At 39.4% G+C, this 57671-nt stretch carries 46 protein-coding genes (1 of these 46 only partly in view); 26 read left to right on the top strand and 20 right to left on the bottom strand.

The window, feature by feature from the left end:
• The first annotated feature begins 36 nt into the window (after window positions 1-36).
• From FZF08_RS04995 to FZF08_RS04975, 5 genes are all read left to right on the top strand, one after another.
• Window positions 37-1683, top strand: coding sequence for a CTP synthase (locus tag FZF08_RS04995; protein ID WP_159467542.1), 1647 nt, complete (start codon window positions 37-39; stop codon window positions 1681-1683).
• 96 nt (window positions 1684-1779) lie between these two features.
• Complete coding sequence (gene yidC / locus FZF08_RS04990) at window positions 1780-3603, top strand: membrane protein insertase YidC (protein ID WP_159467541.1); 1824 nt, start codon at window positions 1780-1782, stop codon at window positions 3601-3603.
• Between the two features lie 122 nt (window positions 3604-3725).
• Complete coding sequence (locus tag FZF08_RS04985; RefSeq protein WP_159467540.1) at window positions 3726-5432, top strand: ABC transporter substrate-binding protein; 1707 nt, start codon at window positions 3726-3728, stop codon at window positions 5430-5432.
• 6 nt (window positions 5433-5438) lie between these two features.
• Window positions 5439-6731, top strand: a complete 1293-nt coding sequence (hemL, locus tag FZF08_RS04980; RefSeq protein WP_159467539.1) for a glutamate-1-semialdehyde 2,1-aminomutase — start codon at window positions 5439-5441, stop codon at window positions 6729-6731.
• 1 nt (window position 6732) lies between these two features.
• Window positions 6733-7743: a glycosyltransferase family 2 protein gene (locus tag FZF08_RS04975; protein ID WP_159467538.1), complete on the top strand. Its 1011-nt coding sequence runs from the start codon at window positions 6733-6735 to the stop codon at window positions 7741-7743.
• A gap of 42 nt (window positions 7744-7785) precedes the next feature.
• Here the strand turns inward: FZF08_RS04975 and FZF08_RS04970 are convergent, their stop codons facing one another.
• Entirely contained in the window at window positions 7786-8556 is a 771-nt protein-coding gene (locus tag FZF08_RS04970; protein ID WP_159467537.1) for a methyltransferase domain-containing protein, read from the bottom strand.
• Between the two features lie 110 nt (window positions 8557-8666).
• Here FZF08_RS04970 and FZF08_RS04965 point away from each other — a divergent pair, with 110 nt between their 5' ends.
• Window positions 8667-9005 carry a hypothetical protein gene (locus FZF08_RS04965; protein ID WP_229216417.1) on the top strand — a complete coding sequence of 113 codons (339 nt, stop codon included), beginning with the start codon at window positions 8667-8669 and terminating at the stop codon, window positions 9003-9005.
• A 42-nt stretch (window positions 9006-9047) separates the two neighbouring features.
• Here the strand turns inward: FZF08_RS04965 and FZF08_RS31505 are convergent, their stop codons facing one another.
• The gene (locus FZF08_RS31505) at window positions 9048-9272 is read right to left on the bottom strand and encodes a hypothetical protein (protein ID WP_170982949.1); all 225 of its coding nucleotides are present in this window, start codon (window positions 9270-9272) and stop codon (window positions 9048-9050) included.
• 162 nt (window positions 9273-9434) lie between these two features.
• Here FZF08_RS31505 and hisS point away from each other — a divergent pair, with 162 nt between their 5' ends.
• The 14 genes from hisS to FZF08_RS04895 all read left to right on the top strand — a co-directional run bounded on the left by hisS (window position 9435) and on the right by FZF08_RS04895 (window position 27645).
• Window positions 9435-10793, top strand: a complete 1359-nt coding sequence (gene hisS / locus FZF08_RS04960; RefSeq protein WP_159467535.1) for a histidine--tRNA ligase — start codon at window positions 9435-9437, stop codon at window positions 10791-10793.
• A gap of 71 nt (window positions 10794-10864) precedes the next feature.
• Complete coding sequence (gene hisG, locus FZF08_RS04955) at window positions 10865-11725, top strand: ATP phosphoribosyltransferase (RefSeq protein WP_159467534.1); 861 nt, start codon at window positions 10865-10867, stop codon at window positions 11723-11725.
• A 96-nt stretch (window positions 11726-11821) separates the two neighbouring features.
• Window positions 11822-13090 (top strand): histidinol dehydrogenase, encoded by a 1269-nt coding sequence (gene hisD, locus FZF08_RS04950; RefSeq protein ID WP_159467533.1) that lies wholly within the window; start codon window positions 11822-11824, stop codon window positions 13088-13090.
• Between the two features lie 83 nt (window positions 13091-13173).
• Window positions 13174-13602 carry an antitoxin Xre/MbcA/ParS toxin-binding domain-containing protein gene (locus FZF08_RS04945; RefSeq protein ID WP_159467532.1) on the top strand — a complete coding sequence of 143 codons (429 nt, stop codon included), beginning with the start codon at window positions 13174-13176 and terminating at the stop codon, window positions 13600-13602.
• Entirely contained in the window at window positions 13603-14046 is a 444-nt protein-coding gene (locus tag FZF08_RS04940) for an RES family NAD+ phosphorylase (RefSeq protein WP_159467531.1), read from the top strand. It abuts the gene before it with no gap.
• 57 nt (window positions 14047-14103) lie between these two features.
• Window positions 14104-15177 carry a histidinol-phosphate transaminase gene (hisC, locus tag FZF08_RS04935; protein WP_159467530.1) on the top strand — a complete coding sequence of 358 codons (1074 nt, stop codon included), beginning with the start codon at window positions 14104-14106 and terminating at the stop codon, window positions 15175-15177.
• Window positions 15178-15228: 51 nt separating this feature from the next.
• Window positions 15229-15759, top strand: a complete 531-nt coding sequence (locus FZF08_RS04930; RefSeq protein ID WP_159467529.1) for a hypothetical protein — start codon at window positions 15229-15231, stop codon at window positions 15757-15759.
• A gap of 117 nt (window positions 15760-15876) precedes the next feature.
• Window positions 15877-19209 (top strand): exodeoxyribonuclease V subunit beta, encoded by a 3333-nt coding sequence (locus FZF08_RS04925; RefSeq protein WP_159467528.1) that lies wholly within the window; start codon window positions 15877-15879, stop codon window positions 19207-19209.
• Window positions 19210-19225: 16 nt separating this feature from the next.
• Entirely contained in the window at window positions 19226-19711 is a 486-nt protein-coding gene (locus tag FZF08_RS04920; RefSeq protein WP_159467527.1) for a GNAT family N-acetyltransferase, read from the top strand.
• Between the two features lie 257 nt (window positions 19712-19968).
• Window positions 19969-23397, top strand: coding sequence for a response regulator (locus tag FZF08_RS04915; protein ID WP_159467526.1), 3429 nt, complete (start codon window positions 19969-19971; stop codon window positions 23395-23397).
• A gap of 3 nt (window positions 23398-23400) precedes the next feature.
• Entirely contained in the window at window positions 23401-24216 is an 816-nt protein-coding gene (locus tag FZF08_RS04910; RefSeq protein WP_159467525.1) for a protein-glutamate O-methyltransferase CheR, read from the top strand.
• Window positions 24213-24806 carry a chemotaxis protein CheB gene (locus FZF08_RS04905; protein WP_159467524.1) on the top strand — a complete coding sequence of 198 codons (594 nt, stop codon included), beginning with the start codon at window positions 24213-24215 and terminating at the stop codon, window positions 24804-24806. The genes FZF08_RS04910 and FZF08_RS04905 overlap by 4 nt, the downstream gene beginning before the upstream one ends.
• 3 nt (window positions 24807-24809) lie before the next feature.
• Window positions 24810-26732: a response regulator gene (locus FZF08_RS04900; protein ID WP_159467523.1), complete on the top strand. Its 1923-nt coding sequence runs from the start codon at window positions 24810-24812 to the stop codon at window positions 26730-26732.
• A gap of 145 nt (window positions 26733-26877) precedes the next feature.
• Window positions 26878-27645, top strand: coding sequence for a hypothetical protein (locus tag FZF08_RS04895; RefSeq protein ID WP_159467522.1), 768 nt, complete (start codon window positions 26878-26880; stop codon window positions 27643-27645).
• Between the two features lie 60 nt (window positions 27646-27705).
• Here the strand turns inward: FZF08_RS04895 and FZF08_RS04890 are convergent, their stop codons facing one another.
• The 7 genes from FZF08_RS04890 to FZF08_RS04860 form a co-directional block, all read right to left on the bottom strand.
• Window positions 27706-28968 carry a cyclopropane-fatty-acyl-phospholipid synthase family protein gene (locus tag FZF08_RS04890; RefSeq protein ID WP_159467521.1) on the bottom strand — a complete coding sequence of 421 codons (1263 nt, stop codon included), beginning with the start codon at window positions 28966-28968 and terminating at the stop codon, window positions 27706-27708.
• A gap of 19 nt (window positions 28969-28987) precedes the next feature.
• Window positions 28988-29776: a DUF1365 domain-containing protein gene (locus tag FZF08_RS04885; RefSeq protein ID WP_159467520.1), complete on the bottom strand. Its 789-nt coding sequence runs from the start codon at window positions 29774-29776 to the stop codon at window positions 28988-28990.
• A 51-nt stretch (window positions 29777-29827) separates the two neighbouring features.
• Complete coding sequence (locus FZF08_RS04880) at window positions 29828-31102, bottom strand: NAD(P)/FAD-dependent oxidoreductase (protein WP_159467519.1); 1275 nt, start codon at window positions 31100-31102, stop codon at window positions 29828-29830.
• Between the two features lie 2 nt (window positions 31103-31104).
• Window positions 31105-32232: an alpha/beta hydrolase gene (locus tag FZF08_RS04875; RefSeq protein WP_159467518.1), complete on the bottom strand. Its 1128-nt coding sequence runs from the start codon at window positions 32230-32232 to the stop codon at window positions 31105-31107.
• A 2-nt stretch (window positions 32233-32234) separates the two neighbouring features.
• Window positions 32235-33266 carry a cyclopropane-fatty-acyl-phospholipid synthase family protein gene (locus tag FZF08_RS04870; protein ID WP_159467517.1) on the bottom strand — a complete coding sequence of 344 codons (1032 nt, stop codon included), beginning with the start codon at window positions 33264-33266 and terminating at the stop codon, window positions 32235-32237.
• A 97-nt stretch (window positions 33267-33363) separates the two neighbouring features.
• A complete protein-coding gene (locus FZF08_RS04865; RefSeq protein ID WP_159467516.1) occupies window positions 33364-34155 on the bottom strand; it encodes a DUF1295 domain-containing protein in 792 nt (263 codons plus the stop codon).
• Window positions 34148-34483, bottom strand: coding sequence for a DUF1475 family protein (locus FZF08_RS04860; protein WP_159467515.1), 336 nt, complete (start codon window positions 34481-34483; stop codon window positions 34148-34150). The genes FZF08_RS04865 and FZF08_RS04860 overlap by 8 nt, the downstream gene beginning before the upstream one ends.
• A 278-nt stretch (window positions 34484-34761) precedes the next feature.
• On the opposite strand from FZF08_RS04860, the gene FZF08_RS04855 reads away from it, so the two are divergent.
• On the top strand, window positions 34762-36540 hold the full coding sequence (locus tag FZF08_RS04855; RefSeq protein WP_159467514.1) for a chloride channel protein: 1779 nt from the start codon (window positions 34762-34764) through the stop codon (window positions 36538-36540).
• Window positions 36541-36628: 88 nt separating this feature from the next.
• Here the strand turns inward: FZF08_RS04855 and FZF08_RS04850 are convergent, their stop codons facing one another.
• The 5 genes from FZF08_RS04850 to FZF08_RS04830 all read right to left on the bottom strand — a co-directional run bounded on the left by FZF08_RS04850 (window position 36629) and on the right by FZF08_RS04830 (window position 40516).
• Window positions 36629-37468 (bottom strand): DUF4097 family beta strand repeat-containing protein, encoded by an 840-nt coding sequence (locus FZF08_RS04850; RefSeq protein ID WP_159467513.1) that lies wholly within the window; start codon window positions 37466-37468, stop codon window positions 36629-36631.
• A 4-nt stretch (window positions 37469-37472) separates the two neighbouring features.
• Complete coding sequence (locus FZF08_RS04845) at window positions 37473-38339, bottom strand: DUF4097 family beta strand repeat-containing protein (protein WP_159467512.1); 867 nt, start codon at window positions 38337-38339, stop codon at window positions 37473-37475.
• A 24-nt stretch (window positions 38340-38363) separates the two neighbouring features.
• Window positions 38364-39206: a zf-HC2 domain-containing protein gene (locus FZF08_RS04840; RefSeq protein ID WP_229216416.1), complete on the bottom strand. Its 843-nt coding sequence runs from the start codon at window positions 39204-39206 to the stop codon at window positions 38364-38366.
• On the bottom strand, window positions 39175-39717 hold the full coding sequence (locus FZF08_RS04835) for an RNA polymerase sigma factor (protein ID WP_159467871.1): 543 nt from the start codon (window positions 39715-39717) through the stop codon (window positions 39175-39177). Before FZF08_RS04835 ends, FZF08_RS04840 begins: the two co-directional genes overlap by 32 nt.
• A 445-nt stretch (window positions 39718-40162) precedes the next feature.
• The gene (locus tag FZF08_RS04830; RefSeq protein WP_159467511.1) at window positions 40163-40516 is read right to left on the bottom strand and encodes a hypothetical protein; all 354 of its coding nucleotides are present in this window, start codon (window positions 40514-40516) and stop codon (window positions 40163-40165) included.
• A 592-nt stretch (window positions 40517-41108) separates the two neighbouring features.
• On the opposite strand from FZF08_RS04830, the gene FZF08_RS04825 reads away from it, so the two are divergent.
• Genes FZF08_RS04825 through FZF08_RS04810 form a run of 4 tightly spaced genes read left to right on the top strand, consistent with a single transcriptional unit; the run spans window position 41109 to window position 44545 of the window.
• On the top strand, window positions 41109-42479 hold the full coding sequence (locus FZF08_RS04825) for a sensor histidine kinase (RefSeq protein WP_159467510.1): 1371 nt from the start codon (window positions 41109-41111) through the stop codon (window positions 42477-42479).
• Window positions 42480-42512: 33 nt separating this feature from the next.
• Entirely contained in the window at window positions 42513-42893 is a 381-nt protein-coding gene (locus FZF08_RS04820) for a response regulator (RefSeq protein ID WP_159467509.1), read from the top strand.
• Window positions 42883-43929 (top strand): adenylate/guanylate cyclase domain-containing protein, encoded by a 1047-nt coding sequence (locus tag FZF08_RS04815; RefSeq protein ID WP_159467508.1) that lies wholly within the window; start codon window positions 42883-42885, stop codon window positions 43927-43929. The genes FZF08_RS04820 and FZF08_RS04815 overlap by 11 nt, the downstream gene beginning before the upstream one ends.
• A 31-nt stretch (window positions 43930-43960) precedes the next feature.
• Complete coding sequence (locus FZF08_RS04810) at window positions 43961-44545, top strand: HD domain-containing protein (RefSeq protein WP_159467507.1); 585 nt, start codon at window positions 43961-43963, stop codon at window positions 44543-44545.
• A 325-nt stretch (window positions 44546-44870) separates the two neighbouring features.
• On the opposite strand, the gene FZF08_RS04805 is transcribed toward FZF08_RS04810, so the two are convergent.
• Window positions 44871-48104: a cyclic nucleotide-binding domain-containing protein gene (locus FZF08_RS04805; RefSeq protein WP_159467506.1), complete on the bottom strand. Its 3234-nt coding sequence runs from the start codon at window positions 48102-48104 to the stop codon at window positions 44871-44873.
• 179 nt (window positions 48105-48283) lie between these two features.
• Between FZF08_RS04805 and FZF08_RS04800 the strand changes: the two genes are divergently transcribed.
• Window positions 48284-48652 carry a VOC family protein gene (locus FZF08_RS04800; RefSeq protein WP_159467505.1) on the top strand — a complete coding sequence of 123 codons (369 nt, stop codon included), beginning with the start codon at window positions 48284-48286 and terminating at the stop codon, window positions 48650-48652.
• A 209-nt stretch (window positions 48653-48861) separates the two neighbouring features.
• On the opposite strand, the gene FZF08_RS04795 is transcribed toward FZF08_RS04800, so the two are convergent.
• The 5 genes from FZF08_RS04795 to FZF08_RS04775 all read right to left on the bottom strand — a co-directional run.
• Window positions 48862-50346, bottom strand: coding sequence for a mandelate racemase/muconate lactonizing enzyme family protein (locus FZF08_RS04795; protein WP_159467504.1), 1485 nt, complete (start codon window positions 50344-50346; stop codon window positions 48862-48864).
• Between the two features lie 68 nt (window positions 50347-50414).
• Window positions 50415-51347, bottom strand: a complete 933-nt coding sequence (locus FZF08_RS04790; protein ID WP_159467503.1) for an RraA family protein — start codon at window positions 51345-51347, stop codon at window positions 50415-50417.
• Window positions 51348-51427: 80 nt separating this feature from the next.
• Complete coding sequence (locus FZF08_RS04785) at window positions 51428-52972, bottom strand: SusD/RagB family nutrient-binding outer membrane lipoprotein (RefSeq protein WP_159467502.1); 1545 nt, start codon at window positions 52970-52972, stop codon at window positions 51428-51430.
• 18 nt (window positions 52973-52990) lie between these two features.
• Window positions 52991-56407 (bottom strand): SusC/RagA family TonB-linked outer membrane protein, encoded by a 3417-nt coding sequence (locus tag FZF08_RS04780; RefSeq protein WP_159467501.1) that lies wholly within the window; start codon window positions 56405-56407, stop codon window positions 52991-52993.
• Window positions 56408-56672: 265 nt separating this feature from the next.
• Window positions 56673-57671, bottom strand: partial view of a FecR family protein gene (locus tag FZF08_RS04775; protein ID WP_159467500.1) — the 3' portion only. It continues 84 nt past the right edge of the window; 999 of the gene's 1083 nt are visible here — the last part of the coding sequence; the start codon falls outside the window, past its right edge; it ends in the stop codon at window positions 56673-56675.

Here is a 57671-nt window from a genome sequence, read left to right as displayed (position 1 = left end):
TTGTATCCCGTAATCATAGAAAAAAAGCAAAGTCTTATGGCTTCCAAAGCACGAAAGACCGCTAAGTACATTTTCGTTACGGGCGGTGTTACATCTTCATTAGGTAAAGGGATAATAGCATCTTCTCTTGCTAAATTGCTGCAAGCCAGAGGGCTTTCAGTTACAATCCAAAAATTCGATCCATACATAAATATTGATCCGGGTACGATGAATCCTTACGAGCATGGCGAATGCTATGTAACGGATGATGGTGCTGAAACGGATCTTGATTTAGGTCATTACGAACGTTTTTTAAATGTCAGTACTTCTCAGGCAAATAACGTCACTACGGGAAGGGTTTATCATAACGTTATCACAGCAGAAAGACGCGGAGATTTCCTTGGGAAAACAGTTCAGGTTGTTCCTCACATCACTGATGAGTTGAAAAGAAATATGATGTTGCTGGGGCAAACTGGTGATTATGATATTGTTATCACGGAAATTGGAGGTTGTGTGGGTGATATTGAATCACTTCCTTTTTTAGAAGCTGTTCGTCAGATCAAGTTTGAGCTTGAACACCATGACACCTTAATTATTCATTTAACGCTTATTCCTTACCTGAATTCGGCTGGTGAATTGAAAACCAAGCCTACACAACATTCAGTAAGAATGTTGCAGGAATCGGGTATTCAGCCTGATATTCTGGTTTGCCGTACAGAACATCCATTGCCTATTGAACTTCGTAAAAAAATTGCGTTGTTCTGTAACGTTCAGGTCAATTCTGTGATTGAAGCAATGGACGCAGATACGATTTATGCTGTGCCGTTGTTAATGCTAAAAGAAAGACTTGACCAGCGTGCATTGTATATGCTTGACATATATAATGATAAAGATGTTGATCTTGATGCATGGAAAACTTTCTTATCGAGACTGAAAAACCCGATTGATGCCATTAAAATTGGTCTTGTTGGAAAATACGTTGAATTGCACGATGCTTACAAATCGATTGTAGAATCTTTTATTCACGCAGGTTCTGCCAATGAATGTAAAGTGACAATTGAATGGATTCATTCTGAAAGCCTTACCCCGGAAAATGTTGTAGAAAAACTGGCTGACCTGGACGGTGTTCTGGTTGCTCCGGGTTTTGGTGAAAGAGGTATTGATGGAAAAATTGAAGCGATTCAGTACGTTCGTGAAAACGGAATTCCTTTCTTTGGAATTTGTCTTGGTATGCAAATGGCGGTTATCGAGTATGGTCGTAACGTAGTCGGCCTAGAAGGCGCGCATTCCGTAGAAATGGATGCAACTACGGAACATCCTGTTATCAATTTGATGGAAGATCAGAAAGATGTTTCCAATAAAGGAGGTACGATGCGCCTTGGAGCATATCCTTGCCGTTTGAAAAAAGATTCTCTTGCCAACCGTATTTATGGAAAGCTTAATATTAAAGAACGTCACCGTCACCGTTACGAATTTAATAACAAATACCTGAAAGCTTTTGAAGACAAAGGTATGATGGCTACGGGTATCAATCCGGATAATAATCTGGTGGAAATGGTGGAATTGCCAGGACATCCTTTTTATGTTGGTGTACAGTTTCATCCTGAATTGAAAAGTACTGTGATGAATCCGCATCCGCTTTTCGTTAATTTCGTTAAGGCTGCGCTTACTTATTCACTTGAAAAGCGGGCAGTTATATCCTGATTTAATCTAATCCGGTAATCGGGAAAGTCAATCAGGAAAAACTTATTACCTTTGCCCTCCCGATGGGGCAATATCTTCAATAATTTTTAGTTTATAATGGATAAAAATTTTATAATCGGCTTAGTACTAATAATGCTAATGCTGGTAGGTTATCAGTTTCTGGTTCCAAAACCAGTTGAACCCGCGCCGATAGCCCAAGTAAATAGTGACTCTGCAAAGTCTGTAACGGTTAAAGGTGCGTTGGCATCAGATTCTACACAGTCCGTTGCGTCAGCTGGTGATACCTCAGTCGTAAAAATTGCCCCTCAGGATCTTGTTATTGAAACAACGGATTCTCGTATTGTTTTTACAAATAAGGGTGGGATTTTGAAAGAAGTGATGTTGAAAAAATACAAAACTTTTGACCAGAAACCCCTTTACCTTATTGTTGAAAACCACAATAAATTTCAAATCGAATTTCCTACCCCTGCGGGTAATGTGAATTTGGCTGAGCTGTTTTTCTCAACTACATCAAAAGGCCAGACTCTGGCTGCAAAAGATTCTGCTATTATTTCTTACCGTACCGATTTGGGTAAAGGGCAATTTGTAGAGCAGAATTATGTTGTCCACGGTTCGGGTTATGTTATTGACTACGGCATTAAGTCTAACAGTCTGGTTGCAGGAGATAAATCAATTCAGTTTGACTGGAAAAATGATCTTCTGAAGCTTGAAAATGACATGAATGAAAACCGCAAGGCGATCACGGTCAATTATTATACAGACGGTCTGCACAGTCTTTCGCAAAGCCCTACTGCCAACGAAGAAGCAAAAGCAGAAGAGCCTGTAAAATGGTTTACGATCAAACACAAGTATTTCCTTGCCGGTTTAATTTCTGAAAAACATCCTTTTACCAATGTTGATGTAAAAACATTAGTAAATGTTAATGATACAACGATCGTGAAAACGGCAAACGTTGCGGCTTCGATCCCGATGTCGGCAGTTCAGAAAAACGAAGCAAATTTCCAGTATTACATTGGTCCGAATGATTACCATATCGTGCAGACTGTTAAGGCTGAAAACTTTGATCAGAACGTATATCTGGGATATGCTTTTCTTAAACCGATCAACAAATTCTTCCTGGTTCCTTTGTTTAACTTCCTGGAAGGTTTTATTTCAAACTACGGTCTGTTGATTATCTGTCTTGTATTATTTGTAAAAACGTTGCTTACGCCACTTACTTACAAATCTTACATCAGCATGGCGAAGATGAAAATGCTTGCGCCTGAGCTGGAAGAACTTAAAGCGAAAAATCCTGATGATGCTGCAAAACAACAGCAGGATCAAATGAAATTGTATCAGGAAGTGGGCGTGAGTCCGCTGAGTGGCTGTATTCCAGTCCTCGCAACGATGCCGATCTTGTTTTCACTATTCTTTTTATTTCCGAATTTAATTGAGTTGAGGCAGCAGCATTTCCTATGGGCAAGCGATTTGTCGACCTATGATTCATTTATAAAACTTCCGGTTTCGCTTCCTTTTTATGGTAACCACGTAAGTTTGTTTACCATCATGATGACGATTTCCAGTATCGGATATGCTTACTATAACAACCAGATCACGCCAACGCAGCCTGGGCCGGTTAACATGAAAATGTTGAGCTATATCATGCCATTGATGTTTATGTTTGTTCTGAACTCGTTCCCGGCAGGTCTTACATTCTATTATTTTGTTTCCAACGTTGTTACAATCGGTCAGCAGTTGTTGATCAAAAAGTTTGTAAACGAAGATAAGATCAGAAATATTCTGGAAGAAAATCGCAAGAAAAACGCGAACGGAGAGAAGAAAGAAACCAAGTTCCAGAAATATCTTGCAAAGTCTCTTCAAGCTGCTGATGAAGCAAAAAAGAAACAAGCTGACCTGGAAAAACGTACGAAACGTAAGTAATATAGTTTTTTTACAAAAGGAAAGAGGGCAATGTTTCGGACGGAAACATTGCCCGTTTCTTTTTCCCTTAAAACGGTTTTCGTAATTTGACCCACCAAATTCAACAACGACTAAAAAGACCAATGAGAATTTTAATTCTTTTAATACTAATGATCAGTTCTGGTTTTGGCAATTCTTTATTTGCCCAGACTACCGAACTTAATGAAAATAAGTACAAAGCAGCCGTATCGGACTTGAAACAAGGTCGATATAGTATAGCTATTGAAAAATTTGCTCCCTTAACAACAACCAACATCCAGGCGCCGTATTCGCCTTATGCACATTATTACTATGCGTTATCCGCATTTCAGCTGAAAAGGTATAGAGAAAGCAAGCAAATGCTTCTTCAGCTTATAAGCCGCTATCCGGGTTGGAATAAGATAAATGATGCCTATTACTTATTAGGTGCTGACAATCTTGCAACTGAGCAATATAAGGAAGGACTTGGTTTTTTACAGCGAATTAAAGAATCGTCCTACAACAAGGATGTTCAGGGTTTGAAACAACATTATTTTGGTGAAATCCGGGATCTTGCGAAACTTAGAGACATTCAGAAACAATATCCGGAAGATCGGGATATTGCTATTGCTTTAATCCAATCCATTGAACGTTCTCCATCTTCAACACAAACGGATCTGATGCAGGCAAGTCAGCTTAGTGCCAGTTTCAAAGTAAGTGGAAAAGAGAAAGCGGAAAAAACGGCAGGGCCTGAAAAAAGTATTCCGAAACGTGAAAATCAATGGGAGAAAGGGTTTTTCAATGTAGCGGTTTTACTTCCTTTTCGTCTGGATGAATTTGGTAGTGCTAAAAAACGTACGAATCAGTTTGCTTATGATTATTATCTTGGCCTGGTTCAGGCAAAACAGCAGCTTGATACGGAAGGAATTAAAGTAAATCTAGTGGCATACGATGTAAGCAACGATGAAAAATCGATGAAAATGATTGTTGCCAATACTGATTTTCAGCAATCAGATCTTGTGATTGGTCCATTATATCCAAGCACATTTGAGATAGCAGCCAATTATGTTTCAGGTACAAATCTCTATATGTTGAATCCTCTTTCAACGGATGCTAATGTTGTAAAACATGGAGAAAATACTTTCTTGGCTCATCCCTCAATTCCTTTTCAGGTCCAAAAAGCTGCCGAATGGATGAAATCGATTGCTCCGGGGCCGTCCGCTGCCATTTATTACGGAGGAAGCGCGAAGGATTCCATGATGGCATTTTCCTATGCAAATGAATTTACATCCAAAGGTGGAAAGGTGATACAAATGCTGAAAATAATTCCGGAGCGTGAATGGATTCAAAATAAAGTTTCCTCGTTTGAAACCAGCAAACCTTCGCATGTGGCTCTTTTTGCATCGGATGGTAATTCAGGTGCGCTCATATTGGAAGTTTTGAATGACAGAAAATTAACTTCAACGCCAACTGTTGCTACATCGGCAAGTTTTAACGCGCAGCAATCCCGCCTTGGAAAATATGGCTCGAGGCTGTATTTAATTGAAACGGATCATGTTGACAGGGATAAGGAAAATGTTCGTGAGTTTCAGAAGGCTTACTGGTCACAAACAAATACATTTCCGTCAGCATACTCTTATCAAGGTTATGATCAGTTACTTTTCTTTGGCAGAATGTTGGCAAAATATAAAGATGGTTTGAAAAAAGGCCTGGAAATGAGGCGCTACGATGATGATTACCTTCTTTCGGGTTTTGACTTTACCAAATCGCGCGAAAACGAGATTTCTCCCATACTAAAATACAGCGGTACCAAATGGGTACCAGTCAGATAATCATATATGAATATTTCAACAAGTCAGGCCTTATTTGAGAAGGCGCAGCATTTTATTCCAGGTGGTGTAAATTCACCTGTTCGTGCATTTCGTGCAGTAGGGGGTTCGCCGATTTTTATCAAATCAGCAAAAGGACCTTATGTTTATGATGAAGATGACAACGAGTACATAGAATTAATTAATTCCTGGGGACCGATGATTTTGGGCCATGGGCATGAATTAATTCAAAAAGCAGTTTCTGATGCGATTCAGCATTCTTTTTCTTTTGGCGCACCCACAAGAAGAGAGGTGGAAATGGCAGAATTGATCACTACCATGGTGCCTTCGATTGAAAAAGTACGCATGGTAAATTCAGGTACGGAAGCTACCATGTCAGCCATTCGCGTTGCGCGAGGTTTTACAGGTCGGGATAAAATCATCAAGTTTGAAGGTTGTTATCACGGACATGGTGATAGTTTTTTGATAGCAGCAGGTAGTGGTGCTGTAACTTTTGGAACTCCGGATAGTCCGGGCGTTACAAAAGGTGTTGCGAATGATACACTGACCGCTCCTTACAATGATTTGGCAGCGGTTAAGAAACTGGTTGACGCTAATAAAGGCCACATTGCTGCTTTGATCCTGGAACCTGTTGTAGGTAATATGGGTTGCGTTTTGCCAGCGGAAGGTTTTCTGGAGGGACTTCGCAAAATTTGCGATGAAGAAGGAATTGTGTTTATTTTTGATGAAGTCATGACAGGATTTCGTCTTTCAAAAGGTGGTGCCCAGGAAAGATTTGGTATTAAACCGGATTTGACGACACTTGGAAAAATAATTGGCGGCGGTATGCCCGTTGGTGCTTACGGTGGGAAAGCGGAAATTATGAACTGGGTTTCTCCTTTGGGACCGGTTTATCAGGCTGGAACTTTGTCTGGAAATCCTATTGCGATGGCTGCGGGTTTAACGATGTTGAATTATCTTAATGAGCATCCGGAAGTGTATACCAAACTGGAATTGTCAGGTCATAGACTGGTAAATGGTTTTACCAATTCAATGAAAAAACTTGGACTGAATTACACGATCAACAGTATTGGATCGATGTATACTTTGTTTTTTACAGATCAGGCTGTTACGGATTTTCCATCTGCGAAATCTTCAAACCTGCCTCTGTTTGGGAAATATTTCCATGCAATGCTTGACCGTGGAATATACATGGGGCCTTCCCAGTTTGAAAGTATGTTTTTATCAACGGCGCTTGAAGACAGCCATATTGATAGAATTATTGAAGCCAATGAAGAATCCCTAAAAGAAGTAATTGGATAACATGCGTAAATATTCAGTCATAATTCCTGTGTATAATCGTCCTGATGAATTGCAGGAATTATTGACTTGTCTGACTACCCAGACTTTTAGAAATTTTGAAGTAATTATCGTTGAAGACGGGTCAAAAATAAAATCAGATATCGTCGTTCAATCATTTCAACAAAAACTTGATATCCATTATTATTATAAAGAAAATGGCGGTCAAGGTTTTGCAAGGAATACAGGTTTTGAAAAAGCAAGTGGTGATTATTTTATTCTATTAGATTCCGATGCGCTGATTGAACCGGATTATTTATCAATTGTCGATCAAAAATTAAATTCGGATTACGTCGATTTATACGGTGGCCCGGATACGGATCACCCTTCTTTTTCGCCGATTCAGAAAGCAATAAGTTATTCCATGACTTCCTTTATCACAACAGGAGGAATTCGTGGTAAAAAGAATAACATGGGCGGAACTTTCCATCCACGTAGTTTCAATATGGGGCTTTCACGTGTTGTTTATGAGCGAACAGGAGGTTTTCAGACGAGCAGAATGGGAGAGGATATTTTATTCAGTATTGGAGCCTTACGCCTTGGATTTCGGTCAGCCTTAATTCCTGAAGCTTTTATTTATCACAAAAGAAGGACCGAGTTCGCCCAATTTTTCAGACAATTGAAATTTTTTGGACGTGCACGGATTAATATTGCCCGTTTCTATCCGGAAGAATTAAAACTTGTTCACACAATTCCGTTCCTTTTTACGGTTGGGATCATCAGTATTCCATTTTGGTTCTGGATTTTCAAACCCTTTTTCTATCTGGGTATCGCCGGCGTTTTGCTGATAATTCTAGCTTTATTTTTTGACGCCTTGCGTTCAACGAAAAGTGTAGAAGTAGCGTTTTTAGGAATTTTAGCCGCTTTTGTACAGCTTTTTGGATATGGAATCGGTTTTATGCAGGAAGGCTGGACGCGTATCTGGGAAAAAAAATCGCACCGGGAAACCGGCGCGACCATTGAATATCCTTCATGATTTTATGAAAAGAGCGGCTTCATCATCCGCTTTTTTTATGCGTTATTTTTGGCAGAAATAAACAATTTCCTGGCTCGGTAAGGAATAACGTTTCACCTCCGCGGGTGTCAGTTCGTCCATTACAAAGCGATCCTCGGTAACTGTAAATCCGCCTTTTTCCAATTCTCTTCCATAATTTCTTCCAAAAAGTCTTAAATGATCATTTTGAAGAAAATGTATTTCACGTTCACGCGGATCGGTAATCGTAGCATCTTCGTAAGTAAATTCGTACTTTAAATCCTGCGGAGACTGAATTAACGCCCAGCCGCCTGGTTTTAAAACCCGGTGCAATTCACTCATCGCTCTTATGTAATCGTCAACATGTTCCATTACGTGGTTACAAAAAGCAACATCGAACGTATTATCAGGAAAAGGAATGTCATGAATGTCCATCTTCACTTTTGCAAGCGGAGATTCAATATCAGCAGTTATATAATCAAGATTTTTCATATGCTCGAAACGGTCTATAAAACAGTATTCCGGAGCTACATGCAAAACTTTAAGATCTGCGCTAAAAAAGTTGGTTTTACGTTTTAAATATAAGCCCATTAAACGGTGTCTTTCCAGAGATAAGCAATGGGGACACAGTGCATTATCTCTGCTGGAAGTGTTTCTTCCATAAGGCAGAAACTGGCGGTAGTGGCTATTGCAAACAGGACATTCTACCTTATTTCCTATGTAAAAAATACTCAGAAAACGTGCTACCCAATGGCCAATTAATTGCAGATAGGGACGAGGAATATAACGTAAAACTAAACTAATGATGGCTTTCATTAAACCAATTGATTAAAAATTAATAATTTTATGTTCTTACCAGGTAACAATTACTTAAAATGATCCCAGATATTAACCCAAAGCCGCCAGGAGCACAACTTATTAAACGAATGTCAACGCGTACCAAGTGGCTTATACTTGCTCCGCTTGGGCTTGTTTTATTCAGTTTTGGCCTTTGCGTACTGAGTGAGGCCGCGCACCAGCGTCGTATCGGCCAGCCTACACAGGTTTGGGTATTGCTGGGATTGTATAGCCTGGCGTTAATTAATACCGGACTTGTTTTCTTCGGCGAGGCTTTACGATTCCGTATACTTTTGGATGTTCGCCGGGAAACCCGTCGCAGTATGCGTCAGCTTTTGCGGAAAGTAAATGCAAAAGCGCTTCGTAAAGAACCGGTCCGAAAAGGCAAATCCGACAAAAAAACAAAAAGCCCTACCAAAACAGATTGACAGGGACTTGTTGGATAACTTTGTATCGGAGAGGCGCTTTGATTATTGCTTGTTAGCTTCAAACTGTGCTTTTATTGCCTCAACATCGACATTTCTTACTTCTGGCTTACGCAAAAGATTCTTGATAGTAGCTGTACGATTATTTGCCACAGCTTTATTTCTACGACTCTTACGTTTTAATTCCGTAACTCCCATTTTAAAATTATTGTTTTGTGAAAGAGCCGCAAAATTAGTAATAATTACGTAAATAAAGTAGCAAATAGTCATAAAAATTGCATAACCTCTCTAACTTTACATTTTTAAATGCTGGTGTATTTGTTGGAATGCCTCTTCATTTTGACTGGATCTGTAATTCGTCAGTCAAAAAATATTATCCGGGGAACTAAACTTTTATGGCAGCCATTGACTATTTGAAGAATTTAGAATTAAATGAGTAAACCAAGCCTTGCCCGCGGCACCCGTGACTTTGGTCCCGAACAAATGGTGAAACGCACCTTTATATTTGATACGATCCGTCGCTCTTTTCAACGTTACGGATTTCAGCCTTTGGAAACGCCGGCCTTTGAGAACTTGTCTGTTTTGATGGGCAAATATGGCGATGAAGGTGATCAGCTTCTTTTCAAACTTTTAAATTCAGGTAATTTTAGTGAAAAAATTACTGAAACGGATTTGAATGCAGGCTATAAACCATTAACTACCAAGATTTCAGAAAAAGGTCTTCGTTATGATCTTACTGTTCCATTCGCCCGTTATGTGGTGATGAACCGGGGGACTTTGGTGATGCCTTTTAAACGGTATCAGATTCAGCCGGTTTGGAGAGCAGATCGTCCGCAGAAAGGCCGTTACCGAGAATTTTATCAGTGCGATGCTGACGTGGTTGGTACTGAATCTTTGCTTTGTGAGGCTGAAATTGTTTTGCTTTTACATGATATTTTGCCTCAGTTGGGTATTGAAGATTTTACCGTTAAAATTAATAACAGGAAAATTCTGACCGGAATTGCGGATATGATCGGGGCACATGGACAAGAAGGTACGCTTTGTGTTGCAATTGACAAGCTTGATAAAATCGGGAAAGATAAAGTTGTTGATGAATTACGGGATCGTAATTTTTCGGAAGAAAGCATTTATTTATTAGATCCGGTATTTTCTATAACCGGTGGAGAAAATCCTTTTGCTGATCTGAGAAAATGGCTTGCTTCTTCTGAAATTGGATTAAAAGGAATTGACGAACTGGAACAGGTTTGGGAAATGGTAGAATCACTCGGTTTGAAAAATCCTAAGATTCAATTCGACGTAACTTTAGCCAGAGGATTGTCATATTACACGGGAGCTATTTTTGAAGTAAAAGCAAATAATGTCCAGATCGGCAGTATTTGTGGTGGCGGACGATATGATAACCTGACAGGCACTTTTGGTGTTCCGGGCATTTCGGGTGTAGGAATTTCTTTCGGTGTTGACCGGATTTATGACGTGATGGAAGAATTGAATCTTTTTCCTGAAAATCAGACGATCAGTACGAAAGTGATGATTTCCAATTTTGATCAGGAAGCATTCAAATATGGTTTGTCCATTTTGCCAAAATTACGTGAAGCCGGACTTAATTCTGAAATGTATCCGGATTCAGTAAAATTGAAAAAACAGCTGGATTATGCAGATCGTAAAAATATTCCTTTCGTTATCCTGATCGGGTCGGAGGAAATGAGTACCGGCCAGCTTACATTGAAAAATATGAAAACAGGTGAACAGCAAAAAGGAACGATTGAGGAATTGATCGCCGCTGTGAATTAATAGATTTTAAAAGTAACAACTGAATTTCAAGCTGACAGCCGCAAACGCCCCAGCCCAATTTTAATAAAAACATGGATAATATTTTAAGGATTGCAATACAAAAATCTGGAAGACTAAGTGAAGATTCTTTGAAATTGATCAAGGAATGTGGTATTCGTTTTGATAACGGAGCCGGAAAACTTAAAACTTCTGCGACTAATTTTCCTGCTGAAATTCTTTTTTTACGCGATGATGATATTCCGGGATATGTGGAAGACGGCGTGGCACATCTGGGTATTGTGGGTGAAAATGTTTCGGTTGAATCTGATCGTGATGTCAATACGGTTCATAAACTTGGTTTTTCAAAATGCCGTCTTTCAATCGGGGTTTTGAGAGAACATGAGTATGCTGGTGTTCAGGATCTTGAAGGAAAAAGTATTGCGACTTCTTATCCGAAACTGCTAGGGAAATATCTGGCTGAAAACAATGTTAAAGCCCAGATCCATGAAATTAGTGGTTCGGTAGAAATTGCGCCAAGTATCGGTCTTGCTGATGCGGTTTGTGATATCGTAAGTTCAGGAAGTACTTTGCTTAGCAATGGTTTGAAAGAGGTTGAAACGATTTTCAAATCAGAAGCGGTGATGATTTCAAGCAAGCATTTATCAGCCGGACAACAGGACTTGCTGGATCAGTTGTTGTTCCGTATCAAATCGGTACAGGTTGCTAAAAACAATAAATATATTTTATTGAACTGCCCGACAAACGCGGTTGATGAAATTACAAAATATCTGCCGGGAATGAAGGCACCAACGGTGATGCCGCTGGCTACTGAAGGCTGGTGTTCTATTCATTCGGTGATCAATGAAAATGATTTCTGGGAAAATATCGAAAAGATCAGACAGGCAGGAGCGGAAGGAATTTTGGTAATTCCTATCGAGAAAATGATTCTTTGATAGCTGTCGGCTGTTAGCAATTGGCTTTTAGCTTTTTGTGGAGTTTGAAGTTTTGACTTGATTATACCGTTTTGATGATGATTTAATATTGAGTTTATGAATATAATTTCTTATCCTGAAAGAAGTGAATGGGCGGATCTGTTGACTCGGCCTGTTCAGGATTCTTTGGCTATTGAAGGAAAAGTTTTGCCTATTCTTGATTTGGTAAGAACAAAAGGAGATGAAGGTTTACGTGAATTGGCAAAGAAATTTGACGGCGTTGAGTTGTCAGATTTTGCTTTTTCACAGGAAGAATTTGATGCCGCAGAAGGCCAGCTGGATGAAGAATTGAAAGCTGCTATCCGTCAGGCTTATCAAAATATATATACTTTTCACAAGGCTCAGTTGCAGCCTGCTGAAAAGATTGAGACCATGCCCGGAGTTACTTGCTGGCGTCGGAGTGTGGGTATTGAAAAGGTCGGGATTTATATTCCTGGCGGTACTGCTCCTTTGTTTAGTACTGTTTTGATGTTAGGGATTCCTGCACAATTGGCTGGTTGTAAAGAAGTTATTCTTTGTACCCCTTCTAATCACCCGGCCATTTTATTTGCTGCAAAACTGGTTGGTGTTACTTCTGCTTTTCGAATCGGCGGTGCACAGGCTATTGCTGCTTTGGCTTATGGAACTGAAAGTGTTCCGAAGGTCTATAAGATTTTCGGTCCTGGAAATCAATATGTTACTACGGCGAAGATGCTTATCAGCAAAGAAGGTATTGCGATTGATATGCCTGCTGGACCTTCGGAGGTTGCAGTTTATGCGGATGATAGTGCCGTGGCTTCTTTTGTTGCTGCGGATTTATTATCTCAGGCAGAACATGGTGCCGACAGTCAGGTTTTACTGGTTTCTACCAGTGAGAAGTTTTTGACAGCGGTAAATGAAGAGTTGACAACACAGCTTGAAGCTTTACCTCGCCGGGAACTTGCATCTCAGTCGATTGCCAATAGCAAAGCGATTCTGGTCAATTCAGCTTATGAGGCTATTGACATCCTGAACGATTATGCAGCGGAACATTTAATTTTAAGTGTGAAAGATGCCGAATCGGTTTCGGATAAGATTTTTAATGCCGGATCTATTTTTCTGGGAAATTATACGCCGGAATCTTGTGGAGATTATGCATCGGGAACCAATCATACCTTACCTACAAATGGATATGCTCGTGCTTACAGCGGTGTCTCTGTGGATAGTTTTGTAAAGAAAATTACTGTACAGCATATCTCGGAAACGGGAATAAAAAATATTGGCCCGACGGTTGAAATCATGGCTCATGCCGAATCTCTTGATGCACACAAAAATGCGGTTACCGTTCGATTGAATTCACTTTTGTAAAAAATAAGTATGATTTTCTGATAATCAGGAAAAATGTCGTAAATTTGAAAGACTTATTTCCGGTCTTTTAAAATGATAAAAAAATGACAGCATTTATGGTTAATGAGCTTTTGGGAGGGTATAATGTTCTCAAACATTCTGTGAAGAATGATTTTGATCTTGCTTACCTTGCTGAAAATGGTATTCCCAAAATAGCTATTCAACACCTTGCAGATTCTGCGGGCCTTGAATTGAAGGATGTAATTTCTCTTTTGCCGGTTACGCCAAGAAATTTACAGCGTTATGAGGATAAAGATCTGCTTAGCAATGTAGTTTCTGATCATCTGATCGCACTTGCGGATTTGTTTTCAGTAGGAACCCGGGTTTTGGGGAAGGATTATTTTCTGGATTGGATGAACAGTAAAATTTTGGCTTTGGGCAATGTAAAACCTATGCAGTTTCTTCGTACCCATGCAGGTATCGAACTGATAAAAACAGAATTGGGCCGTATTGAGCATGGTATTTTTGCATAAATGGAGCTATTCAGAATCACAAGGTCAGAATATCAGCATGATTTAACAGGAATTGGCGCTTACAGGCATGGTGGACGATGGAATACACCTCAGAATTCCATGCTTTACACATCTTCTCGCCGGTCACTGGCCATGTTGGAAATCATAGTTCACTGGCAGCAGCCAAATCCTCCGAAAGACTTTGTTGTTGTTGTTTTATTTGTACCTGATAATGCACTGGTTCTTAATCCTTATCCGATTATAGATTGGCACGAGGATCAGCAGTGGAGTAAAGGAATGGGAGATTCCTGGCTGAAAGAAAATAAAACACTACTGATGTGTGTTCCATCGGTGGTGGTTCCGTCGGAAAAGAATTATTTGATTAACCCGTTACATGCCGATTTTGGCTCTGTAAAAGTTATTAATACCGAGCCTTTTCAGTTTGACAAAAGATTATTTTTATAGTTACAGGAGTGATGATTCGTATTAAAGATGATGTGCGCTCCCAAATAGATAGTATAAATGAACAATTCCTTCGACCTGAATTCGGTCATTCGGCCGCATATTTTAACTCTGGCTCCTTATTCTTCGGCTCGTGATGAATATACCGGACATTCGGGTGTATTTCTGGATGCCAATGAAAATCCTTATGGATCCGTAACGGTTGAAGATTATAACCGCTATCCTGATCCTTACCAGGCTGAAATAAAAGCCAAATTAGGTCCGATTAAAAATATTGATTCCAAAAGAATTTTTCTTGGAAATGGAAGCGACGAACCAATCGATTTGTTGATCCGCGCTACCTGTACACCTCAAAAAGACCACGTTATCATTTTGCCGCCAACGTATGGAATGTATGAAGTAAGTGCTTCAATACATAATGTGCAGATTGATAAAGTTTCCCTAACCGCTGATTATCAAATTGATGTAGAGGCTGTTTTGCAAGCAATCACACCGGATACCAAAATTATCTGGGTTTGTACGCCTAATAATCCGACCGGAAATGTGATGCAGGATGAAGCGATCGTAACTCTTCTGAATAACTTCCATGGTCTGGTTGTGGTGGATGAAGCTTACGTTGATTTTACGGATTCAGTTTCCTGGATTTCGCGTTTGGATGAATTTCCAAATCTGGTTGTTTTGCAAACTTTTTCAAAAGCCTGGGGACTTGCCGGTATTCGTGCAGGCATGTGTTTTGCCTCTGCGGACCTGATCAAAATCCTGAATAAAATCAAATCGCCTTACAATATCAGTCTGCCAGCTCAGCGCGCTTTACTCGAAGGTTTGAACGCCGTTGAAAAGAAGGACGAAATGGTGAAAGAAATTCTGAAAGAAAGAGCTTCCCTACGTACGATGCTTGAAAATTTATCGTTGGTGAATAAGATATTTCCATCCGATGCGAATTTCCTGCTTGTACAATTTGACGATGCAAGAGCTGTAATGGCTTATTTAATCAACGAAGCTATTATTGTTCGCGATAGATCCAAAGTACATTTGTGTGAAGGGTGTCTTCGGATTACCGTAGGTACGGAGCAGGAAAACGAGGTTTTGATAGAATCTTTAAAAAAATATCGGCAAAATAACGTAATTGCATAAACACTTTTATATCACACTATAACAACAATCCCCAGCACCAACAATTTATTTATGAAGAAATTAGCACTTACTTTTATTTGTATACTTTCCTTTGGGCTTGCTCAGGCGCAGGATAACAATTGGGCCGTTGGTTTTAAATTAGGAGAACCGTCAGGCGTTAACTTCCGCAAATACTTCAATAACATTCATGCGCTTGATGTGACTATTGGCACTTATGGTGGTGTATTGTCCAACGATCGTAACTACCGAAGCGGAAAATATAGAACGACAGGATTGTCTGTCCAGGTGCATTATTTATGGACGACGCCACTGTTTAATGCGGAGAATGTTCGTGTTTATTATGGATTAGGCGGACAGGTTAACAGCCGAAATTATTACCCTGATAACAAAAAAACACTAGCTCCTCCAGGCGATCGTGAAAAAACGATTTCTCTGGGTGGATCTGCGATTGGTGGTGTGGAGTATTTCATTCCGGACAACAGGATCTCAGTATTTTTAGAAACAGGAGCTTACGTGGAATTGCTTCCAAGACCATTCTATCTAAGTCCTAATCTTTCCGCAGGTATTCGTTTCAATTTGTAAAGAATTGTAATTCAAAAATATAGAAAATAGGAAGAGCAGGCATTTAGCCTGCTTTTTTTGTAACTTGATTTGTTGTTTTCAACCGCTGTTTTTATTCCAAAATAAGAAAATTCAAACGTGTTTAAAGTATATAGCTCATCAGCAGGTTCAGGTAAAACATATACACTTACCAAAGAGTATCTCAAACTTGCACTGCATTCCAATTCTGACACCTATTTCAGGCAAATTCTGGCCGTTACATTTACAAATGCTGCGGCGAATGAAATGAAGGAGCGGATTTTGCTGATGCTCAGAACTTTCGCGAATGCGATGGAGGCCGAAGGTACTGAACATCCAATGCTTAAAGATGTCATCACGGAACTGTATCCCGTAACACTGGAAGATCCTGAACTTTATGCCGGAGCAAAGGAATTGATTTCCGGACGTGCTCAACTTGTTTTTCGCCAGATTTTGCACCGATATTCAGATTTTTCGGTTATGACGATTGATAAGTTTACACAGCGACTTATCAGCAGTTTCACTGATGAGTTGGGAATTCCTTTTGTTTTTGAAACACAGCTTGACGGACAATTACTTGACGATGCGGTAGATCGGTTGCTGGCACGTATCGGTCAGGATGGGGAAGAGGTTTTATCCGATATTGTTGAAAAATATTACAGAGAGAAAGCTGAGGAAGGTAAAAGCTGGTCATCATTACCGGCACAGATAAGAGAAACTGCTGGCACTTTGTTGAGTGAGCAAAGTTATCTGCAAATGCAGCGTGTTGCTAATCTTCAAATGAGCGACTGGGTATCAATTCGTAATAATATGCGGGCATTTGTGAAAGGTCGTGAAGAGGCTATAAAACGTTTGTCGCTAATTGCTTTTGAACTTATTGAGGCTGAATTGTTAGTGGATAAAGATTTTTATCAGGGAGCTCGCGGAATTTATGGATATTTCAAAGACAGGAGTGAAGGCAAAAATACCTGGACTCTGCCTAATTCTTACGTCAGTGGCAAAACAATTGGTGAGGAAAACTGGTATGGAGCAAAAACGGCGGCTCCGATAAAGAATAAAATTGAAGCTATAAGGCCGGAATTGGAACGGTTGTATTTTGAAATTGAAAAAATCAGAGACGGAGAATCTGAAAAGATTACATTATACGTTCAGCTCGACCGGCATCTTTATAATTTGTCGCTGCTGGGAGAAATCCGAAAAGAATTTGATGCACTTTTAAAACAAAATAATCAGGTACATATTTCTGATTTTAACCGTCGAATTCTTGAAATTGTATCAAAAGAACCGGTTCCCTTTATTTTCGAGCGGCTTGGTGAAAAGTATAATCATATCCTTGTTGACGAATTTCAGGATACTTCCAAATTGCAGTTTGCCAACTTGCTTCCTTTAATTGAAAATGCATTGGCCGATGGCTATTTCAATTTGATTGTGGGTGATGCCAAGCAATCTATTTATCGTTTCAGAGGTGGTGATATGGATTTAATCCTGCATTTGGCGCAAAATCAGGTGATGCAGCTGATGCCAATTTTGGGAGATAATATTTACAATGAGGAAAGATTATGGAGCGTCGACAGTCATCTTGAAATAAATCATTTACGGACTAACCGCAGAAGTTTTCGGGAAATTACAACTTTCAATAATCAGTTTTTTGGATTTATTTCAGAAACAGTAGGAGAGGAATTTCCGCTGATCCGGCATGTATATGATGATAATTTCAAACAGGAAATCCCTCCGGGGGTCAAGGAAGGTGGGCATGTGCAGATGGAATTTATCGAAATGCAGGAATTTGCGGATGAGTTTTTGGAAAACCAGACAAAAAATGATGCGATTGTTAAAAGAAGCGTGGAGCTTATTTCTGAACTTCGTAGTTCCGGTTATCAATGGCGCGATATTGCCATTTTATGTAGGAAAAAGAAAGAAGCAACCTCACTCGCCAATGCTTTAAAAGAATCAGGATATCCACTTATTTCAGATGACGCGCTATCTCTGGCTTATTCCAGATCTGTACATTTCGTTATCTCTTTTATGCAGGTTTTGCATACGGATCAGCGTTTGAAGCGATACGAGGCAGCTTATTTATTTCACAGAGTTATCCGCAGAGAAAATCCAAGCGCAGAAGAACATGAAGCACTTCGTATGCTTTGTACGCAAAAAGGATTGGATTCGTTTTTGGGTTATTTTTTGAAATGGGATATTGAATTAATTTCATTCAGAATACGGCAGTTAACAGTTTTTGAACTTTGCGAGCAGTTAATGCAGACCTTTGGGCTTTTTGAAAACAAGACTGAAAATGAATATTTATTTCGTTTTCTAGACGTTGTTCTGGAATTCGGAACGCGGAAAAGTAACCATCTTGGTGATTTTCTTACCTATTGGGATACATCGAAACACAAACTTTCGATCACCATTCCTGCCGATACGGATGCGTTAAGAATTACGACGATCCATAAATCAAAAGGGCTTGAATATCCGGTGGTAATCGTTCCTTATGCAAATTGGAAAGTGACGCCTAATGCGAAACTGGACAGATTGTGGATCGATCTTGATGAGGTCCCATATGAGGAACTGGTTTTGACAGAAAAAGGAAATGAGCTTTTTCCAGTCACCAAGAAACTGAGAAGTTCTCTGGTTTCGGTGGTTAAAGATCTTGATAATACGCTGGTTTCTGATCAGTATCAGGAGGAGAAAACGAGAACTATGGTTGAAAATCTGAACCTGTTATATGTGGCTTTTACGAGGCCCATTCAACGACTTTATATTCTGGCCAAACGTGAGAAAAACTTGAAACAATCACAACAGGTAAGTTCCTGGCTGCATGATTATTTAAGTCAGCCGGATTCACAACCAGCTTATAATGAGCTGGAAAGTAAATTCATTTTATCTCAGGGCAATCAGGATTGTTTTCATGCACATTCAAAAAATAATGCTGCAACTTATCTTGTCAAGGATGTGATCAGTAACGACCGAACCGATACTCTGCGGCTAAGGCGAATGGCAGAGCGGATTTTTGACGTTGAAACCTTTGAAAGGAAAAAGGATCATCTTCAAAAAATGAGGCATTTGCTGATCAAAATGAATGTTGAAGCGGATTTATCTCAAACCGTCGGACAGCTTGTTCGTGAAGGGATTGTTGTGAAAGAGGAAGCAAAAGTTTTGTACGGACAGGTTAAGACTTTATTGAAAAACGAAACTTTAAACAGTCTTTACAATGAAAATATTAAAGTTCAGGTCAACAAAGAATTGTTACTGCCGGGTGGAAAAATGCTTCATATAGATAGAATCGTTCAATTGCCGGATGATTCCTATGTTTTTATGACGTTTATTGCAGGAAGTGGAAATGAACAGCCGATTAATCATTTGAAACGTTTGATCAGAGTTTTTGAAAATGAAGGAAACGTGGCAAAAGCGGTTTTGATAACGCTTGAAAATGAGGTTATTGAATGGATAACCTAGATTTTACTTGAAATTTATGAGTATTACAATAAGAGAAATTCAACCAGAAGATAATGCTGAACTGGCTCAGATAATCAGAAGAGCACTCGAAGAATTTAAAGCAAACAAACCTGGAACCGTTTATTTTGACGAAAGTACGGATCATTTGAGTGATCTTTTTCAGATTGAAAACAGTGTTTATTTTGTAGCTGTTGAAAATTCCAAATTGTTAGGCGGAGCGGGTATTTTCCCAACCGAAGGTCTGGATCCTGATACAATAGAGTTGGTGAAAATGTATCTTCAACCGGATGCAAGAGGGAAAGGATTAGGCAGAACACTTATTCTGAAATGTATAGATTATGCGAAATTCAAAGGCTATAAAAGAATATATCTTGAAACCATGAATGAGCTGGACAAGGCCATTAAGGCTTATGAAAAATTAGGTTTTGACTTGCTTGATCATCCGCTGGGAAATAGCGGACATCATTCCTGCGAATTATGGATGGTCAAGGAGATTGATTAGTCTGGCTTTAACAGATTAATTATTGATCAGGGAATAATTACATAAATTGCAGATTGGACAATTATTTGTAAATTGTGTTATACCGGTATTTATCATTCTCTTTCTTCTTTGTGAATAAATTTAGTAACAACGTAGAAAAAACTCGATGGTTTCCGTGGCTAAAAAAGTATGTTATCTAGTTCCACTACATTTTTTTGCTGATATTCACGAGAAATTGGATAATCCTTTTGTAAATACTCTTCGTTATTTTAAAATTTATGCGCTTTTCGTTTCAGCAACAGGTTTTTACGGGCATATTTGTATCCATTGCACTTGTAATAATCGTAGGTATCACTTCTTATCAGGCTATTCTGCTACAACAGGAAAATGCAGGTTGGGTGGATCATACCAGAGATGTGATCAGAGCCTGCTCCGAAGTCAGAAATGAATTTCTTACCGCTGAAACAAATCTCCGCGGATATGCGCTTCTGAATAATCGTGCTTTTGAAAGTGTTCATCAGAAGGCAAGTGAAAATGTATTACAACAGTTTAGTACTCTACAAAAATTAGTTGCAGATAATCCAGTACAATCCGCACGTCTGGATAGTCTTGATCCTTTGATTCACAACAGACTAGGTCTGATGTCGCGGCAGCTGGATTTAATTAAATCAAATAATTATTCTATTGACTCCTTGAAATCTATGGTTTTCGCGGGGCAGAGATTATCAGCTCAAATCACTTTTTATTTTAATCATGTCGAAGACATGGAGAATAAATTGCTGACTATTCGTGAAGATCAGGCAGTTATAAGTGCTTCCAGAGCGAAACAAATTATTCTGGGCGGGACTTTGGTTTTCATGTTTGTCATTTTTATTCTTTTCTACTTTATCCGAAAAACATATTTAGCTCAGCTAAAATCTGAAGAGGAAGCGCTGAAAGCTAATGCGGAACTGGAAAAATTATCACTTGAAGACCAGCGTAAAAACTGGATTTTATCAGCTGCTGTTGAAGTAAGTGTTTCAATACGGGGAGAACCTACCGAGGCAGAACTCGCAGAAAAGTTTCTGCATAAAATGGCCAAACTTACTGACGCATCCGGAGGGCTTTTGTATATAGTAAATCGTGACGCAAGCGCCTGGAATCTGGCATCTACTTATGGTGTCGATGTACGGAACGGGATTACTGAATTGATTACGGTTAAAAATGGTTTATTTGGACAAATCATAAAGGATAAACAAAGTTTTAAAAAGCTTGATGTAGCTCCCGGATATCTGAAAATCGGAACCGGACTTGGAAATACAATGCCAGAATCGGTTTTTGTAAAAACAATGATTCAGGAAGGGAAAGTCATCGGACTGCTGGAACTGGGATACTTAAATGAGCCGGATGGTAATGTCATTAAACTTTTGGAAAGGGTAATGGACGGTGTGGCGATAGCATTTGTAGCAGCAAGAGAACGACAACTCATGAAAGAATTACTTGACAAAACCCAGCTTCAGGCAGAAGAACTGGAAAGTCAGCAGGAAGAGCTCAGAGTTACAAATGAAGAACTTACCAGACAAAGCTCAATTATTCAGGTATCTGAAGAAGAACTTCGTGTGCAGCAGGAAGAATTAAAACAGATCAATACCGAACTGGAAGAAAAGGCGTTTCTTTTGGAAGAACAAAAAAGTACCCTGGTTGAAGCCAGAGATCAGATTCAGATCAAGGCCGATGAACTTGAAAAATCGGGTCGTTTTAAAAGCGAATTTTTGGCTAATATGAGTCATGAATTGCGAACGCCATTGAATAGTATCTTAATCCTTTCGCGCATTTTATCTGAAAATAAAGCAGCCCGTTTGAGCGATGAGGAGCAACGATATGCATCTGTTATCAATAATTCCGGTAATGATTTGCTGACACTTATCAACGATATTCTGGATCTTGCCAAGGTTGAAGCCGGAAAGGTTGAACTTCATCCTGAGGAGATAAATACAGAATTGCTGATGGTGGAAGTAAGAAATACTTTCCAGAAAATCGCCGAAAATAAAGGACTTGAATTGAAAATGATCAAAACGGATTCTTGTCCGGCGATTTTGTTCGTAGATCATGTCAGGATATTGCAGGTCATCCGAAATCTTCTTTCCAATGCCATAAAATTTACCTCGGCGCCCGGTGCTGTTTCTCTTATTATCTCCCAAGACAATAATCAATGGCATTTTGAAGTTTCTGATACGGGTATTGGTATTCCGGATGATAAGCAAAAGGCAATTTTCGATGCTTTTCAGCAGGCAGATGGTTCTACAAGCAGAAAATATGGTGGAACTGGCTTGGGTTTATCCATAAGCCGTGAACTTGCAATTTTGTTTAAAGGATCAATTTCTTTAAAAAGTGAAGTGGGAAAAGGCTCATCTTTCACTCTTTCTATACCAATTCAGAAAAATAGCCAGACGAATGCTCCTGATACTGAGAAGCAGCTACCGGTTCAGGAAATGATAAGCAAAATACCCGAACCGGTTAAAATTGTCCGTAATTTTAAAGAGAATCGTCTTCTCCTGATCGAAGATGATCCAATTTTTGCCGAGGATATGGCGAGTAAAGCGCGTGACAGTGGTTTTGATGTGCTCATTGCATCAACAGGTTACAGCGGACTGGATATGGCAAAAAGTTTCAAACCTACGGCCATCATTCTGGATATGCACCTTCCGGATATTTCGGGTGAAGAAGTTTTGAAGCAATTGAAATCCGATTCAAAAACCAGTCTTATTCCGGTGCATACCGTTTCAGCCGGTGATGAAAGTATCTCAAAAGTGCTGGAAGAAGGTGCAATCGGTTTTATGCAAAAACCTGTTGACAAAAAATCAGCAGAGTTTATATTTAACTTATTAAAACTGGAAGTCTCAAATACCGGTAAAAAAAGAATTCTTTTAATTGAAGACGATGCTTATCAAAGCCAGTATTTTGGTAATTTTCTGGAAAACAACAACCTTTTTGTTTTATACGCCTATTCGGGCGCCGAAGCACTGTCCATATTATCGAGGGAAACGATAGACGGAATAATTCTTGATGTTCGTTTGTCGGATATGAATGGGCTTGATTTGCTCGATATGATAAAACAGGACCCTAAACTGGCTGGTTTGCCTGTCATTGTTAATACAGCTGAAGATCTTTCACAGGAAGATTTGTCGAAAGTTATGCGCTACTCTCATCCGATAGTTATGAAGACACGAAAGTCTAACGAACGTTTGCTGGATGAGGTGAATTTGTTTTTGAAAAAATTCCAGCAGAAACAGATACCTTCTATTCAAAAAGCACAGCCTTTCAGTAATCCTTTTGTAAATGCTGAACGTGTTTTTGTTGGTAAAAAGGTGCTTTTGGCAGATGATGACATGCGGAATATTTTTGCTTTGAGCGCTGTTCTGGAAGAAGCCGGATTTGCTATTGTTATAGCAACAAATGGTCGCGAGGCGATAGGGAAACTTGGGGAAACAAACGACATCGACCTAATCCTTATGGATGTAATGATGCCTGAAATGGATGGTATCGAAGCAACAAAGCTAATTCGGAAAGAGCAAAAATGGAATAATTTGCCGATTATAGCGGTAACGGCAAAGGCGATGCAAGGGGATAGGGAATTGTGTTTATCTGCCGGAGCCAATGATTATATATCAAAACCTGTTGATGTGGATAAGTTACTCTCGCTGATTAAGGTCTGGCTTCATTCGTAAATTATGATATTGTTGGAATATAAAGAACTGGAATTGTTAATAACACGTGTCAGGGAAATCTCAGGATTTGATTTTTCGGGATATGCGCGGCCATCTTTGCTTCGCAGGGCATCCCGATATCTTACAAAGCATACCATGAATTTGTCTGAACTGTACATTCATATTGAACAGGGCGGTAAGGCAATTTATGATTTTATACAAGAGCTGACGGTCAATTATTCCGAGATGTTTCGGGATCCTGACTTTTTTATATCGGTGCGTTCTGAGATTTTGACATATCTGGAATCCTATCCGGCTATCCGTTTGTGGGTTGCAGGCTGTGCATCCGGAGAGGAAGCTTTTTCGATGGCAATTTTGTTAAAAGAAGCCGGATTGTTTGACAGATCGCTGATCTACGGAACAGATTTGAGTGAACGCGTACTTTCATCAGCGCGTCAAGGGGTTTTTGGTTTGGGGCATATGCGCACTTTCTCAGAAAATTATATGCTTGCAGAAGGCAGAAATTCTTTGTCGGATTACTATAATGTGGCATACAATCAGGCTGTTATGGATCCGTATTTGAGAAAAAACATGGTTTTTTCCTTACACGATCTTACCGGCGACGGCGTTTTTAATGAATTTCAAATGGTGAGTTGCCGAAATGTAATGATCTATTTTAATCTGGAACAGCGTCAGAAGGTTTTTAAATTGTTGTATGATAGCCTCGGCATGTTTGGTTTTTTATGTCTGGGAAAGCGGGAAACATTAAGGTATTCAGGATTCGAAGAAAATTTCAGGATTATCAATGCCCATTTGAATATTTACCAAAAAATCAAATGACAGAGCCACCTCTTAATCCGCTGAATTTGGTTCTGATGGGCGGCTCGTCCGGAAGTTTTGTGATATTTGAACAAATCGTGAAGCTGGCTGTAAGGCCATTACCTTGCGCGGTCATTTTTGTGATACATCGTGGAAAATCAAGTATAGCGAATCTTTCTTATTTGTTTAAATCAAAAACAAAAGTAAGAATGGAAGAGCCGCAGCACCTGGATCCGGTACAAAACGATTGCATTTATTTTGCTGTCCCGGATTATCATTTACTTATTGGCCCGGATAAAAGGTTTTACCTGGATGATACCGATAAGGATTTTTTTTCTCGCCCATCAATTGATGCGACTTTTACTTCTGCGGCGCATTCCGGAATCGAAGTACGGGCTGCAATGTTATTTTCTGGTGCCAGCCAGGACGGAGCATCAGGCCTGAAATTAATTGCAGAAAAAGGTTTTGACACCTATGTCCAAAATCCTGATTTTGCTGAGGTACCGCGGATGCCTGCAGCAGCGTTAAGTCAATATGGGGGACACCATATTTTGAATGAAAAAAATATCTTTGAAGAAATAAGCAGTGTACTTTACAGTTACTCAACGTAAGTTATGGAAAAAACAAAAATATTACTTCTAGACGACAGAGAAGAAAATTTAATTTCTCTGAAAGCTGTACTGGACAGAGATGATATATCCATTTATTCCACCACTTCTCCGAATGAAGCGTTGCGTATCGTTTGGGAAAATGAAATAGCTGTGGCGTTAGTTGATGTTCAGATGCCCGGAATGGATGGGTTTGAATTTGCGGAAACCCTCGCCTCAAATCCTAAAACGAAGGAAATATTGATTGTTTTTGTCACAGCTATTTCCAAAGAAACGACTTATGCTGTTCGTGGACTGAAAACCGGTGCGATAGATTATTTATACAAACCGCTGGATCCTTATATTACTAATGCCAAAGTTGATTCACTGATCAGGCTGGCAAGAAGTCAGAGGGAAATTCGCGAAAAAAATAAGCTTCTTGAAAATTACGCAACCATTGTTACGAATTCTCCCGATATTATAGCTACCGTTGAGGCAGAATCGGGCCGGATTTTATCCATTAATCCTTCTATTTTTTCAATACTTGGGCTACATCCATCGTCGCTATTAAATGTCTCCATTCTTGATCTGCTTGTAGAACCAAATCGTTCGGGTTTGCAGAGCGTTCTGATTAATCAGACTTACATGAGCGGGGAAACTATTGTTGTTGAAGACCAGTTTCATGGAAAACTTCACCAGCCCGTTTGGCTTGAATTAAGGATTATGTATAAAAATAAACTTTTGTTTATCAATCTGCATGATATTGAGAAACGTAAAGCGCACGAACTTGCTCTGGTAGAAGCACGAAGCCTGGCTGATAAATCCCGGAAAGTAAAAGAAGCATTTCTTGCAAATATGAGCCATGAAATCCGGACACCTTTGAATGGAATAATTGGTATAGGCAATTTGTTGGAAGCTACTGAACTGGAACCAAACCAGAGAGAACTGCTTGAAATGCTGCTGTATTCCTCGGGCTCTTTACTCAATATTCTGAATGATATTCTGGATATATCCAAGATTGATGAAGGTAAATTTTCAATACTTCCAACGCCTACCAACTTACAGGTATTGGGCAAGGGGATTATTGATCTGATGCGTTTTAAATCGGATGAAAAGCGACTGGAATTATCGTTGAGTGTGGCCAAAGAGATACCGGAAAGCGTCATGGTAGATGGTATGCGATTAAATCAGATACTCATGAATCTGGTAGGCAATGCTTTGAAATTTACACATGCCGGCTATGTAAAACTCCGTATTGAATATGGAGGTGTTGAAGGAATTTATCACAAAATAAGGCTAGCTGTGGAGGATACAGGGATAGGGATTTCCGAAGATCGTATTCAGTTTATTTTCTCAGAATATGGCCAGGCTACTGCGGAAACTTCTCACAACTACGGTGGTACAGGTTTGGGATTGACTATTTCTCAAAAACTTGTTTTGTTGATGGGAAGCGAGCTTAAAGTTACCAGTCAGTTTCACAGTGGAAGTGAGTTTTACTTTACTTTGCTGTTGAAGGACGCAAACCAGAAAATAGAAAATAAGAAGCAGGTTGTCTCTTTCAAAACACTTAGTCCATTTTTTGGAAAAAGGGTTTTAGTTGCAGAAGACAATCAAATCAATGCCTTGTTGATCAATAAATATCTGACAACCTGGCTGATTGATACGACTTTGGTAGTTAATGGTAAAGAAGCTGTTAATACACTTCAAAAGGAAGAATTTGACCTAATCATCATGGATACCAGAATGCCAGAGATGGACGGGTATCAGGCGGCACAATGTATCAGGAAAATGGATATTACAACGCCAATTCTTTCACTTTCCGCCACTGTATTGGAAGAAGATACGCGGCAGGCTATAGAATCGGGAATGAATGATACTTTATCTAAACCATTTGAGCCGATGAAATTGCATGAGAAAATCGGAATCTTGCTGGCTCAACCAGTTTATTAAAGTATTGACCCGATTTTTTGCAAAAATTTTAATACTCATTTTATTAATCTGTTATCAGATGCAACGAATTTTTCTAATTAATCGTAATGATTTATATATGATTTCGTTTAATTAAAGTAGAAGTTTAGAGTATTTAAATAATAAAATGAAAAGTAAATCGAACCGCTGGTTTCTCCTCACGTTAGTAGTGCTGGCAGGGTGTAGTTCATCTAAAACTATTCCTGTTGAATCAAAATGGAATGCCCCTTTTACATATGTTGACGAAGTGAAACCGGATCATAAAGATCAGGCGTCTAGGTTGGCTTATGGCATTATAAACGATGATCACTATCTGTATCTGACTATGTCAACACGTGATCCGCAAACAATACAGAAAATTTTGGGTAGTGGACTTAAAGTTTCGTTTACTCCTGAGGGGCAGAAAAAGGACTCTTATTCTCTAATGTTTCCAGTTGTTTTAAAGGAAGATCGTAAGGCGCTAAAACGTATCGATACGGATTTACCCAATAGTCTTGGGCTTAATTTGCTGTTGGATTCTTACAATAAAGAAGCGGTTTGGAAAGATACCAAGGGGCAGCACTTTATCAATCTGGTTGAGGCAGATGGTAGTATCAAATCCAAAATAAGCATGGATCAAAATGGGGAACTTACAGAGCAAATTGCCATTCCTTTCAGTCTGCTGGCTTTGAATACGAAAGAATCTCCAATGTTGGGAATTAATATAAAAATTGACGGAGCCTCTTCTCAATCCGGATTTTCACCTAGAATCGGTATCGGTTTGGGTGGCGGAATTGGCATGGGAGGCGGAATGGGCGTTGGTATCGGTACAGGAAATGGGTATGGTCGTTATGGCAATGCTGATCGTGGTGTAGATATCCGTCTGTCAGTTCAGCTGGCCCGTGGAAATGGTTGAAAATTAGAGAGACTCTTGATATAAAAAGATACCCGCTGAACAATTTCGGCGGGTATTTTTTTATATCAAATTTGAATTATTTGGTCTGGTGTAAACCAGCTGCATGACGCTAATATTCCGGCTTGCAAAAGCTGCTTCACAGTAACAAAGGTAATAAGTCCATTTACGTACGAAGGATTCGTCAAAACCAAGTTTTTTTATTTCTTCAAGCCTTTCAATAAATTTTCCGTACCAGGCATTTAGTGTGTATGCATAATGAAGCCCGAGTTCTTTCAAATCTACAAGGCTCATTTCGCTGGTTTTGTTAACGGACTGATTAATAGCAGAAACAGAAGGAAGCAGCGAGCCAGGGAAAATATATTTTTGAATCCAGTCAACACCGTTTTTTAAACTATCGTAACGTGAATCCGGACAGGTAATTACCTGAATAGCCAGAATTCCATCTTTTTTCAAAAGAGAATTACACTTACTAAAATATACGTCAAGATATTGATGACCAACTGCTTCCAGCATTTCTATCGAAACAATTTTATCAAACTGTCCCTCGACATGACGATAATCCATTAACACAACCTGAACTCTTTCCGATAAACCGGCCTCCTCTATACGTCTTGTTGCAAGTTGTTGTTGTTCTGTGGATAAAGTTAGTGATGTCACCTTACAGCCATAGTTTTTTGCCATGTGGATAGCATTTCCTCCCCAGCCACTTCCAATTTCAAGTACATGATCCGAAGGTTGTAAATGAAGTTTTTTACATAAACGATCGTATTTTTCCAGCTGAGCATCTTCCAGGCTCATCCCTTTATGGCGGAAATATGCACCAGAATAAGTCATGGTTGTATCCAGAAAAGTAGCAAAAAAGTCGTTGCTCAGATCATAATGTTCTGAGATGTTTTTTCTGGAACCTTCCAAAGTATTGGACCGCATTCCGTGGGTTACTTTGTTCAATAAACGCAAAATATTCAAAGCAAAGTTTTGCGACTTACTGCCAGAAACACCTGGAGCATTTTCGACATTTAACAGAACCCAAGTGATCACATCGGTGATATTGTTCGTTTCCCAAAGCCCATCAACATAAGCTTCGCCAAACCCGATATCACCAAATAAGATCAGTTTTTTGAAAAAATCAATGTGTGTAATGGTGATACAGGCTGTAACCTGATGACTTCCGTCACCAAAAAATTCTATTTTTCCATCGGGCAACATCATCTTTAATTGACCTAATGACATCTTCCTTAATTGACTGAAAACGAGTTGCTGATATAAGCCAGGTTTTGTGTCAGTCAGTTGTGTGCGATTTAGTTCTGAGCGGGTTCTTAGCATAATGATGATAGTGTCTGGCCTATTGAGATTTATATCGTCGGAAAACTTCCGTTTGCAATTCAAGGTTATCCGCTTTTTTATGATACTTAATTTTTTTTGACCAGAGCTTCAAAGCTTGCCAGTGTATCAAAAAAGTTATCTTCATGGTAATCAATGGAATACTGAAAAAATACCGAATCATATTGCTGTCTGTCAGTTCTTCTCGCTTTCCGGAAAGTTTACTCAGCAAAAACAACTTACCCAGTTCATCATGGTCATTTACGGCTATGTTTAAATTTTCCTGCGGGATTTTTAAATTGAAATCAAAATAATTATCCACTTCGGTAAACGGCGAAACGTAAAATTTCTTAAAAGTGTAAAGATGAAAATGATCCTTACTGAACGCTTCCGCACCCATGAAATACGGCTTTATTTCTTTATAGGTATTACAAACTTCTGCTACCGAGCAAACCGGATTGTTATTCTCATCAAAACAGAAATAAAAACATACCGGATTAAACTGATAACCCAGAGTACATAAATTGGTGAGAAGCATAATCCTTCCATTACCAATTTCTACTCCGTTTTCATACAAAAACCGGGTAATGTGTTCCCTTGTACTTTTATTTTTGTCCGGATTTTGGCGTGGCAGCTGCATGTGATCGTTGTCCCTGAAATTGAACAGGTTAAAACGATTATAACTCAGCCATTTGAATTTTGCAGTAAGCACATCCAATTCAGCAAGATCCAGGTAAAACATAAAAATGTCATACTTGAACTGATGCTTTTTTGGAAGAATTCTGTTATGCATGACGCTTGCCTTGTACATGCAGGAATTTAGCGTGTCCCGTTTCATACAAGGATATACGACAAAAGAATTTCAATAGATTGTCGTACCCGAAATTTTTACTTTCTTCAAACTATTACACAATTCTACCGCACTGGTATATGCGTCTTCGTGGAAGCCATATTTAAAATAACTGCCGCAGAAATAAACCGGTCCGTTTTCATTCAACAGTTTCAGACAAGCCTGCGCATGAATGGCGGGCACGTCAAAGAGCGGATGATCATAATCGATTTCTTTGATTATTTTTTTCTCGTCCAGATCGTCATGCGGATTGATCGAAACAAAGTAATTTTTCTTTTCTGAAACCTGTTGCAGCATATTCATCCAATAAATAGTGCTCGGAATCAACTCATTATATTTTTCCTGAATACGATAGTTCCAACTGCTCCAAGCCAGTTTGGCTTTCGGCATTATGTTTTCATCGCTGTGTAATACGGCTTTATTGTATTGGTATTTAAATTTTGATAAAACATCCTGTTCCAGATTCGTCGGGTTGTCCAGCATCAAAAGTGCCTGATCTGCGTGACTGGCAATAATTACCCTGTCAAAAACTTCGGAAGAGCCATCTGCTGAATGTACGGTCACTTTATCATCTGTACGCGAAACTTTTACTGCTTTACGATTTAAATGGATTTTATCTTTAAAGGGTTTGATCAGTATTTCCCTGTAAGCCTGGCTGCCTTTGTGCAATGTATACCACTGATGCTGTGTATCCAATCCCAGAAAACCGTGGTTTTTGAAAAAGCGGATCAACGTTACCGCAGGGAAATCGAGCATTTGTTCCATGGGCGTTGACCAAACCGCGGAGCTCATCGGAACCAGATATTTCCAGAGCATATCTTCACTAAACCGGAATTCCTTAATATACTGTCCGATTGAGTAATTGGCATAATGTGGATCGTCCAGTATTTTGACACTTTCTTTGTTGAATCTTGAAATTTCAGAAAGCATTTTTAAATAAGAAATATTGAAAATATTTTTTCTCTGGGCAAACAAATGATTCAGACTTGATCCGCTGTATTCCAGTCCCGTAGGTTTGTGCTGGACACTGAAAGACATATCTGTTTTTTTGAACGGAGCGCCAATTTTAGTAAACAATTTGCAAAGATTTGGATAGGTCTCAAAATTAAAAACCATAAAACCTGTATCGATATAAACCGGTTTCCCGTCTTCATCAACGGTTACCGTATTGGTATGTCCGCCAATGTAATCGTTTTGTTCATAAAATGTAAGATCATCTGTCGAATGCAAAAAATGGCCGCAGCCCATTCCCGCGATTCCTGTTCCGATAATTGCTGTTTTAAGCATCGTTATTCTGTTACAGATTTTAAAAAATACAAGATAGCGTATGTGGAAATTTGTCCGCCGGGGCCGTACAAATTGTAGTCAAAAGCGTGAGTGGCCCAGGGAAGTGTTACCAGATAATGCTTTACACCATTTTCTTCCAGCTTGGCATTCAACCTACGACTATGTTCATAGGCAACCAAAACATCGTTTTCTCCATGAATAAGAAGGGTAGGTGGCGACTGTTTTGTGACAGAAAGCAGAGGCGAACTCCTCTCGAATTTTTCCGGATGATTGCTGTAATTTCCACCAAGATAATCCTGCATAACTTTTCTGGAATCCATAATGAGCGGATTTGAAGGGATCGAATATCCCCAAACCATATCGGCGGGTCCGTATAAATCGACGATTCCTTTCAGGCCCGTTTCATTCAAAGTATATCCTGCAAGCAAAGCAATCTGCGCTCCGGCGGAACGACCAAGTAAAATGAAATTTGACGTATCAATATTCCATTCCGTTGCTTTTTCTTTTAAAAAACGAAAAGCATTTCCAATATCTTCAACCGGTGCCGGACTTTGAAATTCGGGTGCCAGACGATAATTGATAGCTGCAACATGGTATCCGTTTTTTGCCAGATAGCTGTTAAGTTCTGGCAATTGCTTACCGTCTCCACTTTTCCAGGAACCTCCGTGCACCACAACTACGCATGGTTTTTTACCTTTTATTTGAGAAGGGTAAAAATCAAGTTTCAAATTGATCGTATCCTTTTTGAAATAACTAACGGTTTGATAAGACGTTATACCTTTTGCCCTAAACATTTGCGCATATGAAAACGGACTGAAATCAAACGCATCTTTTTTGCTCATTTTCCCAAAAGCAGCCGCCATATTTTTCTCCAAATCTCTTCCCACCAGATAAGATCTGACCATGGGTGAAAGATATAATCCAAGCGAAATCACTGCAAGGATCATTGTAGGCAACTGAAAAGACGAGGACTTGAAATTGATAAAAATAATGACCAAAACAAGCGCTGCAAAAATCCATGGAAATTCATCAACCGCAATAGCAAGCAACCATAAATAGAATGCAGGAGCAGGTAAAACGGTTAGTAACGAAATCAAAAAAAGAATAATCGTTATAATAAGCTTTGCCATCACTAGCGGGTTTTGTGGAAGAGATAATGGCTTACCATCCACTCGTTGCCATGATTGAAATTCCATAATTCCGCGCACGAAATGTAAAATATCCGCCAGTAAACCCACCATTTTACAGCCTTGTCTTTTCCATAGGTTGCTTCAAAAAGTGGCATTATTTCAGCTTTATGTGCATCCATATTGTCTAGCCAAGCTTTCGAAGTTTTAGCGTAATGTGTTCCATTGACAAGCCATTGCTGTTCAATCTGCATGTTTTCATTAAAATAAAGAAGCAAATCGTTGCTTGGCATCACGCCACCTGAAAAGAAATATTTGCTCATCCAGTCGGTTTCATCTTTTACATCAAAAAGATAAGCGTATTCTTTGTGTGTGAAAATATGGACGAACAATTTTCCATCGTCTTTCAGGAATGAAGCCACTTTTTTCATCAGCAGCTGATAGTTGCGCATGTGTTCAAACATTTCAACCGAAACAATGCGATCAAATTTTTCATTAATCTCAAAAGCATTCATGTCAGCCGTGATCACTTTCAGGTTTTTGATATTCCTTTCAATGGCCTGCTGATCAATGTATTCTTTTTGAGTGCGGGAATTGGAAACGACGGTAAAAGAACTTTCTGGATATTTTGCCGACATAAACAAGGACAAAGAACCCCAGCCGCAACCCAGTTCAAGTACTTTTTGACCGATAGCCAGTTCGGCTCTTTCGCAGGTTATTTCCAGCATGTCGTTTTCAGAGGTATTGATATCGGTAACACCGTCTTTCCAAAAGCCACAGGAATATTTTAGATTTTTACCTAGACAATACTGATAAAACGGAGTGGGTACTTCGTAATGCTGTTCGTTTGCATCTGCTGTGTTTACTGCAATCGGAAAGGTTTTTAATTTCTCTACAAAATTCAATAAATACAATTTTTGATATTCTGCACTTCCCTGATTTTCATCGTCGAGGCGTTGCTTTAAATATTTCCGGATGCCTAAACGTAACAAAAAGTCGGGAATTTTATCATTAACTAATAACTGATCGTACCACATGGCAATTTATTAATGAGTTAGAAAGGGAATTTGTAGAATGTACGTCTGTGGCGCCCTCTTGGATTTATACTAATCGGATTTATTCGGGGAATTGTAGTTATTTTGTTTTGAACCAGGGGAAAAAAGCACTTGTAGTCTGCTGATACTGAATGTACAATTGCCCTTTCGACCGGATGGATTGTTCCTCGGTAGCAGGAATTCCGGTTACTTTAAAAAGTAAGTAGAGAATAATGGCCGGACTGATAATAGCCAGGAATCCAGAAGGAGAACCAAGCGCAAAGATAAAAAAGGACATCCAGATCAGCCATTCGAAAAAGTAGTTGGGATGGCGTGAATAATTCCATAAACCGGTATCACAGACTTTTTCCTTATTGTCAGGATTTTTCTTAAAATTATCAAGCTGCCAATCAGCTGTTGCTTCGCCAATGATTGCAATTAGCCAAAAACCCAATCCAAAAAATTCAAAAATTGATAATTCCGGCTTTTTGTTTTGTGTAATAATGAAAAATGGAATGGATAAAAAGACATTCGACAAACCCTGAGCCTGGAAAAAAGTGAAAAATTTTTGCTCAGCTTTTGGCGCCCATTCTTTCCGGAGTTGTGCATAACGACCTTCTTCTTCATGTAAATGTTTAATAACTCTCCGGCCAAGATGGATACCGAGGCGGGAACCCCAGAGAATAACCATGCCGCATATCAACCATTTTCTTGTGACAAATCCGTCCGCCAGAATTAATAATAATATAGCAATGACAGGAAAATTAAATGACCAGAAAATATCAACTACTCCGGCGTTTTTTATTTTTTTTGCCCAAAGCCAAACCATACCCATAATGAAGGCACAAACAATAAGGCATATCAAAACGGTCAGCACGAGGGAACTAAGCATGTTTTTTAACAAATAAATCCGAAAGTCCTTCGCTTGGTTTCAATCGGAAAAGTTCGACTAAAATGTAAGCGCAGCTGGCGATGCTTCCCAGGAAAAACATAAGTAAAAGCCACACAATTTTTAAGAACACTGATGATTCTTTATAAAAAATCCACAGATAAATGATGAACGCATTGGTGTAAAAATCCCAAAGTGTTGCGCGCATCCATGGAATGGATCCCAGAAAATCCCATTCGGTAAAAAGATTACTTGCCAGGCTTGTACTAATCACCACATAAATCATCCAGGCTAGCAGGATGGTGAAAATTATTTTAAGCGAAGTAATCATAAGTCTTTGTTTGTTGATGAAGTGAATTTTATAAAGTAGAAAAAATGAAAGAAAAGTGAAAATTAATTCACTATTAAATCCTGTTTAAACAAAAGAATCGTTGTTAATGAAGTGTCCTATATTTATTAATACGTTTTTTTTTACAAAACAGATTGAATGATGACAATTTTGCTCTAAAAAGATGTTAATTTGGCGACAAAAGAATTAGAGTGAAGAATCGAAACATTAAAAAATATTACAATTTTCTAAAATTCAAGCGTGACTTTACGCGGTTTAGTATGCATAAAGTCAAGAGTTATGAAATTGTAATGTTCTGGCTTAAAAGTATTCTGACTCGTAGTCAGTTTTTGATTCTGTCCGGTATCCTCGTAGGTTGTACAGCTGGTTTTGCCGGTGTCGTTTTAAAATCCCTGGTACATTACATTCATTACGTCATTACCTACAAAGTCCATTTCGAAGACCAGATTTTTTTCTATTTGATCTTTCCATTTTTAGGAATTGTAATTACCTCGCTGGTTGTCAAGTTCTTTTTCAAGGGTCTTGACAAAAAGGGAATTCCTGTAATCCTGTATGAAATTGCACAGAATGCCAGCAATGTTTCTCCCGTAAAAATGTACTCTCAAATCGTTCAAAGTGCCATAACGGTAGGTTTGGGAGGTTCAGCCGGACTTGAAAGTCCCATTGCTGTTACGGGTGCAGCCATAGGGTCAAATTTTGCACAAACATATAAACTGGATTTTCGAGAACGGACTTTGCTGCTTGCGGCAGGTGCCACAGCGGGTATTGCTTCCGCCTTTAATGCACCGATTGCCGGTATGATGTTCGCATTTGAAATTTTGCTGACAGGCGTTGTCTTCTCCGATTTTATTCCGCTTGTGGTAGCGGCGGTTTGCGGGAGTTTAATTTCGCGTATTTTATTAAAAGAAGAGGTACTTTTTCTTTTCCATACCAGAGATTCTTTCAATTATCATAATCTTCCTTTTTACTTCATCCTGGGAATTCTTTGCGGATTATATGCCCGATATTTTCTTGTAATTACGCGTTATATCGAAGAATTTTTTCATAGTTTGAAAATGTCGAGGCTGCGAAAAGCAATGGTTGGCGGCGCGATCTTATCAATACTTTGTGTGCTTTATCCCCCACTTTTTGGTGAAGGATATGAAACTATTAAATCTTTCACCAACGGTGAAATCAAAGAAGTTATCGAGAACAGTTTTTTTAGATATATAGCTTATCGTGAATGGGTAATTATCGTTTTTGTCGCAGTTGTTTGTCTGTTAAAAGCCTTTGCAGCTTCGATCACGATTTACAGTGGCGGTAATGGCGGAAACTTCGCACCTTCACTTTTTGCGGGTGGTTCTCTGGGTTATGTTTTGGCGTTACTATGTACACAAGCCGGCATTACGGATGTGCCGATGACCAACATGATCCTGGTTGGTATGGCTGGTGTGATGAGCGGTGTTTTGTATGCGCCCTTAACGGCTATTTTCCTGATAGCAGAATCAAGTTCAGGATATGACCTTTTTATTCCTTTAATGGTTGTTTCTGTGATATCTTTTTTAATGGCAAAATGGTTTTCACCGATTTCTCCCGATCTGGAAAAACTGGCTGATCAGGGCAAAATATTTACCAGGGAGCATGATAGAAATCTTCTTTCACTTTTACATACGCTGGACTTACTGGACAAAGACGCTCAGGTTATCAATGAAAGTGCCTCTTTCCCGGAGTTACTTGAAGTGGTAAAACATGGCAAAAGAAACCTGATTGCCGTTTTAAATGACAATCTAACATTGGTAGGAATAATAACATTGGACGATTTGAGGCCAATTCTATTTAACAAGGATGCCGATGGAAGTATGACGGTCGGAGAATTGATGAAAGAACCGAAAGCCGTAATCGTTGAAAATGATTCGGTAGTTACCGTCGCACGGAAATTTGATGAAACTGGTTCCTGGCATTTGCCGGTGATTAAGGAGTCCGGGAAATTCGCTGGGTTTATTTCAAAATCAAGTGTGTTGAATAGTTACAGGCAATTGTTGCAGGCGCATTCGGGTTAGGAGTACTTTTAAATTATTTATTATAAAAAATTCTGTTAAAGTTTTGATGCCAACTTTAACAGAATTTATATTTTATATTGAATTACAACTATTTGGCTTTTCTTACATAAATATTGCCGTTCATATTTTTCATCATCACTTCTTTTCCTCCGCCGTTAACTTTTCCCTGAACCCAGTCGGAAATACTAATCTTATATAAACCATTTTTGGCGGTTTTGACTGCTTTTGGCTCTGTTTTGTCGACTTCTACATCGAAGTCGCTAAAAATTTCTCCACGATCAGATTTCAATTTGACATCGAATTTGGCCGTAGGAGGAAATGTCACGTCAACGTTCCCGTTCAGTGTTGAAAATGCCATAGGAGAAGTCGGATTTATGGACTTGAAATTTGCTTTTACATTTCCATTGACCGTATTGGCTACAACTGACCCCGAAATATTATTAAGCATAATGGCGCCATTAATATTGGAAACTTCGAACTCGCCGTTCACATTATCAATCACCACATCACCTTCGTTAATAGCACCAACTCTCAAAGTGAAATTTTGAGGTACTTTGATCGTCAGATTAACAGGATTGCGCGGCATGCTTGGTTTGATCCTAACATTGTTTTTTTCTTCTTCAATTGTGAGATCCAGGCCATTTCTGCTGAAACTAATTCTTTTCATACCTTTGGCAGCCTGGTCTTTCGATTCTTCATTTTTTTTCGCCGCACCTTTGGTGGCTGCTTCAACAATGACTTCTTTTCCAGCATATCCAATGATATGAATGGAACCCCGAATGAGTTTTACGTCAAGCGATCCGCTTTTTGAAGGGTCGGAAAGAGGGACGGTAATTTGTTCTTTTATGTCATTCTGAGCAAGCAGAGGAAGTGTTTTTGCACTTGCAGCCATTGCTAGAATAATGGCTAATACTTTATGGGTTTTCATATAATCAGGATTGTTTTTTAAGATAAATATTTCCGTTAAAAGTCTCGAATTTGAAGATTTGACCACCTTTCCCGATCCTTATTGCAGTTTCTGCATTTAATTTATAAGTTGTTTGATTTTGATTTGTTTCCTGGTTTTTAACCAGTTTTACCGGCAACGTTTCTGTATCAGGGAAATCGGTATAAAATTCTCCGTTGAAACTTTTAAACTGACAATCAGCCGACAAACTTTGCGGATAAATGATTGTAATATTCCCATTCAGGGTCTTGAACTGCGAATCTCCTTGTGGTACCGCCAGAAAGTTTGCGTCAACATTTCCATTGATCGTTTTCACTTCCGCAGCACCTTTTGCATTAGTCAGTTTAATAGCGCCATTTACGTTTGCAACATTTAATAAACCTGCGACATCTTCAACCAGAAAATCTCCATTATTAACAGTAGAAACCCGCAAATCCATTGAAAAAGGCACTTTTACAGTGTATTCCAGATTATAGTGGTAATCAATTTTCTTTTCATTATTCCATTTATGATTATTTCTGTTTGGCCGGGAATCGAACGGAGCGGAAATGTAAGCAAGTACGCTATCTCCCTTTTGTTCAAAGTTTACTTTAAACTCATTTTTTCCTTCATCCAAAGTTTCATTATCGTCAGCAGTTATTAATTTATTAACTTCAATAACCACCTTATCGCCGTTATAACCTTTCACTTTTATTGAACCGAAAATGTTATAAATGGCGAGTGTGTTTTTGGCGATACTTTCTTTAATTGTGAATTCCTTGGTCAGATGTTCTTTGAATTCCAGTTTTTGAGCGGGTGCCTGGGCGCAAGAGAGCATCATTCCCGCCAAAAGGGGGATAATAATTTGTTTCATGGCTAATTGAGATTAATTGATTGTTTAAGAAAGATCTTTGATTGTCTGCTCGATTTTATTTTTCACCAACTCGTTCAGGTTTTCCTGACGAAGTATTTTTCTAAATGTTTTAATGGAGCGTTTTTCCTGCAATTTCACCATCACATCAGCAAGTTCAACCTGAACCATCGGAGAATCCTGTTTTGCCAGTGACTGAACCAGTTTTTCCCGAACCAGCGGATCCGCGGCGTATTGTGTAATAGCTTCCAGTGTTACCAGACGCACATTTACATTGGGATCATTGTCCAGCGTTGAAAAAAGCGCATCGATTACCTTATCATTTGCATCCGTAATATCATTGGTGTAGCTCACAGCTCTGAGCCGTTCGGTTGCGGATGGATTTTCGATCAAAGCCAGCATCATGGTTTGGCGCATTTCCTGAATTTGGGTTGCTAATGTATCAATTTGCCGAGTATAGGCGGTTTCTGCACGTTCGCTTCTGTTCATCCGGAATCCGATAATCCAGCCAAGTCCTACCAGTAAAAGACTGAAAGTCAGTTGAACCGTCCATTGAGGAATAACAAATTGCCGTATAGCATCTATAAAATTATCCAGTGAATATTTATTCCGGCTTCTGACCGTTTCCTTATATTCTCCAAGCATCGTGTTAAAATTGACACGCATTTTTTCAGTCGGAACTTCCACTTCCACCTGGCCCATCATGTCCCAAAGTTGTTTGCTGGAAGTAAATTCTTCCTGACAATCAGGACATTCAGCCAAATGTCTGTCGATCCGGATACGTTCCGGATCAGCCGGATCTTTATTTATCCAATCCGTAAACTGAGCTTTTGTATGTTCACAGGTCATGTGCTTTCTTTCGGTTTGCATTTGTAAAAAAAACTTTCTTCAACTCTCCCAATGCCCGGTGTACCCGGACCTTCACGGCGCCTTCTGTAATGTTGAGTATTCCGGCGATTTCGTCATATTTCAATTCCTGGAACCGACTTAAAACCAATATTTCACGATGCTCATCACTTAATATCCCCATGGCTTTGTGAAGCATATCCGAGTCTTGTTTTTTCTCAAATTCAAGATCGGCTGAAATCCCTCCACCAATTTTATCAGCCAACTCATGCACATTTTCGTGATACCGGGATTTATTTTGTTTTATCGAATCATTCAGCACGTTTCTGGCCAAATGATACATCCAGGTCCTGAATTCACCTTCACCCGTGAATGTGTGCCGATATTTCAACATCCGGTAAAAAACATTTTGAACAAGATCTTCACTAGCATCAGCACGGCCCGTCATGTGATAAAGGAAAGAAAAAAGAGTCCTGTGGTACCGCTCGAAAAGCAATCCCATTTTATCCAGGTCTCCGGATTTTACCCGAAGCATCAGCGAATTATCGGTTAGCGCGTTCAAAAATCTTTTCTTTTTTGGTGATCTTGTAGTGGAAACTGCAAGGACGAAAAAAGGTTACAGAAAAGTTGAAAAATATTTATTTATGGAATATTTTGATGATTTAGAATTGGTTACGGTAATCAACTACTGACTGGATTGTCTTGGTATTGAAGAGGAAATTCACTTTGCAAGCTGAATTAAAATAAAAAATCCCTAACAGGCGCCAGGGATCTTTACAAATATTTCTCACCTCAAAGGCGTTAAAACGTCAATGATTAAATCAAAGTTGAGAAATATATACTTCTTAAATTATGACATACGTCAGCTTTTTAAAATAATGTAAAATATTAACCAACTAATTTTAATTTTAACTTTTTAAGCCAAATATATTTTAATGGCTATAAAAATTATATTAAGGTAATAATGTCTTTTTTATTGATCATTTCTTTCTAAAATATAAGAACTGGTCAGTGGCGTTACCGACCACAGTTGCTTGTGAGTCGTAATGTACCCAACCATTATTTCCCATAAAATTCAGGACGTGGCCGAGAGAATTAAATTTTATTTTTTCACCATTTAATTTATTGGTAATGCGGTTTACAGCCTTTCTATCAGGTTGGCCGTAATCCAACGAAACAGTGTTCGGAGCAGCAAAACTGCGGTACGAAGAAACTGTAACCTGACAAACTTTTACAGAATCAATTTCATTGATGTTGACACCCGAAACAAAAACCTGGGCAAAAGAAAATGTTGAACAAAAGGTAAAAAATGCAATGGCGATTAAGGTTTTCATAGGCCAGGATTGAGTAGTAAAATGATGTATACAATTTTCAACTTTATCACAACCAAGCGTCACAAAACCCCTATGCCAGGCGTGAATTTATTTACAGAATCCTGATAATTCTTTGGAGTTCAGTATCTGAAAATTATAATTATCAGGACAGGCCAGAGAATCTACTAACGTAAAATCTTGCTTTTTAAGCCACAACGTGTAGTTATCTGATCTTAACAAACAGAATTGCCAGATAAGTCATTATTTACAATCGGATTTAGTATAAAATCAATTCGAACGGAAAAGATAATTGTTTTATCCAGGGTGAAAAAATAATGTCTGGTATCGACATTAATAATAATCTAAGTAACTGACAGCGATCATAATTTGACTTAATGAATATCTGCCACACTAAATTAATATTTTCGTGATACCGCTTTTTAGCGTTTTCCTTTTGTTTTCATTAATGAATCAAGCTATTTTAGAAGAAAATATATACATTGTTCATGCATTCCTGATATTTGCGGAGCAGATCGCAATTGGAAATATAGGAGCTGTATCGCTAATAGAATTTTATTCAAAATAACGCCGTTTATAATCTCCTTTTCCGAATATGGAATTTTTTTTACTCACTTTCTTTCTAATTCAGTTTATTCGCAAAAGGCTTGAAACGGCTACAAAATTGCCTGAATGGGACAAATTATTATTGGGTGCACGCTATGTTTCCATTGGCTTAATGGCAGCATATTATATTTTTGATGAATCAAAAATAGTCAGCTGGCTCTGGTATCCATTTGTCAGTTATGTTTTATGGATCATATTTACAAAGGACGAATTTAAACCTGTCCGGTCGCTTGCCCAGGGCTCATTTCCCTTTATTGCCATTTCGCTTTTTAATGATTTTGCACGCCTTATTGTTCCTACAAAATTATTTAATCAATACGGCGACTATCTTGTAACAGCCAAGGTTTTTGCTTTTATCTGGTTGTTTGCAGTTTGGTATAACTCACAAAAGCAGCAGCGTGTTTTGGATAAGGAAAGGGAAGCACAACGTATAAAGGATGAAGTAAATCAGGCTAAAAAAGAAGCATTGGAGTATCTTGTAACCGAGCGTACAATTGAATTGACCAGACAAAAAGAAGAATTGCAGAAAACGCTTGATGAATTAAAATCAACACAGGCGCAACTTATTCAAAGTGAAAAAATGGCATCCCTCGGAGAACTAACGGCGGGAATTGCACATGAAATTCAAAATCCTTTAAACTTTGTAAACAACTTCTCGGAAGTTTCTGTGGAGCTTTGCCAGGAGTTGGAAGAAGAAATTGCTAAAACGTCGATTTCAGATTCAGATAAGGAATATATCTCGGGAATTATCAGTGATTTAAGTCAGAACCAACAAAAGATTACGCACCACGGAAAACGTGCAGATTCGATTGTAAAAGGTATGTTGCAACATTCCCGCACTTCGTCCGGACATAAGGAACCTACGGACATAAATGCCCTTGCAGATGAATATATGCGTTTGGCCTATCACGGTTTACGTGCAAAGGATAAAGAATTTAATGCTACGCTGGTTACTGATTTTGATCCGACCATTGGTAAAATTGACGTTTTGCCACAAGATCTGGGGCGCGTTTTTCTTAATTTATTCACGAATTCTTTTTACGCAGTAGCAGAAAAGAAAAGGCTTAGTAAAGAAAATCCTACATTGCCGGATTACAAACCGGAAGTGAAAGTGATTACAAAATTATTTGCTAATAAACTGTATATCAGAGTTATTGATAATGGTACAGGTATGCCTGAAAGTGTAAAGGCAAAGATTTTTCAACCATTTTTTACGACAAAACCAACAGGGCAGGGTACTGGCCTTGGGCTTTCCATGAGCTATGATATTATAACAAAATCACATGACGGATTGCTGGATGTTACTTCGGTTCCTGGTGAAAGCACGGAATTTAAAATTACGATTCCTGTTAATGCATAAGAAGTTTAATTGAAAAATAGTTGAAGCTCCTATATGAAAATACTTGTCGTAGATGATGAACCGGACGTTCAGGCACTTTTTGAACAAAGGTTCCGAAAAGAAATACGGAATGGTGAATTGAATTTTTCCTTTGCTTTTTCTGGTGAAGAGGCCTTGCATTATCTTGAAGGGCATGCATCAGAAATTGTGATGATACTTTCGGATATTAATATGCCCGGAATGAGTGGCATTGAATTGCTGAAAACCATCAGAAAAGATAATCCGCTGGCCCCGCCGGTAATCATGATGATTACCGCTTATGGCGATACGGACAATTATAGTCAGGCTATGAAATTTGGTGCAGATGACTTTTTGACGAAACCGGTGAATTTTACAGAATTGAAAAAAAAATTACAGGAACGTTATGAAAGCTAAAATTCTTGTGGTTGACGATGAACCGGATTTGCAATTACTTATAAAACAAAAATTCCGAAGGCAGATCCGTGAGCAGCAGTACGACTTTATTTTTGCTGAAAATGGTGAAGTTGCACTTCGGATGATTGCTGAACACCCGGATGTTGACATGGTATTGAGCGATATCAACATGCCCGAAATGGACGGATTGACGTTGCTTATAAAAATCGGTGAAGTGAGTCCGTTGTTGAAATCAGTCATCGTTTCTGCTTATGGTGATATGGAAAATATCCGTACCGCTATGAACCGCGGGGCATTTGATTTTGTATGCAAGCCAATCAATTTCCAGGATCTTGAACTGACGATGGAAAAAACGCTGAAATACGTGGATCAGCTAAAACAAACATTGAAAGCGGTCAGGGAAAACGATATCCTGAGAATGTATGTGGATTCCTCTGTACTGCAATTCATGACCAAGGAAGCTTTTGAAACATCGCTGACTTCCAGTGAAAATATTGAGGCGACGGTTGTTTTTATGGATATGTGCGGTTTTACTTCCATTTCTGAGCGAGAACCGGCCGACCAGGTTGTGAAGCTTATCAATAAGTATTTTGATATCATGGTCAAGGAAATTCTTGCGCATGGAGGTTTGGTTGACAAGTTTATGGGTGATGCGATTATGGCCGTTTTCAAGGGTGAATATCATCTGGATCGTGCGATTGAAGCTTCATTAGCCGTAAGAAACCAGATCAACGGATTTAAGGAAGAGCTTCATACGCAGACTGAATATTTTCCTAATGTTTCCATTGGTATCAATTCGGGAGAAATGGTAAGCGGAAATATTGGCTCCGCAACTTTGCGCAGACTGGATTATACTGTGATTGGTGATGCTGTAAATGTGGCGCAGCGTTTACAAAACGCCGCCGGACCTGGGCAGATCATCGTACCGGAATCTGCCTATCATAAGATTAAAGAAGCTTTTCAGTGTAAACTTATTGGTGAAGTACATTTAAAAAATAAGCGTGACGCCATGCAGATTTACGAAGTTGTTGAGTAATTATTTTGACAATTAGCCATATAAATAAAACATGAATATTGCCGAGTCAGAAAGATTTATTTTGGATTTGCTTGGTAGTGAATTATCTGAAACCTTGTTTTATCACGGTCTTCACCACACATTGGACGTTACCAACGCCGCTTTAATTCTGGCTAAGGAAGAAGGTATTGAGGATCAGGAATCGATAGAATTACTTAAAACGGCATCTCTTTTTCATGACAGCGGATTTGTCAATGCCTACAAAGATCACGAAGAAGAAGGTTGTCGGATTGCTCGTTCACAGTTGCCATTATTTCAATATAATCAAGAACAGATTGAAATAATTTGTGGTATGATCATGGCCACTAAAATTCCTCAAAATCCCAAAACAAATCTCGAAAAAATAATCTGTGATGCAGATCTGGATTATTTGGGTCGAGACGATTTTGAACCCATAGCAGCGACTTTATTCCAGGAATTATTTGTCAGAAAACTCGTCCCTGACGAAAATACCTGGAATCAGATTCAGGTCAGATTTATTGGCGCGCATCAGTATCATACTGAATCTGCGATGAAAAAAAGAGAGGATGAAAAGCAAAAACATCTACATCGTTTACTTACTTTGATCAACATATAAATCAAAATGCCATCGGCATCACCGACAATTTCAGCCTGGGCTTAGTGCAAATTAAATCATATAAACAATGCCATCGGCATGGCCGATATTATAAGCCCCTGGTTTCCACCCGGGGTTTTTGTATAAATGAAATCATATAAACAATGCCATCTGCATGACCGACATTATAGCCCCTGGTTTTCACCCGGGGGTTTAGTATAAATGAAATCATATAAACAATGCCATCGGCATGACCGACATTATAGCCCCGGGTTTTAACCCGGGGTTCGGGTGAATGCAAACATATTACAAAATGCCATCGGCATGGCCGATATGGATTAGAAAACTAAACGCTAGCCCTCATTTTTTCATTCTGAACGCGAATTCTTTGACAAAGAATCCGCAAAACATTTCTTAGTATTTCATCACGTTCCTCCATAAGTTCAAAGAAATCTTCCTGATCCACGCGGAACAGCAAAACATCAGATTCTGCAACGGTTGAGGCTGAACGTGGTTCGGTATCCAGCAATGCAAGTTCTCCGAATATTTCACCCTTATCAAATAATGCGAGTTGTTTTGGCCCGTCATAAATCCCGATTTCACCGGAATAAATAATAAACATACTGTCACCCGGATCGCCCTTTGCAAAAATTTCCTGCCCTTCCTGATACATAACTTCCTTCATAATCGGTGCGATAGAGCTCAGTACATTTTCAGGCGTTTGGGAGAAAAGTTTTGTATTTTTTAATACAATAACTCTTTCCATTTCTGAGATTTGCTGTACGTTTTCGGCGTGTTTCATTGTGTTTAATGCTGTGGTACTGAATGAATAATTCGGGAATTTCAGATAGACTCTTTCCGCAGCCTCACGGAGCATACGTACAGGATGGGTCGAAAATGCATCGAGTGTGTTAATCTCAGCATTTTTTGGTGTCCATTTTTCAATGGCCAGGGTTATCGTCCAGGAGGTAAAATATTTTTCTTTTTGTTGTAAAACATAAGCGACAAAAGAAACGCCGGAATCCTGAATATTCAGGTATTGCCTTAACGCTTCGAGTTTCCTTGTCAAGGGAATTTCTTCAAAAAGCGCTCTTAAAGAGGGATATAATTCTCTTGGAAGCAGATTCTCAATCATTTCCAGAGAATTTGCGCGTTTTTCCTGAGAAGCATTTTTTATTCCTTTCCAGGCATTTTGAACAGTATCCTTGTCGTAAAGTAACATGAAAAGGTGGAATAATCGCTGATTGGTCTGCTGTAATTCATACTGTAACGAAGATTGCCAGATACCGTTTTCTACATCAACTTCTGTCGCGCTGAGAATCTGATATGCATGATTTAATTCAACTTCCAGGAACTCTTGTAGCAAAATCTTGTACTCATCATTCAAAATATAATGTGTCAGCGTCCGTAATGCAGCCGTATGTACGCGCAGTGTCAGCGGAGAACCGATATTGGGATTTGTTTTACTTTGATAAATTCTTGTCAACAGATTAAATAAAACCGGCAGTATAGCAGGATTAGGTTGTTTTTCCGCGGCTTTCAAAAAGGATAACAGATCTTTTTGAGAATCTGTCCGGTTGAGCCATTCAAGCAGAATCATGGTCCCGGTTTCTCCGGATTTTACCAAAGCCAAACTTGTTGTTTTGGACAAAGACCCCGAAAGAAACGGTTGGAGATCATGCACCATCGCTTTGTCGCCGCTGGTGCCGATAACTTCGATGGCTCTTTTTTGAATGCGTATAGAATCTTGTTTCAGCGCATTTTTAATTTGCTGCCGATACGGTTCAATATCAATATCCTCCACACAATCCAGCGCCGTTGAACGTGCGTTATCGTCAGCCGAAAGAAAAAGTTCGTTAATTGTTTGCCGTATGAGTGTTGGAGATTTACCGGATTGCCTCGCACCCATAACGGCTCCTCTGACGATATCCAGATCAGTATGAGAGAGATAATGAACCAGTTTTTCACTTGTTAACGCATCTGAAGCTGCCGCAATTTGAACTGCAAGAGTTTGTGATGGCGTGTCGGTTTCATTTTCAATATAGTTATAAAATGATTCTGTCGGCTGGTATTTTCCGGTTTGTACCAACGCTTCCAGGGTTTTTAGGCGGACTAATTCCGAAGGGTTTTTCAAAAGAAAATCTGCATTTTTGAAAAATGTTGCAGGTTTATTTTTCACAAGCCATGCGATAGCATTGATCACCTCTTCCTTCTTTTCGCTTTTGAGATTTTCCCGGATAATAGGTAATGCCTCGCCAGGTGAGGCCATTTCTCCACTTTTCAGGAATCGTTTACTAATGGCGCTTTTTAGTTCAAGAACATATTCTGCATATGCTTTTCTGAAAATTAGCAGAGCGGCGAGTGAAAAGAATAATGATAAATCAAATGTCAAACCGATATTGGACCACTTCATGGTGTAAATCACCCAAAGCAAAATACCGGCAATGAGCATACCAAGGGGCTCGTAAAAACCTTTGGCAAGCGTGTGACCTTTTAAACGATTTTTAGTTGAAAGTGGCTGGAAAAATACCAGGAAAACCGGATCGAAAAGTGTACGACGGACCAGTTCAAATAATAAATAGGCAATGCAGTAATAAACCAGAAGCGACGGCTCATCGGTCCGGAAATAGGAAGAAACGATTAAACCGAGTGATGTAAAAACGGTTGTCAGCGGCAAAAGGTATAAGGTAAGTTTTACACCAAAACGCTCAACTATTTTTCCTGAAAATAATAATTTTACAAAAGTTGAAATAACATAAGTGGCCGTTAACAGCGAACCTATGAAAATAATCGTGTCGTGCTGGCTGTGAAATTTATACTTTACATTTACAAAAAAGTGGTATTCAATCCAGGTTGCCGCAGCAGCGATGGCAATAGTTCCTAGGCATAAAGCAGTAAGAAGCCTGTTTCCGCTGAAATATTTCTGCACGAATTTGGAATCCGACAAGCCCGATTGTCTTGGTCTCGCGTGATGCGGATTTGGAATATCAGTGTACTTAAACGTTAATTTTTGGGTGTAAAAAGCAATCGCAAAACAGACCAGTGAAACACCAAGTAAGATCATCAGGACAGACGGGGAATGGATAATAACCGCCAAAACTGCACCAAGTGCTTTTGCAGGCATGTCACCGGAACCGATCACGCTGAATAATCTTTTGCTTTGACGCACATCAAAAACGATGGCAGATAATCCCCAGAATTCCAGGTTGATAAGTAAATAGATAATACGGTAACCGACCATAATTGCCACCGCTGTTGCCATTCCGTGTCCGGCCCATAACAAAATCATCACCACCAAAACCATGAAAAGAGACGACAACATGGTGCCAAGGCTTAGCTTTTCAAGCACCAGATGATGTTCATAATGTTCATAGATTTGTCCGGCAACCATCACCGCAAGCGCGGCTGCAATATAGGCAAGAGGCAAGGAAGATTCAGGGTGATTTTCAAGCAATAATATATTGGACGAAACGTAAACAAGCGTTGTTCCGACGTTGATAAAAAAGTTATGAAAAAAGAAGAGAAGCGTCTGTGGGTTTACTGTACTAAAAAATCTACTTTTTGTAATGGCTGATATCATATTTGTTGAAAAGCTAGTCACTCATGTAAAATAAACACTTATTCTGCCTTTTAAAAACAGAAACTATTCAGGAAGTCGTGATTTTTGCAGAAATTTGAAAATACGGATGCTCACATTTTTTAAAATCAGAACTTGTTTATGACAATTCTGGTGACAAATTGAATTTAAATTACCCAGTTATGAAGATTAGTTTCAAACGGATTGATCACGTTATGCTTTGTTTTCCGGAAGGACAGGAGAAAGAAGCACGAAGATTTTACGAAGAAGTTCTAGGTCTGGAGGAAATTATTGATCCTGACCGGCCGCATTTGAGAGGAGCAATCTGGTATCAAATGGGCAATATTCAGTTGCATTTAATGACCGATCATGGAAGTAATTCGTCGGAACGCCATCCAGCTTTTGAAATTGATAATCTGGAAGAATCCCGTCAGTTATTAGAAAGCCATGGAATTCCAGTAAAAAATTTGACCCCAATTCCGGGCAGAAACCGGTTCTCATTCCGTGATCCGTTTGATAATAGAATTGAATTTCTTCAATATGTCGGCTAGGTATTGGCTGTTAGCGATTGGCGTTTAGCCTTAGGCCAGAATGGAAAATATGGCAATAAAATTTTCATTTTAACAACAAAAAAAGTGCCGAATGAGGGAACTCAACCGGCACTTTTTCAATTTGCAACCATTAACCATTAACCATTAACCATTAACCATTAACCATTAACCATTAACCATTAACCATTAACCATTAACCATTAAAAAATTTAGCTCCACAAACGGTCGTGAGATCGTTTGTCATTCCATTGGTCGGTAGGAGCGAAGTAGGATTTGTCTTTTGGTGTAAGATGTTTTTTGACTTCTTCATCTACCAGCTCAATACCTAGTCCTGGTGCTTCCAGAGGCACATTTGCATAACCTTTTTCAATCAGTTTTCTTCCGTCCGTTGTTTTTACTATACTTTCCCACCAAGGCACATCCACTGAGTGATGTTCCAGCGCAAGGAAATTTTGAGTCGCTGCGGCACAATGAACATTGGCCATAAAACTTACCGGGGAACCTGCAAAGTGCATCGCCATCGCAATACCATGATCCTCAGCGTAATCACCAATTCTTTTCGTTTCCAAAAGCCCGCCGGACGAAGCAAGATCCGGGTGGATAATATCAACTGCACGGGCTTCAATTAGCGGCTGGAAACCTTCTTTCAGGAAAATATCTTCACCTGTAAGTGTTGGCGTATCAAGTGCTTCTGAAATTTGCTTCCATTGGTCTGTATATTGCCATGGCACCATATCTTCCAGCCAGGCCAGTCTGTATTTGTCCAATGCTTTTCCTAAACGGATTGCATTATTCAAGTCAAAATGACCGTAGTGATCGGATGAAATTGGCATTTCGTAACCCACAATACTGCGGACGTCTTCAACCACTTTTGCCATTTCTTCCAAACCTTTTGGCGTGATTTGGATCGCAGTAAATGGATGTTTTGTATTTGCGTAAGAATTATAATCACCCGACCATTGAGAAAATCCTCCGCCCCAAACCTTATTATTTACAACCGAACCTTCTTTTCCTTTTAACATACCAATGGAAATATCCATTTTCAACCAGGTATAACCTTGGGTTTCGGTACGGAATTTTATTTTTTGTTTAAATTCGTCCAGACTTTCAAATTCAGGAGTATCTGCATATAATCTTACTTTATCACGATATCGACCGCCAAGCAATTGCCAGCACGGAACATTATAAGCTTTTCCACAAAGATCCCAAAGTGCCATTTCAACACCGCAAACACCACCAGCCTGGCGTCCGTGCATGCCAAATTGTTTGATGGTTTTGAAAAGCATTTCCACATTACATGGATTTTCGCCTAAAAGTCTGCTTTTCAGCATCAGCGCATAACGTTCATCGGCACCATCGCGTACTTCTCCCAAACCATAAATTCCCTGATTTGTATCAATGCGTATAATTGGCGTGCGACCCACATTCTGAATCACACAATAGCGAATATCTGTGATTTTTAATTCAGAAGGTTTTGAAGCGCGGTTAACTTTTGAAGTAGCCTGAGCGACAGTATCTTCAATAGACATCGACATAAAGCTACCCAAAGCGATGCCTCCAACGGCTGATTTTCTCAAAAAGTTACGGCGACTATCCTTCGTTGCCGGATCGCTTATTTCAGTTTGTACGGCAAGCTTTTCAGCTTTTTCAACTTCTTTATTTGATGCAATGATCTGCTTTAAGACACTCTTCATATTATAAGATATTTAGGAAATGTTAATCAACAAGGCCGAAAGCTGATTGCCGACAGCCGATAGCTTTTTTAATAATTACGTTCTTTCAAATAATCGTCAAGTTCTTTTTTGGTCATTGGAAGATGTCCAGGATATGAATTGACCCATTTCAGGAAATCTTTTGAAATGGCGTCCGTCCATTTTGTATCGATTTCACCCGGTGTATATTTTCCTTCACGCAGTCTTAGATGACCAAATTCATCGCGAAGGGCAGTAACCTCAGAAGTCAAAACCAGATCCTCTACTAAATGAGCCGGGATGAAAATAGTACCGTATTTTTTTGCCAGAACCACATCTCCTGGTAATACAATAGCGCGGCCAATTCTGATAGGAACATTGATACCCGAAAGCATCATTTGCTGGATATAAGATGGATCAGAACCTTTGATCCAGGCATTATATCCTTTGATTTCACTGAGCCCTTCCACATCACGAACAGAACCGTAGAAAATGGTACCTCTTTTGGATTTGGCATAAATTGAATTTCCCAGATTGTCACCGATCAGCGTTCCGTCTGCAATCTTTCCATAACCGTCGGCCACGTACACGTCGCCATTTGTGAGCACATCAATCGGCCAGGAGTTTGTACCGCCCGCAGGATTTCGGCCTTCTTTTTTACCCGTTTCTTTTATGTAATCCTGGAAATCGGGACGGAGGGGAACGTATTGTGCAGTTACAACACGGCCCGTCATGGCGCTATCCGGATGGATTAATTGCCAGTCGCCTTCGTATTGATTTTGATAGCCTTTGTTTCGTAAAACGCCCCAGGCTTCTTCAATAGAAATGTTTTTCAGTCGTGCCAGAATTGCGTCAGAAACTTTCGGTCTTCCGTCTGCCGAACGTTCACCTTTCCAGTTTGCCGTTAAGGCTTTAATCTGGTCAGCCGTCGGAGAAATGGGCTGGGCATTACTTAAAAAGGAAACAAATAAAAGTGCTGGCAGCAGCATTGTTTTTTTTAACATAGGTAAGGTAGGTTTAAGTAAAGATTAATCGGTTAGGAACACAGGCGGCTTGGCTTCCGCCCGTGTTAATTATTGAAAAATTATTTATCCCAAAAGACATGAGTTCCCAATTCATCAGGCCCCTGACGGGCAATAGCCTCATTGTAGTTCACAGTATTCACCGATTTTTCACGTACCGGATAAACCAGTCTGCGGATAAAATCTTTTACAGAAGGATCAGCGCCGGGATATGGATTTTTGGTGAGTGTTGGGAAACCGCTGCGGCGGAAATTGGCCCAGGCTTCTGATCCGTTAAGAAATGACGAAACCCAGTATTGTGTATTAATCTGGTTCAAGGCATTAGCCGCATCAAACGGATTGGCAACCAGATAAGCGTCCTGGCTGGCAGCCGGAATGGTGGCGGAAACATCAAACTGTGCCATCTGATTCATATGCGCTTTCACGCCTGTCTCGTAGAAAGTTTTTGCGTCGCCTGAAATATATCCTCTAAATGCTGCCTCAGCCAAAAGAAGCTGTGTCTGAGAATAGGTAATAAAGAATTCGGGTGCGTCAATTTTACCAACGGTCCGACGGTTAATTTGTGAATAATTGAATGCTGAGCCTGTTTTTCCAGGGTATCCTGGTGCAGTGGTTAGCGTGGATTCATTATAACCATAAGGCATGCCCAACTGATCCGCCGGCTCTGTATTTTCGGCTCCAGCAGTTGATAACGGGTTTGCTGGAATTGCATATTTGACAGAAATAGCCCTAATTCTTGGATCAGAAGTAGTTTTCAAATAATCAATAAATGGCTTGCCAAGATAAACATTAGCTCTTTCAGTTCCCTGGAAAAAGTTCGCATTCGGGTTGTTGAAAGTGGTATTGAAAGCGATATAAGCATTATCGGTGTTGGCTGTCATCACACCACCGTTTGCAGGGTCAACGGCTCTTGTAATATAGGACTTGGCCTTGGCTTCATCCACTTTGATCAGACGCATGGCAGCCCGAAGTAAAAGTGAATTACCAAGTTTTTTCCACTGTGCAATATTTCCTTTGTAAAACAAATCGCCTGTTTCAATACTTTTAGTAGCGTCCAAAGCTTTCGTAGCTTCGTCAAGTTCCTTTAAAATATCATCGTAGATCAATTTCTGGTCATCATATTTTGGAAGATTAATTCCATCCGTATAACCTTTTGCTGAATCAAAATAAGGAACGTCACCGTAGGTATCCACCAAAACCATAAATGCGTAAGCTTTCCAGATTCTTGACATTTGATAAATATTGGCTCTCAACGGATTATCCTTTGTCAGCGTCATAATCGTTTTAAGCAGGTTCACCGGGCCACTTCCAGTATTACCACCAATGTACATGGAATTGAACATGACATTTGAACTCGGATCATAAACGATATTGTGATTTCCACCTTCCACAACGCCCGTATACGGCGTGTTTATTTGTTGAACAATTTCACTCTGGTAACTAAAAGTGGCGATTGCAGCACTGAATTGTGCATTTGAAAACAAATAGGCCGGATCGGTCGTAGTTGCCAATACCGGGTTTTTATTTACATCTTCAAAACCACTATCGCACGAGCTTGCACCAAACAGCAAGCCAGCCACGGTAAGATATATGTGTATTTTTTTCATGTCGTTCTTTAATAAAAGTTATAGCTTGATATTCAGGTTCAATCCGTAGCTTCTTGTTGTAGGAAGTGTATGGGTTTCAATTCCCTGAAGATTATCTGAAGAAGAAACCTGCGCCTCAGGATCAAGGTTGTCGATATATTTCTTGATCAGCCAGACGTTGTTTACCATGGCTGAAAGTGTCAGCCCTTTAATGAACGATTTTTTGACATAACGGGAAAGATCATATCCAACAGAAAGCGTTCTCCATCTTACAAAACTACCGTTGTACATAAAAGGCGTTGCAATGTTTGTACTGCGGTAAGCGGTGTAGAATTGTTCAGCTTCCACTTTCGTAGTATTAGGCGTTCCGTCTGCGTTCACACCATCAAACAAGACACCGCCATCGCGGCCAACCAGAGAAGGTTTTGAAAGTCCTTCACGTAAAAAGTTAAGGTTAGAGTTGGACATAATTTTATATCCAGCCTTGAAATCAACCTGTGTAGTAATGCGGAAACCTTTCACATTGAAAGTGTTAAGCCATGCACCAACCCATTTTGGAATAGCACTTCCAAAGGTTGTCAGGTTGCCTTGCTGAGGCAAACCACCAGCCGTCAGAATTCTTCCCTGTGCATCACGTTTGTAATCAAATCCTCTTAGAGATGCCAGCGGTTTGCCAACTTCGTGAGATACAATTCCAAAAAATTCACCTGTTCCTACATCGAAACGTGGCTGGCCTTGGGCCAGTTCGATTACTTTACTGATGTTATAACTTGCGTTAAAACTGGTTTCCCAGATCAGGTTTTCTGTTTTAACCGGCACGATAGTAAGTAAAAATTCAATTCCTTTATTTTGAAGTTTACCAATGTTCACTTTAGTGCCTGAGAATCCGGAAGCGTTTGAAACGTCAACATTCAGGATTTCGTCAACCGTATTTTTTTTGTAAACCGACATGTCAAGATTCAATCTGCTGTCAAAAGTTTTGAATTCAAGACCCATTTCGAATTCTTTTACTTTCAGCGGACGAAGATTAGCATTCGGGCTTACGTTACTTGAAATATTTCCTAAAGCAACGCCGTTGAACGGGTTTGCATTCAAAGCATAGTACAAGTTATTGGAATAAGGATCAGTATCACCACCAACTTCCGCATAAGCCGCACGAAGTTTACCATAATTCAACCAGGAAGGAAGCTGCTTAAATGCCTGGCTGAAAACAAAACTTGCGCTCACAGATGGATACAAATAACTGTTAGATTCAGGATTCAGTGTTGAGAACCAGTCATTTCTTCCTGTCACGTTAACATAAAGAAAGTTTTTGTACGAGAATTCGGCAGCTCCGTAAATTGAGTTGACTTTCTTTTTGCTGTATCCGTAATTTGGACTTTTAATCTGACCATTTCCGATCGTATACAAATCACGAATGTAAAAATTGGTAACCGCGGTTGACATATTGTCGCTAACCTGAAGAAGCTGATTTCCTCCCAATGTTATATCAATTCCAAAGTCACCAAAAGTATGATTTCCACCGATCAGGAAATCCATATTTCGTTCACGGAATGTGGAAACATCCTGATAGTAATATCCGTTAAATCCTGTTGTTACTGCGCCAATAGAACGTGTTCCCGTCGGACGATTATAATTGTATGGTCTCGTATAATAATCCTGACCAATACGAGCCTGGGCATACAACCATTTTGTAAACTCATAACGCACAGAAGTATTTCCAAAAATCCGGTCGCGTCTAACATTTTCAAAGCGGTCGTAAGCAACCCAATATGGATTATTTCTGTTTGTAAAACGTGAAAGTGGAGCTTCGTTTCCATTCGCATCTTTTCGTTTTTCAAGCCAGGGAACGGCAATACTGGTAGCCATTGTATAAATGGTGGTATTGGCATTCATATCCTGAAGCCCGATTTGCGGAGGATTATGGTTGTATTCGTTGGAATAATTGGCGTTGAGCTGAACAGAGAGTTTAGGCGTGAATTTATAATTCAAACCAAGGTTGAAGATTTTTTTATGGTAGTCAGAATTTGGTACAATTGCATTTGCATCTGTATTGGCGAAAGATAAACGAAAATTTCCTTTTTCATTTCCTCCTGAAAGCGCCACAGAATTGGTAAAACTTGTTCCGGTACGATAGAAATCCTTAATGCGGTTTTTATTTGCTACATAAGGCTGCATGGAACCGTCAAATTGAGGCGTAGGTTTGCCGTCCATTTTTTCTCCAAAAGAGAAAACACCAGAACTTTGTGCCTCAGCAGTCGTAGTAGGCCTTTTTCCAAATTCTCCCTGTCCGTAATCATACTGAAAGTTGGTGTAATCCAAAGCCTCCTGAGCCTGAAAATTAGAATTGACTTCTATACCAATACCTGTACTTTTTGTTCCAGTTTTGGTTGTGATAATGATGGCACCATCTTTCGCCCGAAATCCGTAAAGCGCTGCCGCGGCCGCACCTTTCAAAACCGTCATCGATTCGATATCATCCTGATTGATACTTTGCAAACCGTCACCTGCATCAGAAGATCCGCCCGTTGGGTTACCAGTACCATTTCCGGCAGATCCACCGGCAGATACGCTGGTGTTATTGATCGGAACACCGTTTACAATTATCAAAGGAGAGTTATTACCTCCAAATGAAGATTGACCGCGGATACGGATTTTAGTAGATCCACCCGGTCCGCTGGCTGGGGGAGAAACATTCAGACCGGCCACTTTTCCCTGTAAACTGTTACCAAGGTTGGTCGTGCGGTTTGTTTGCAATTCCTCAGTATTCACGGTAGCTGTGGAGTAACCTAGCTTTTTTGCGTCACGTTTGATACCCAAAGCAGTTACCACAACCATTTCAAGATTTCTTACATCCGGTGCCATAGAAACATCTACATTCGAACGGTTTCCTACGGTAACTTCCTGCGGCGTATAGCCAACATATGAAAATATCAAAACCGAGTTATCATCCGGTACACTCAACTGATATGTTCCTTCTGTATTTGTTGCGGTACCAGTTTTGGTTGATTTTACAATCACACTTACGCCCGGCAATGGTTCTCCTTTTTCGTCGATTACCTTTCCACTAATGTTTCGGTCAATCGATAAAGGAGCTGTTGAAGACGATTCAGTATTGAAACTGCTGGGCGGATTGGCTCCTTTTACCAGAATTACCTGTTTGCCATCCAGCTTGTATCCAAGATTCATTGGACGTAAAAGATCATCCAAAACATCAGACAACGGTTTTTCAACCGCTTTTAATGTTACTTTTCTTTTCGTATTTATTACTGCGGAACTGTAAGTAAAACGTATTTGCGTTAGTTTGTTCAGTTTTGTCAGGACACTTTTCATATCCTGGTTATTTACTTCAATGGTTACTTTCTGATTAAGTATTTCCTGAGCATCGACCACCGTCGCAGAGGCGATAGTCGAGAAGATATAGGCCAACATTAATTGGTAAAATGATATTTTCATAACACTGCATATTAGCCGAATCGATTGTCGGGTTTTTTTCATAGTTTTGATTGTTTTGTTCTGGATTCGTGAAAAAATTTGGACAAAAAGTTTCCCTGCATCTTTTATCGGATGATGCCTGCAAGCGTTGGGAACGCGTAGAGTCAGTGATGGCGCAATCATCGCTGGCTCTTTAAATATTATTGATGAGTTGATTTATTTCATAGGCACTTTTACTATTTTTTGGTTTATTTTATACCGGGTTAATGTTTTAAATCGATTTGTTTTAATGATTGCAACCTTTACTATTTAGTATGATCTGGCCGTCCACAACTTCATAAGTCGCTCCGATTGCCTGACAAATAGCGTTCATTCTTTGTTTAAGATTTTCTTCTTTGAAAATGGTGCTTATCGGGCATTGTGATAGCGTTTGTTCATCAAAGACAATGGTGATACCATACATTTTTTCCAGTGTACGTAATACGTCGGTGACCGGCTGATCATCGAAAACCAGTTCCTGGATTACAGCAGATTCAGACAGCAAATCAGGATTCGCAACGATTCCTTTTTCCAATCGGTTTTCTTTTCTGTTAAAAACAACTTGTTGGTTGGGTTGCAGAATTACACCGGATACTTCCCGGTCATTTTCATCAGATAAAGTGTCGTACTCTTTTCTGGGATAAACGGACACTTTTCCGGTTTTTACAAAAACCATAACAGTATTTGCGCCCTCCGGTGCTTTGATCCGAAAACTTGTCCCCAAAACTTTGGTTACCGTTTCATTGGCAAAAACCAGGAAGGGTTTTGCAGGATTTTTTGTGACGTCAAAAAATGCTTCACCAGTCAGGAAAACTTTTCTTGTATCGCCCGAAAAGTTCTCCGGAAATTTTAAACTACTGCCTTTTTTCAACGTTGCTACACTTCCGTCACTGAGCAGGATCGTCATTTCCTTATCGCTGCTATTTCTTTTTTCAAGCATCAAAACAGAAGAGCTTATTTCTGTTTTTTTTGATAACTGATTTTTGTAAAACAAATACCCAAATCCTGCAACGATTGTAATCATAGCCGCTATCCTCCAGAATGGATTGCCAAAAAAAGAAATGCGTTTTTTATTTTTACTTATTTCAGCCAATTCAAGGAGCGCGTTGACTTCAGACCGAATATTGTCCTCGCTTAAATTGTCTTTATATCTTTCATGAAAACCCAAAACCAACGCTTTCGCCTGATTAACTGTATTGTATCGATCCGGATTTTGAAACAACCATTCTTCCCAGAAAAGGATCAA

Origin of the sequence: Dyadobacter sp. 3J3, assembly GCF_009801115.1 — a bacterium.
Taxonomy (GTDB): domain Bacteria; phylum Bacteroidota; class Bacteroidia; order Cytophagales; family Spirosomataceae; genus Dyadobacter.
Note: the sequence above shows the minus strand (reverse complement) of the source record. Positions and strands in the feature narration are given on the sequence as shown.

What these genes read in the sequence shown, in the direction of transcription:
- FZF08_RS04995 (WP_159467542.1), top strand. Translation starts at nt 37, where the DNA reads ATGGCTTCCAAAGCACGAAAGACCGCTAAGTACATTTTCGTTACGGGC.
- yidC (WP_159467541.1), top strand. Translation starts at nt 1,780, where the DNA reads ATGGATAAAAATTTTATAATCGGCTTAGTACTAATAATGCTAATGCTG.
- FZF08_RS04985 (WP_159467540.1), top strand. Translation starts at nt 3,726, where the DNA reads ATGAGAATTTTAATTCTTTTAATACTAATGATCAGTTCTGGTTTTGGC.
- hemL (WP_159467539.1), top strand. Translation starts at nt 5,439, where the DNA reads ATGAATATTTCAACAAGTCAGGCCTTATTTGAGAAGGCGCAGCATTTT.
- FZF08_RS04975 (WP_159467538.1), top strand. Translation starts at nt 6,733, where the DNA reads ATGCGTAAATATTCAGTCATAATTCCTGTGTATAATCGTCCTGATGAA.
- FZF08_RS04970 (WP_159467537.1), bottom strand. Translation starts at nt 8,556, where the DNA reads ATGAAAGCCATCATTAGTTTAGTTTTACGTTATATTCCTCGTCCCTAT.
- FZF08_RS04965 (WP_229216417.1), top strand. Translation starts at nt 8,667, where the DNA reads ATGTCAACGCGTACCAAGTGGCTTATACTTGCTCCGCTTGGGCTTGTT.
- FZF08_RS31505 (WP_170982949.1), bottom strand. Translation starts at nt 9,272, where the DNA reads ATGACTATTTGCTACTTTATTTACGTAATTATTACTAATTTTGCGGCT.
- hisS (WP_159467535.1), top strand. Translation starts at nt 9,435, where the DNA reads ATGAGTAAACCAAGCCTTGCCCGCGGCACCCGTGACTTTGGTCCCGAA.
- hisG (WP_159467534.1), top strand. Translation starts at nt 10,865, where the DNA reads ATGGATAATATTTTAAGGATTGCAATACAAAAATCTGGAAGACTAAGT.
- hisD (WP_159467533.1), top strand. Translation starts at nt 11,822, where the DNA reads ATGAATATAATTTCTTATCCTGAAAGAAGTGAATGGGCGGATCTGTTG.
- FZF08_RS04945 (WP_159467532.1), top strand. Translation starts at nt 13,174, where the DNA reads ATGACAGCATTTATGGTTAATGAGCTTTTGGGAGGGTATAATGTTCTC.
- FZF08_RS04940 (WP_159467531.1), top strand. Translation starts at nt 13,603, where the DNA reads ATGGAGCTATTCAGAATCACAAGGTCAGAATATCAGCATGATTTAACA.
- hisC (WP_159467530.1), top strand. Translation starts at nt 14,104, where the DNA reads ATGAACAATTCCTTCGACCTGAATTCGGTCATTCGGCCGCATATTTTA.
- FZF08_RS04930 (WP_159467529.1), top strand. Translation starts at nt 15,229, where the DNA reads ATGAAGAAATTAGCACTTACTTTTATTTGTATACTTTCCTTTGGGCTT.
- FZF08_RS04920 (WP_159467527.1), top strand. Translation starts at nt 19,226, where the DNA reads ATGAGTATTACAATAAGAGAAATTCAACCAGAAGATAATGCTGAACTG.
- FZF08_RS04915 (WP_159467526.1), top strand. Translation starts at nt 19,969, where the DNA reads ATGCGCTTTTCGTTTCAGCAACAGGTTTTTACGGGCATATTTGTATCC.
- FZF08_RS04910 (WP_159467525.1), top strand. Translation starts at nt 23,401, where the DNA reads ATGATATTGTTGGAATATAAAGAACTGGAATTGTTAATAACACGTGTC.
- FZF08_RS04905 (WP_159467524.1), top strand. Translation starts at nt 24,213, where the DNA reads ATGACAGAGCCACCTCTTAATCCGCTGAATTTGGTTCTGATGGGCGGC.
- FZF08_RS04900 (WP_159467523.1), top strand. Translation starts at nt 24,810, where the DNA reads ATGGAAAAAACAAAAATATTACTTCTAGACGACAGAGAAGAAAATTTA.
- FZF08_RS04895 (WP_159467522.1), top strand. Translation starts at nt 26,878, where the DNA reads ATGAAAAGTAAATCGAACCGCTGGTTTCTCCTCACGTTAGTAGTGCTG.
- FZF08_RS04890 (WP_159467521.1), bottom strand. Translation starts at nt 28,968, where the DNA reads ATGCTAAGAACCCGCTCAGAACTAAATCGCACACAACTGACTGACACA.
- FZF08_RS04885 (WP_159467520.1), bottom strand. Translation starts at nt 29,776, where the DNA reads ATGTACAAGGCAAGCGTCATGCATAACAGAATTCTTCCAAAAAAGCAT.
- FZF08_RS04880 (WP_159467519.1), bottom strand. Translation starts at nt 31,102, where the DNA reads ATGCTTAAAACAGCAATTATCGGAACAGGAATCGCGGGAATGGGCTGC.
- FZF08_RS04875 (WP_159467518.1), bottom strand. Translation starts at nt 32,232, where the DNA reads ATGGCAAAGCTTATTATAACGATTATTCTTTTTTTGATTTCGTTACTA.
- FZF08_RS04870 (WP_159467517.1), bottom strand. Translation starts at nt 33,266, where the DNA reads ATGTGGTACGATCAGTTATTAGTTAATGATAAAATTCCCGACTTTTTG.
- FZF08_RS04865 (WP_159467516.1), bottom strand. Translation starts at nt 34,155, where the DNA reads ATGCTTAGTTCCCTCGTGCTGACCGTTTTGATATGCCTTATTGTTTGT.
- FZF08_RS04860 (WP_159467515.1), bottom strand. Translation starts at nt 34,483, where the DNA reads ATGATTACTTCGCTTAAAATAATTTTCACCATCCTGCTAGCCTGGATG.
- FZF08_RS04855 (WP_159467514.1), top strand. Translation starts at nt 34,762, where the DNA reads ATGCATAAAGTCAAGAGTTATGAAATTGTAATGTTCTGGCTTAAAAGT.
- FZF08_RS04850 (WP_159467513.1), bottom strand. Translation starts at nt 37,468, where the DNA reads ATGAAAACCCATAAAGTATTAGCCATTATTCTAGCAATGGCTGCAAGT.
- FZF08_RS04845 (WP_159467512.1), bottom strand. Translation starts at nt 38,339, where the DNA reads ATGAAACAAATTATTATCCCCCTTTTGGCGGGAATGATGCTCTCTTGC.
- FZF08_RS04840 (WP_229216416.1), bottom strand. Translation starts at nt 39,206, where the DNA reads ATGCAAACCGAAAGAAAGCACATGACCTGTGAACATACAAAAGCTCAG.
- FZF08_RS04835 (WP_159467871.1), bottom strand. Translation starts at nt 39,717, where the DNA reads ATGCTTCGGGTAAAATCCGGAGACCTGGATAAAATGGGATTGCTTTTC.
- FZF08_RS04830 (WP_159467511.1), bottom strand. Translation starts at nt 40,516, where the DNA reads ATGAAAACCTTAATCGCCATTGCATTTTTTACCTTTTGTTCAACATTT.
- FZF08_RS04825 (WP_159467510.1), top strand. Translation starts at nt 41,109, where the DNA reads ATGGAATTTTTTTTACTCACTTTCTTTCTAATTCAGTTTATTCGCAAA.
- FZF08_RS04820 (WP_159467509.1), top strand. Translation starts at nt 42,513, where the DNA reads ATGAAAATACTTGTCGTAGATGATGAACCGGACGTTCAGGCACTTTTT.
- FZF08_RS04815 (WP_159467508.1), top strand. Translation starts at nt 42,883, where the DNA reads ATGAAAGCTAAAATTCTTGTGGTTGACGATGAACCGGATTTGCAATTA.
- FZF08_RS04810 (WP_159467507.1), top strand. Translation starts at nt 43,961, where the DNA reads ATGAATATTGCCGAGTCAGAAAGATTTATTTTGGATTTGCTTGGTAGT.
- FZF08_RS04805 (WP_159467506.1), bottom strand. Translation starts at nt 48,104, where the DNA reads ATGATATCAGCCATTACAAAAAGTAGATTTTTTAGTACAGTAAACCCA.
- FZF08_RS04800 (WP_159467505.1), top strand. Translation starts at nt 48,284, where the DNA reads ATGAAGATTAGTTTCAAACGGATTGATCACGTTATGCTTTGTTTTCCG.
- FZF08_RS04795 (WP_159467504.1), bottom strand. Translation starts at nt 50,346, where the DNA reads ATGAAGAGTGTCTTAAAGCAGATCATTGCATCAAATAAAGAAGTTGAA.
- FZF08_RS04790 (WP_159467503.1), bottom strand. Translation starts at nt 51,347, where the DNA reads ATGTTAAAAAAAACAATGCTGCTGCCAGCACTTTTATTTGTTTCCTTT.
- FZF08_RS04785 (WP_159467502.1), bottom strand. Translation starts at nt 52,972, where the DNA reads ATGAAAAAAATACACATATATCTTACCGTGGCTGGCTTGCTGTTTGGT.
- FZF08_RS04780 (WP_159467501.1), bottom strand. Translation starts at nt 56,407, where the DNA reads ATGAAAATATCATTTTACCAATTAATGTTGGCCTATATCTTCTCGACT.